Genomic DNA, 57,671 nt, shown 5'->3' with positions numbered 1-57,671 from the left:
ATATTCAAGTAATGACTGAGGAACAAGCTAAAAACCATAAAGATAATCCATTTGATTTAACAAAAGTATGGTATCACGATGAGTATCCTCTAATTGAAGTTGGAGAGTTTGAATTAAATAGAAATCCAGATAATTACTTTATGGATGTTGAACAAGCTGCGTTTGCACCAACTAATATTATTCCAGGATTAGATTTTTCTCCAGACAAAATGCTGCAAGGGCGTTTATTCTCATATGGCGATGCGCAAAGATATCGATTAGGAGTTAATCATTGGCAGATTCCTGTAAACCAACCTAAAGGTGTTGGTATTGAAAATATTTGTCCTTTTAGTAGAGATGGTCAAATGCGCGTAGTTGACAATAACCAAGGTGGAGGAACACATTATTATCCAAATAACCATGGTAAATTTGATTCTCAACCTGAATATAAAAAGCCACCATTCCCAACTGATGGATACGGCTATGAATATAATCAACGTCAAGATGATGATAATTATTTTGAACAACCAGGTAAATTGTTTAGATTACAATCAGAGGACGCTAAAGAAAGAATTTTTACAAATACAGCAAATGCAATGGAAGGCGTAACGGATGATGTTAAACGACGTCATATTCGTCATTGTTACAAAGCTGACCCAGAATATGGTAAAGGTGTTGCAAAAGCATTAGGTATTGATATAAATTCTATTGATCTTGAAACTGAAAATGATGAAACATACGAAAACTTTGAAAAATAAATTTGATATGTAGTTTCTATATTGCATAGTTGAGCAGTTTATGATATCATAATAAATCGTAAAGATTCCTAACAAGAGAGGGTGTTTAACGTGCGCGTAAACGTAACATTAGCATGCACAGAATGTGGCGATCGTAACTATATCACTACTAAAAATAAACGTAATAATCCTGAGCGTATTGAAATGAAAAAATATTGCCCAAGATTAAACAAATATACGTTACATCGTGAAACTAAGTAATTCTTATCATTCAAATACGACGATTTGAAAATAAAGCGGGCTTACCTATTATATTGGGGAGCTCGCTTTTTTATGAAATTTTTGTGAAGAGTGATTAATGAATTGAGTTTCATCGATAGAACAATTTATGATTGTATTAGTTGTTACTTTATTAAAAATTGAGAATATTTATAGAAGGAAATAGATTACTGATTTTATAAAGTCATTTTGTTAGCGAATGCTTGAAAGAGTATTTAATATAGTAGAATTTAAAATTTCAAAGCGGAATTTAATAAGTACGAAGTAATTGTGGATATGTTTTATAAATGTTCGACAATACATTTTAATGTTAAATATGATGGTTTAGAAAATAATTTAACAAAGAAATGAAACTTTACTGTTGAATTATGTGAGGATTGTGTTATTATATAAATCGGAATAATTACGATTTGATAAAAAGTGAGGTAACTATATATGGCTAAGAAATCTAAAATAGCAAAAGAGAGAAAAAGAGAAGAGTTAGTAAATAAATATTACGAATTACGTAAAGAGTTAAAAGCAAAAGGTGATTACGAAGCGTTAAGAAAATTACCAAGAGATTCATCACCTACACGTTTAACTAGAAGATGTAAAGTAACTGGAAGACCTAGAGGTGTATTACGTAAATTTGAAATGTCTCGTATTGCGTTTAGAGAACATGCGCACAAAGGACAAATTCCAGGTGTTAAAAAATCAAGTTGGTAAAATCAAATTTCGTACTTTAGCCCATTTACAATATCAATAAAACAATGTACAGTATATACGAATGCTATAAACTGAATGTTTTCTCATATTAATAAGGAAACATTCGGTTTTTAATTTGCATTTAAAAATAATTAGTTTTTAAAGGGGCTATTTAAAGTGAAAATATTTGATTACGAAGATATTCAATTAATACCTAATAAATGCATAGTTGAAAGTAGGTCTGAATGTGATACAACTATCCAATTTGGTCCGAAAAAATTCAAGCTACCTGTAGTTCCTGCAAATATGCAAACAGTTATGAATGAGAAATTAGCGAAATGGTTTGCTGAAAATGATTACTTTTATATCATGCATCGTTTTGATGAAGAAGCAAGAATACCTTTTATAAAAAATATGCAAAATTCAGGCTTATTTGCATCTATTTCAGTTGGTGTAAAGAAAGCGGAATTTGATTTTATTGAAAAGTTAGCTCAAGAAAAATTAATCCCCGAATATATTACAATAGATATTGCGCATGGTCACTCGGATTCAGTGATAAACATGATTAAACATATTAAAACCCATATACCTGATAGTTTTGTTATTGCTGGTAATGTTGGTACGCCAGAAGGTGTTAGAGAATTAGAAAATGCTGGTGCTGATGCTACCAAAGTCGGTATAGGTCCTGGTAGAGTTTGTATTACAAAGATTAAAACAGGTTTTGGTACTGGTGGTTGGCAGTTAGCGGCATTAAACATATGTAGTAAAGCAGCTCGTAAACCTTTGATTGCCGATGGTGGTATAAGAACGCATGGCGACATCGCTAAGTCAATTAGATTTGGTGCATCAATGGTCATGATTGGTTCATTATTTGCGGCACACGAAGAATCACCTGGTGAAACTGTAGAACTTGATGGTAAACAGTATAAAGAATATTTTGGTAGTGCATCTGAATTTCAAAAAGGCGAACATAAAAATGTAGAAGGTAAAAAAATGTTTGTAGAACATAAGGGGTCATTAATGGATACCTTAAAAGAAATGCAACAAGATTTACAAAGCTCAATTTCATATGCCGGTGGAAAAGACTTGAAATCATTACGTACTGTAGATTATGTTATTGTTAGAAACTCTATTTTCAACGGTGATAGAGATTAATATTTATAGTAGGTGATGTAAATTAAAAAATTCATAGTAACTGTTGTTGCGTTTTTATCAATTATTATCATTGCGCCAATAACAGAATTTAAACCATTCATTCATTTACAAAATGAAGTAAGACAATATATTGACATTCACATCAATAAAGAAACAATTTCTGCGGAAAATAAATTGGATACGCCGAAGAAACAACTATTTGCCTTTAACAATATACAAATGAACATGTCGAAATCAGATGTTGAGAAAACATTAAATAAACCAAAAAGAGTGACATTTAATGAATACGGTACGAAGTGGTATACGTATTATGATGACGATTACAATAATTTTATAATGATAAGTTACATTAAAGATAAAGTTAATGCGTTATATACAAATCAAAATATCATCACTTCAAAATCAAAAATTAAATACAATACACCGAAAGCGGTTGTAAGGCAAAGATTAGGCGAACCAGAAACAGAGATTGTTAAAGGTAGAGTGCGTTACGAACAAAATAATAAAGAATATGATGTTTTCCATAAAAATCACATTTATACGACGGTATTTTATGATAAGTATCGACGTAATAATGTAACAGCTGTTTTACAAGTAAGTGATGCTATGGAAAATAGATTAAAAGAACAATATGGGGCACCTTCGAAATCGCTTGCAGATAGTTTTGAACTACAAAATTTTGATTTAGTTAATGCTGAAAGAAAACAACATCAATTATCTACATTGAAGTATTCTAAACAGAATTCTGAAACTGCTCGTAAGCATAGTAAAGATATGGCCAAAAATCATTATTTTGATCATACAAATTTAAAAGGTCAATCACCATTTGATCGATTGAAAAAAGATGGTATTACATTTAACTCAGCCGGAGAGAATTTAGCATATGGTCAAGTTAGTAGTATCTATGCACATCAAGGATTAATGAATTCTATTGGTCACAGAAAAAATATTTTAAATGATACGTTTAAAATATTAGGTGTTGGTGTTGATTTTAATGATGAAAAACAACCTTTTTGGACAGAAAATTATACTGGTTAATGTTTTTGGTATGAGTTTAAAGGGTAATGTTTATCTGTAAGGAAGTAGATAAACATGATGACAACAGATAAACCAAAAGATGCGGATATACTTGAACGCGTCAAAGATATACTTAATAAAAAAGAAAGAAAAAAATAATAATGGCTCGCTCCTGTAAATTATTACGGGGGCGAGTTTTAATTTGTGTAACATTTTGCAGGAATCTGTAATTCAAAATTTATATTAAAGAATGAGATTATCTAACAATTCGCAATTTCTGTTTGAACTGAATTTAGATTAGAATAAATAAAACCTCTTGAAAACGAAACTTTTTCAAGAGGTCCAAAATTTATAAAAATGAGGGTTTAACAATTACGATAATATATAACGGTTTAAAATATTACATTTCGCGGTACAAACCAATTACTTTCCCAATTACAGCAACATTGTCGAGGTAAATTGGCTCCATTGTACTATTTTCAGGTTGTAATCGATAACGATTTTTTTCTTTATAGAAGCGTTTGACAGTTGCTTCATCTTCCTCAGTCATAGCAACAATAATGTCTCCATTTTCTGCTATGGTTTGACTGCGAACAATTACTTTGTCTCCGTCTAATATACCAGCCTCAATCATACTGTCGCCTACGACGTTTAATATGAATATGTCGCTATTATGTGTCGATGTTAAGTGTTCAGGTAATGGAAAATACTCTTCAATATTTTCTACAGCGGTAATAGGAACACCTGCTGTGACTTTACCAATAACTGGCACATGAATCGTTTCTTCCATATTAATATTATCATTTGTTTGATCACTTACAATTTCTATAGCACGTGGTTTCGTTGGATCTCTTCTTATATAACCTTTTTCTTCAAGACGTGAAAGGTGACCATGAACAGTTGAACTGGATGCTAAGCCAACTGCTTCACCAATTTCACGAACACTAGGCGGATAACCTTTCATTTGAACAACTTGTTTAATATAGTTATATATTTCGCTTTGTCGTTTTGTTAATTCTCTCATATATAGGCACTCCCTAAATTAATTTAAATACAGTATATCATTAATTCACAACCAAAACAAACATTTGTTCGTTAAAATATTGACACAGAACATAAGTTCTGATAAATTACTTATACAAACAAATGTTCTAGGAGTGAAAATGATGTTTTACAATAAATATAAAAACGTATCAACATATATCATCATATTTTTAGTTTCAAGTGCAGCCTTTGCAATATTCTTGTTAAGTGCGAACGTTAGTGCTCACTCGGAACAAGTGTACGAAATGACTGACCATCAAATTAAGAACAATACGATAAATAAAGCATACGAACATAAAGACCCTACAAACAATAGCGAACAAAGAGATGGGAAAGTGTTCGCTTTAATAAATTGATACATTGTCACAACGTTATTTTGCCTATTTTTGCGAAATAGTGTTTTTTATTACTTTTTTGCTGAACTTAAATTTGTTATATTTTGTTAAAGTATTATAATGATTGAATAAACAAATTGAAGGTAGGTTTTTTAATTGAGTAATTCTGATTTGAATATCGAAAGAATTAACGAGTTAGCTAAAAAGAAAAAAGAAGTAGGATTAACTCAAGAAGAAGCAAAGGAGCAAACAGCCTTAAGAAAAGCTTATCTTGAGAGTTTTAGAAAAGGGTTTAAACAACAAATTGAAAATACTAAAGTAATTGATCCAGAAGGTAATGATGTAACACCTGAAAAAATTAAAGAGATACAACAAAAAAGAGATAATAAAAATTAAATCACAAATCTGTAAAGAATTTTCTGACATTATAACTTGGAATAAGTATTTTACTTATCTTTTTATTTTAAAATAAGTTATAATGTATTTGATAAAATTGAAGAAGGGAAGATACACAAGATGTTTAATGAAAAAGATCAATTAGCTGTTGATACGCTACGTGCACTAAGTATCGACACAATCGAAAAAGCGAATTCTGGTCATCCAGGATTACCTATGGGAGCTGCCCCAATGGCTTACACTTTGTGGACACGTCATCTGAATTTTAATCCACAATCTAAAGATTACTTCAATAGAGACCGTTTCGTATTATCGGCAGGGCATGGTTCAGCATTATTGTATAGCTTGTTACATGTTTCTGGTAGTTTAGAATTAGAAGAATTAAAGCAATTTAGACAATGGGGTTCTAAAACACCAGGCCATCCTGAATACAGACATACTGATGGTGTAGAAGTTACTACTGGACCACTTGGACAAGGTTTTGCTATGTCAGTAGGATTAGCTTTAGCAGAAGATCACCTAGCAGGGAAATTTAATAAAGAAGGATATAATGTTGTAGATCATTACACATATGTATTAGCTTCTGACGGTGATTTAATGGAAGGTATTTCGCATGAAGCAGCTTCATTTGCTGGACATAATAAATTAAGTAAATTAGTTGTTTTATACGATTCAAATGATATTTCATTAGATGGCGAATTAAACAAAGCTTTTTCTGAAAACACAAAAGCTCGTTTTGAAGCATATGGTTGGAATTACTTACTAGTTAAAGATGGTAATGATTTAGAAGAAATTGATAATGCGATTACTACTGCTAAATCTCAAGAAGGACCAACAATTATCGAAGTTAAAACAACAATCGGATTTGGTTCACCGAATAAAGCAGGAACTAATGGTGTTCATGGGGCACCTTTAGGTGAAGATGAAAGAAAATTAACATTCGAAAATTACGGTTTAGATCCTGAAAAACGTTTTAATGTTTCAGAAGAAGTATACGAAATTTTCCAAAATACTATGTTAAAACGTGCTAATGAAGATGAATCTCAATGGAATTCATTATTAGAAAAATATGCAGAAACATATCCTGAATTAGCAGAAGAATTTAAATTAGCGATTAGTGGTAAATTGCCTAAAAATTATAAGGATGAACTACCACGTTTTGAACTTGGTCATAATGGTGCATCTCGTGCTGATTCTGGTACTGTTATTCAAGCAATCAGTAAAACTGTCCCTTCATTCTTTGGTGGATCAGCAGACCTTGCTGGTTCAAACAAATCCAATGTAAATGATGCAACAGATTATAGTTCTGAAACACCTGAAGGTAAAAATGTGTGGTTTGGTGTACGTGAATTTGCTATGGGTGCTGCTGTAAATGGTATGGCTGCACATGGAGGTTTACATCCATATGGTGCAACATTCTTCGTATTTAGTGATTATTTAAAACCAGCGTTACGTTTATCATCAATTATGGGATTAAATGCTACGTTCATCTTCACACATGATTCAATTGCAGTAGGTGAAGATGGTCCTACTCATGAACCAATTGAACAATTAGCTGGACTAAGAGCCATTCCAAATATGAATGTTATCCGTCCTGCAGATGGTAATGAAACAAGAGTAGCATGGGAAGTTGCCTTAGAATCTGAATCTACACCTACTTCATTAGTATTGACACGTCAAAACTTACCGGTTTTAGATGTACCAGAAGATGTAGTTGAAGAAGGCGTTCGAAAAGGTGCCTATACAGTTTATGGCTCTGAAGAGACACCAGAATTCCTATTATTAGCTTCAGGTTCAGAAGTTAGTCTTGCAGTTGAAGCTGCTAAAGATCTTGAAAAGCAAGGTAAATCAGTGCGTGTTGTTTCAATGCCTAACTGGAATGCATTTGAACAACAATCTGAAGAATATAAAGAATCAGTTATTCCATCAAGCGTAACAAAACGTGTTGCGATTGAAATGGCTTCACCGCTAGGATGGCATAAATATGTAGGTACTGCAGGTAAAGTTATTGCTATTGACGGCTTTGGCGCAAGTGCACCTGGCGATTTAGTAGTTGAAAAATATGGCTTTACAAAAGAAAATATCTTAAACCAAGTTATGAGCTTATAAGAATAATTTATAAAGCGAGTATGTTTAGAAGTCTAGGATGCATAATCTTAGGCTTCTTTTAAAGTGGTGAAATTTAGAGTATAGCACTCAAACTACATCATAAGTGATAACTTTTGAAAATATACTATTTCAGATTAATCTTTAAAACCTCTGTTATAACAGCATGATTTTTGATATTATTTTTAGTATCGATATTAAAATACTTGAATAAACTAGTTCTTGAAATAATGTGATGAATTTAGTAAAATTCAGTAGGATAAAGAAAGCGGGTGAAACAATGGCAACTTGGTTAGCAATTATTTTTATAGTAGCTGCATTAATTTTAGGTTTAATTGGAGGTTTCCTTTTAGCTAGAAAATATATGATGGACTACTTGAAGAAAAACCCACCAATCAACGAAGAAATGCTTCGTATGATGATGATGCAAATGGGTCAAAAACCTTCTCAGAAGAAAATTAATCAAATGATGACGATGATGAATAAAAATATGGATCAAAATATGAAGAGTGCGAAAAAGTAAATTCGCAATTGATAGAGGCTATTTTCCAGATATGGAAATGGCCTCTTTTTATAATCAAATTAATAAGAATAAATATGTTTATTAAAATTAAAGTTAACAAAATGACGAATAGACTGAGAAATGCTATAATTCATTTTGTATGATTTACAGAGAGTTTATTTAACGAGAAGGTGTCTGCGTGCTCTATTTAATATTTTCAATCATTGTAGCTTTATTTATGGGAACTATAGTTATAGTTATTCGTATGAAAGCTCAAAATTATCCGGTAAATGAGAAAAAAATAGTTTTGCCACCGTTTTTTATGGCGACTGGTGCATTGATGTACGTCGTTCCATATTTTAGGCTAACAGGATCGGAAATGCTAGAAGCCTTTATAATTGGTTTGCTTTTTTCTACAGTTCTAATTTGGACTTCTCGATTTGAAGTCAAAGGTACAGAAATTTATATGAAACGATCTAAAGCATTTCCAGTTATTTTGATTTCATTACTTATCATTCGTACTGTGATGAAAATATTCATTAGTAATGAAATAGATCCTGGAGAATTAGGCGGCATGTTCTTTTTATTAGCATTCTGTATGATTGTTCCTTGGAGAGCAGCAATGCTATATAAATACAAAAAACTAAAGAAAACATTAATCAATTAATTACTTTTAAAACCACTTGTGATCGACTTTTAAATCAGTCAATGAGTGGTTTTAATTTTACTTGAAAAGGTGAAATGTTTATATTAAAATAAAAGCGAACAAACGTTCTATATGGAGGCAGTAATGAAAATTATACATACAGCGGACTGGCACTTAGGGAAAATATTAAATGGCAAACAGCTTTTAGAAGATCAAGCGTATATTTTAGATATGTTCGTAGAAAAAATGAAAGAAGAAGAACCTGATATCATTGTGATAGCTGGAGATTTATATGACACAACATATCCAAGTAAAGATGCAATCATGTTATTAGAACAAGCGATTGGAAAGCTAAATTTAGAACTGCGTATACCAATAATTATGATTAGCGGAAATCACGATGGTAAAGAGAGATTAAACTATGGGGCGAGTTGGTTTGAACATAATCAGTTATTTATAAGAACAGATTTTACATCGATTAATTCGCCAATAGAGATAAATGGGGTTAATTTTTATACACTCCCTTATGCTACTGTGAGCGAAATGAAACACTATTTTGAAGATGATACCATTGAAACGCATCAACAGGGAATTACGCGCTGTATTGAAACAATAGCACCGGCAATTGATGAAGATGCCGTCAATATTTTAATTAGTCATCTGACTGTTCAAGGTGGAAAGACATCTGATTCTGAAAGACCATTAACTATTGGAACGGTTGAATCAGTTCAGAAAGGTGTTTTTGATATATTTGATTATGTCATGCTAGGTCACTTGCATCATCCATTTAGTATAGAAGACGACAAAATTAAATATAGTGGCTCCTTATTGCAGTATTCATTTTCGGAAGCGGGTCAAGCTAAAGGGTATAGACGTGTAACAATTAACGATGGCATTATTAACGATGTATTTATTCCTCTTAAGCCGCTTAGACAATTGGAAATTATCTCGGGCGAATATAATGATGTTATTAATGAAAAAGTTCATGTGAAAAATAAAGATAATTATTTACATTTTAAACTTAAAAATATGTCTCATATTACTGATCCAATGATGAGTTTAAAACAAATTTATCCTAACACTTTAGCGCTGACGAATGAAACTTTTAATTACAATGAAGAAAATAATGCTATAGAAATAAGTGAAAAGGATGACATGTCAATCATCGAAATGTTTTATAACCATATAACTGATAAAAAATTATCGGATATCCAATCTAAAAAGATAAAAAATATTTTAGAAAACGAATTGAGAAAGGAGGATTAATGAATGAAACCATTACATTTAAAGTTGAATAATTTCGGCCCCTTTTTAAAAGAAGAAATTGATTTTTCTAAAATTGATAATAATGAATTGTTTTTAATAAGTGGTAAGACTGGATCTGGTAAAACAATGATTTTTGATGCAATGACTTATGCCTTATTTGGTAAAGCATCAACTGAACAAAGAGAAGAAAATGATTTGAGAAGTCATTTCGCTGATGGTAAACAGCCGATGTCAGTAACGTTTGAATTTCAATTAAATCATCGAATTTATAAAGTGCATAGACAAGGCCCTTATATCAAAGAAGGTAATACAACAAAAACGAACGCTAAATTTGATGTATTTGAGATGGTGGATGGCAAGTATGAAATTAGAGAAAGTAAAGTAATTTCAGGTACCCAATTCATTATTGAATTATTAGGAGTAAATGCAGATCAATTCCGACAATTGTTTATTTTGCCTCAAGGTGAATTCAAACGCTTTTTAATATCAAACAGTCGTGAAAAGCAAGGGATATTAAGAACACTGTTTGACAGTGAAAAATTTGAAGCTATACGAGAAATATTAAAAGAAGAAGTAAAAAAAGAAAAAGCTCAAATCGAGAATAGATATCAACAAATTGACCTTTTATGGCAAGAAATTGAATCATTTGATGATGACAAAATAAAAGGCTTATTAGAGGTTGCCACTCAACAGATAGACAAAGTGATTGAAAATATACCACTTTTACAAGCTAGGTCGAAAGAAATACTAGCATTTGTAAATGAAAGTAAAGAAACTGCTATTAAAGAATATGAAATAATAGAAAAGAAAACACTAGAAAATAATATATTAAAAGATAATATTAATCAACTCAACAAAAATAAAATTGATTTCGTTCAATTGAAAGAGCAACAACCTGAAATAGAGGAAATTGAAGCTAAGTTAAAGTTGTTACAAGATATTACAAACTTATTGAATTATATTGAAAATAGAGAAAAAATTGAAACTAAAATTGCTAAAAGCAAAAAAGATATTTCTGAAACCAATAATAAAATATTGAACCTTGATTGTGATAAGCGAAACATAGACAAAGAGAAAAAAATGTTAGAAGAAAATGGAGATTTAATTGAAAGTAAAATCTCTTTTATTGATAAAACTAGAGTATTATTTAACGACATTAATAAGTATCAACAAAGTTATCTCAATATTGAACGCTTGAGAACTGAGGATGAACAATTAGGTGATGAATTAAATAATCTAATTAAAGGTTTAGAAAAGGTCGAAGATTCAATAGGTAATAATGAAAGTGATTACGAGAAAATTATCGAACTAAATAATGCGATAACTAACATAAATAATGAAATTAATGTAATTAAAGAAAATGAAAAAGCTAAAGATGAATTAGATAAACTATTAGGTAGTAAGCAAGAGTTAGAGAATCAAATTAATGAAGAAAAAACTATATTGAAGAATCTCGAAATAAAATTAGATCGCTATGATAAATCAAAATTGGACTTAAATGATAAAGAAAGCTTTATAAGTGAAATTAAATCTGCTGTAAAGATTGGAGATCAATGTCCGATATGTGGTAATGAAATTCAGGATTTAGGGCATCATATTGATTTTGACAGTATTGCTAAACGTCAAAATGAAATTAAAGAAATTGAAGCAAATATCCACACTATGGAATCGAATATTGCTGTGCATAATTCTGAAATTAAATTTGTTAATGAAAAAATATCGAATATTAATATTAAAACGCAAAGTGATCTTTCACTCGAAGTATTGAATAAGCGTCTGCTAGAAAATGAAAATGCATTGAATAATCAAAGAGATCTTAATAAATTTATAGAACAAATGAAAGAAGAAAAAGATAATCTAACGTTGCAAATTCATAATAAACAATTGCGTCTAAATAAAAATGAATCTGAGTTGAAAATATGTCGAGATCTCATCACTGAATTTGAAACACTCTCAAAATATAATAATATCACTAATTTTGAAGTGGATTATAAGAAGTATATTCAAGATGTGAATCAACATCAAGAACACTCAAACCAGATTGAAGATAAGTTAATACAATTATCTCAAAGAAAGTTAATTGAGCAAAATAATCTAAATCACTATGAAAACCAACTAGAAACTTACAATAATGACTTAGAATTGAATGAACAATCTATTGAAATGGAAATGTCGAGGCTGAATTTAACTGACGACAATGATATAAATGAAATAATAGCCTGGAGGGGCGAGCAAGAGGAATTAGAGCAGAAAAGGGATACTTATAAAAAACGTTATCATGAATTTGAAATGGAAATCGCTAGGTTAGAATCATTAACCAAGGATAAAGAGTTATTGGACTCTGATAAATTAAAAGATGACTATGAACTAAAAAAAGGAAAGATGAATACACTGATAGATGAATACTCTGCTGTTCATTATCAATGTCAAAATAATATTAAAAAAACACAATCTATAGTTTCGCATATTAATTACTTAAATCAAGAATTAAAGGATCAACAAGAAATATTTCAATTGGCTGAGATTCTTAGTGGTAAGAATAACAAAAATCTTACATTGGAAAACTTTGTCTTAATTTACTATTTAGATCAAATTATTGCTCAAGCAAATCTGAGATTAGCAACAATGTCAGATAATCGATACCAACTAATTAGGCGAGAAGCGGTTTCTCATGGTCTTAGTGGCCTAGAAATTGATGTATTTGATTTGCATTCAAATAAGTCTAGACATATTAGCTCGTTATCAGGTGGAGAAACTTTCCAATCGTCGCTTGCATTAGCTTTAGGGTTAAGCGAAATTGTACAGCAGCAATCAGGAGGTATTTCACTAGAATCAATATTTATTGATGAAGGATTCGGTACATTAGATCAAGAAACGCTTGAAACAGCGTTAGACACTTTGTTAAATCTTAAATCAACTGGTAGAATGGTTGGGATTATTTCACATGTGAGTGAATTGAAAAATAGAATACCTTTAGTTTTAGAAGTGAAATCAGATCAATATAAGAGTTCAACAAGATTCAAAAGAAATTAAAACATAAAAAATAGAGATGGTACTTTGGAATGTATAGAACAACCTTAGCCCATCTCTTTTTATTTAAAAATTATTTTTTCTCACGTAATAAATCTCTGATTTCAGTTAATAACACAACATTTTCTTCCACAACTGCTTCTTCTTCGGCTTCTTCTTTTTTCATTAATGTATTTGCAATCTTAACAAAGATGAATAAAGCAAACGCGATGATAATAAAGTCGATAACAGATTGGATAAATAAACCGTATTTAATACCCCAGAATGACCATTCTTTAGCAAAATCAACTGATCCGAAAATTTTACCAATTAATGGCATGATGATATTTTCTACTAATGAAGATATAATCTTGTTGAAAGCTGCACCCATCACAACAGCAATTGCTAAATCTAAGACGTTACCTTTTAAGGCGAACTCTTTGAATTCTTTTAACATTACACTCAACCTCTCTTTTTTAAATGTAACTTCAATTATACAACAAATAAAAAAATTAGAAAATAGATTATTCAAGAAAATTTGATTATCGCAAAGACCTTTGTTATCCTATAAAGGTGCGTGAGTTATTGAATAAAATGTTTAGATAATATTTTTATTCTACTACATAAAATTAAATATAGAATTGAAGGGAGTAATTAATTATGAATTCTTCTTCACCAGAGAATCCAAATGGAAAGAAGTATTCACCAGTCTTCATCTATAGTGCAATTGTTGTTGCTATAGTCGTATTACTTGGTGCATTTTTACCTGAACAATTCAACTATGTTACCAATAATATTAAAATGTGGATTACAGAAAAGTTAGGTTGGTATTATCTTATTCTTACTACGATTATCGTGTTCTTCTGTATATTCCTTATTTTTAGTCCTATTGGAAAACTTAAACTAGGTAAACCAAATGACAAACCTGAGTTTAATACAATTTCATGGTTTGCTATGTTGTTTAGTGCTGGTATGGGGATAGGTTTGGTGTTTTATGGTGCAGCTGAACCGATGGCGCACTTTGCTACGCCACCTACAGCAGATCCCAAAACTACTGAAGCTTATACTGAAGCTCTACGTTCAACATTTTTCCATTGGGGATTCCATGCTTGGGCTGTTTATGGTGTTGTTGCGTTAGCGTTGGCATATTCGCAATTCCGTAAAGGTGAACCAGGTTTATTATCTAGAACTTTACGTCCTCTTTTAGGTGATAAAGTGGAAGGACCTATTGGGATTTTTATTGACGTTTTATCTGTATTTGCGACAATCGTTGGGGTAGCCGTTTCGTTAGGTATGGGTGCTCTACAAATTAATGGTGGTTTACATTACTTGTTCAATGTTCCAAACAATACGTTTGTACAAGCGATTATCATCATTGTTGTTACTATCTTATTTATAGCAAGTGCATGGTCTGGATTAAGTAAAGGTATTCAATACTTAAGTAACTTGAACATTGGTTTAGGTACTATTTTAATGGTAGCTGCTTTAATTGTTGGACCAACTGTTCTTATTTTAAATATGTTAACTAGCTCTACTGGTAGTTTACTAAACACATTCTTGTTTAATAGTTTTGATACAGCTGCTTTAAATCCTCAAAAACGTGAATGGATGTCTTCATGGACACTTTATTACTGGGGTTGGTGGTTAAGTTGGAGCCCATTCGTTGGAGTGTTTATTGCACGAGTTTCAAAAGGACGTTCAATTAGAGAGTTCATTTCTGGTGTCTTGCTAGTTCCAGCAATTGTTAGTTTTGTATGGTTTAGTGTCTTTGGTGTATTAGGCATCGAGACAGGTAAGAAACACAAAGAAATTTTTGATATGACTCCTGAAACACAGCTATTTGGAGTGTTTAATCATGTGCCATTTGGCATTGTTTTATCGTTGATTGCATTATTATTAATTGCATCATTCTTTATTACATCTGCTGACTCAGCAACATTTGTATTAGGAATGCAAACAACATTCGGCTCATTAAATCCATCTAGTATGGTAAAAGTTGTTTGGGGAATTTCACAGGCCTTAATAGCATTTGTACTTTTATTAGCTGGTGGCGGTAACGGCGCTGAAGCTTTAAATGCGATTCAAAGTGCTGCAATTATAAGTGCATTCCCATTCTCCTTTGTCGTCATACTCATGATGGTAAGTTTCTACAAGGATGCGAACCAGGAACGTAAATTCTTAGGTTTAACATTGACTCCGAATAAACACCGCTTACAAGAATATATCAAGAGTCAACAAGAAGATTATGAATCTGACATTCTTGAAAAGCGTCAGTCACGTAGAAATATAGAGAAAAAAGATAACTAATAAAATTTAGTTAAGTATTTTAATAACAAGTAGTATGTCATTCTAGTAGCTAGAACAGATATACTACTTGTTTATTTTTTGTGGAAAATTGAGTATATTCAAAAGGATAAGAACGAGAATTTCGTTATTAAACTACGAATTCTCGATTTTTTTTATTTTAAAATAGGTTTATTTATGACAACTTAATAGAAAGGGTTTTGACAAAGATAAAGTGAAGTACGACGGTATAAACAAAAATTAACTATACTTTTATAGAAAATTAGCGATACATATATCGGTATATGTATATCAAAAGAATGACATTGAAAAAGAAATATTAAAGTTTGGCGGCATAATTTTCTTTCTGATCAATGAAATAATACGCTTAAAAAGTGAATTGAATCATTCGCGAAATTGATAATTATTCTCAATTAATAAAAAATACTTATTACACTTTACCTGAATGATAAGTTTTGCTTATATACTCTGATTAAAAAGTCAAAACCTAAATTAAGCGTTTTCTAAGCATGATGAGTTGTTTATCAATAAATATAATAATACAATTTAATCAAGGCATATAAATATAAAAATGTATCAAGGGGGATCATTAAATGGCTGCAAATTTTAAAGAGCAATCAAAAAAACATTTTGACTTGAATGGCCAAAGTTATACTTACTATGATTTAAAAGCTGTAGAAGAGCAAGGTATTACTAAAGTTTCCAATTTACCTTATTCAATTCGTGTTTTGTTAGAATCTTTACTTCGTCAAGAAGATGATTTTGTAATTACAGACGATCATATTAAAGCTTTAAGTCAGTTTGGAAAAGATGAAAATGAAGGCGAGGTACCATTTAAACCTTCTCGTGTTATTTTACAAGATTTCACAGGTGTACCAGCCGTAGTTGATTTAGCTTCTTTACGTAAAGCAATGGATGACGTTGGGGGAGATATTACTAAAATTAATCCAGAAGTACCGGTGGATTTAGTTATTGACCACTCAGTTCAAGTGGATAGCTATGCAAATCCAGAAGCTCTTGAACGTAATATGAAATTAGAATTTGAACGTAACTATGAACGTTATCAGTTTTTAAATTGGGCAACGAAAGCATTTGATAATTACAATGCAGTTCCTCCTGCAACTGGAATAGTTCACCAAGTTAACTTAGAATATTTAGCAAGTGTTGTACATGTTCGTGATGTAGATGGTGAAAAAACTGCATTTCCAGATACATTAGTTGGTACTGATTCACATACAACAATGATAAATGGTATTGGCGTACTAGGATGGGGTGTTGGTGGTATTGAAGCTGAAGCTGGAATGCTTGGACAACCTTCTTATTTCCCAATTCCAGAGGTTATTGGTGTACGACTAGTAAATTCATTACCACAAGGCGCAACAGCAACTGATTTAGCGTTAAGAGTAACTCAAGAGCTACGTAAAAAAGGTGTTGTTGGTAAATTTGTAGAGTTCTTTGGTCCAGGTGTACAACATTTACCACTAGCAGACCGAGCTACAATTGCAAACATGGCGCCAGAGTATGGAGCAACTTGCGGATTCTTCCCAGTTGATGATGAATCTCTTAAATATATGAAGTTAACTGGTAGATCAGACGAACATATCGCGCTAGTAAAAGAATATTTGAAACAAAACCATATGTTCTTTGATGTTGAAAAAGAAGATCCTAATTATACAGATGTTATCGAATTGGATTTATCAACAGTTGAAGCATCGCTTTCAGGACCAAAACGTCCTCAAGATTTAATTTTCTTAAGTGATATGAAATCATCATTTGAAAATTCTGTAACAGCTCCAGCGGGCAACCAAGGACATGGTTTAGATAAAAGTGAATTTGATAAGAAAGCTGAAATTAACTTCAAAGATGGATCAAAAGCTACAATGAAAACAGGTGATATTGCAATAGCTGCAATTACATCATGTACAAATACATCTAACCCTTATGTAATGTTAGGTGCAGGTTTAGTTGCTAAAAAAGCAGTTGAAAAAGGCTTGAAAGTTCCTGAATACGTTAAAACTTCTCTAGCACCAGGATCAAAAGTTGTTACCGGATATTTAAGAGATGCTGGCTTACAACCTTATTTAGATGATTTAGGCTTTAACTTGGTTGGTTATGGATGTACAACTTGTATCGGTAATTCAGGTCCTTTATTACCAGAAATTGAAAAAGCGATTGCTGATGAGGACCTATTAGTGACATCTGTATTATCTGGTAACCGTAACTTTGAAGGTCGTATCCATCCTCTTGTAAAAGCCAATTACCTAGCTTCACCACAGTTAGTTGTTGCTTATGCATTAGCTGGAACGGTTGATATTGATTTACAAAATGAACCTATTGGTAAAGGTAATGACGGTGAAGATGTATATTTGAAAGATATTTGGCCATCAATTAAAGAAGTTTCAGATACCGTTGATAGTGTTGTAACACCTGAATTATTTATTGAAGAATATAATAACGTATACAATAACAACGAATTATGGAATGAGATTGATGTAACTGATCAACCTCTATATGACTTTGATCCTAATTCAACATACATTCAAAATCCATCATTCTTCCAAGGATTATCTAAAGAACCGGGTACGATTGTTCCATTAAATGGTTTACGTGTTATGGGTAAATTCGGTGATTCTGTGACAACTGACCACATCTCTCCCGCAGGTGCAATTGGTAAAGATACGCCAGCTGGTAAATATTTACAAGATCATCAAGTGCCTATTCGTGAATTTAATTCATATGGTTCAAGACGTGGTAATCACGAAGTAATGGTTCGAGGTACGTTTGCTAATATACGTATTAAAAACCAATTAGCGCCAGGTACTGAAGGTGGTTTTACAACTTATTGGCCAACAAATGAAGTAATGCCTATCTTTGATGCTGCAATGAAATATAAAGAAGATGGTACAGGTTTAGTTGTATTAGCTGGTAACGATTATGGTATGGGTTCATCTCGTGACTGGGCAGCAAAAGGTACAAACTTATTAGGTGTTAAAACAGTTATTGCACAAAGTTATGAACGTATCCATCGTTCAAATTTAGTTATGATGGGTGTATTACCATTAGAGTTTAAAAAAGGTGAATCAGCTGATTCTCTTGGTCTAGATGGTACAGAAGAAATTTCTGTTAATATTGATGAAAATGTTCAACCACATGACTACGTCAAAGTTACTGCTAAGAAGCAAGATGGTGATTTGGTAGAATTTGACGCTATGGTTCGTTTTGACTCACTTGTTGAAATGGATTACTATCGTCACGGTGGAATTTTACAAATGGTTTTAAGAAATAAATTAGCGCAATAAAAATAGATATCACAGTAAAATTTTAATCGGTATTTGAGGCACTTTGATAGTGCTCAAAAATACCTCTATAAACTTTATGATTTAATAGGTCGGTTCAAAACCTTTGTGTTCTTGGCCGGCCTCTTCTTGTATTTTATGTTAGAATGAGATATAAAGTTAAACTGAAAGAAGGCTTAAAATGATATATAGTATTACAGAAATAGAAGCGCGTTATGCTGAAACTGATAAGATGGGTGTAATTTATCACGGGAATTATGCAACTTGGTTTGAAGTTGCGCGGTTGGATTATATATCGAAGTTAGGTTTTAGTTATGCTGATATGGAAAAACAAGGAATCATTTCACCTGTGACTGACCTCAATGTCAATTATAAAAAGTCTATTTTTTATCCAGAAAAAGTTAAAGTTAAAACTTGGGTTGAAAAATATTCGAGATTACGTTCAGTGTATAAATATGAGATTTTTAATGAAAAAGGTGAACTTGCAACTACAGGTTCCACAGAATTGATTTGCATTAAAGAAGATACTTTTAAGCCTATACGGTTGGATCGTTATTTCCCAGATTGGCATGAAGCCTATAGTAAAGTGCAAACGCTCAATAATGAAGGGAAAACAGTAGAGATAATGGATGGTATTGATTCTTTATAAGTTACTATAAATGTTTGGAGAGGCAATATTAACAATTAATCTATAAAAAATAGCCAATACGTTAACATTAATGTAATTAGCGTGAAGATAAGTTAATATATAGCAAAAACGAACTTGTTCATACAACATCAGATGTGTTAAACCAAAGTACAACTTGTGAGGTTCAGTACACATCAGAATGTGTAAACAAGTTCGTTTTATTTTAGTTATTTTGTGGAATAAGAAATTTCATCTTCGTGATCAACTACATTTACAATAATGTGGTCATCTTCAAAGTACCACAAATCTTTTTCCGCTACGACAACATTTAAATCGTCATATTGTTGTTCATAGCCAATATCAACATCTTCCTTTGGTTCAACTGTAAAAGCAGGACTAAATCCTTGCTTGAGTTGGAATTCGCCACCATATCTTACAAAAAACACGAGCACTTTATTATTTTCAGGTAACTCAAGTTCATTTTTAAACCAAGTTACTGCTGCATCAGTAAGTTCTATTTGCATAACAATGACCTCCTATATTTATTACAGAATGGGAGTGGGCCCCAATTCATATTGTTTGTGGGATTTCTTTTCGAAATTCTCTGTGTTGGAGCCCACCCCAACCTGCACATTATTGTAAGCTGAATTTCCATAAGCTTCTATGTTGGGACCCCCGACCAGAATTGAAAAAACCTAGTTATAAGCGCATTTCATTCTGTCAACTACAGCTAATATAACATTGTGTAGCCTATGACATTGATCTATGTCTCGGTCTCAAATGTTCTTGTAAAAAAACTAAGTATAGTTGAATTTTAAGTTAAAAAAATTGTTTTTGCAAAAATAAAATAATCCATCAACTGCAAAAAAATATGCAATGATGGACTAATGTCAAAAAATTGTTACATCCATTTTATTTTAGGTTCTTCGCCTCTAAAAATTCTTGCGATATTAGAGCGATGTCTAATTATCAATATGATTGAAACTAAGAAACTAACGACTAATAAAATATAGTCTTGAATGATAAGCGAGCCAATCACACAGCAAATTGCTGCAACGATACTTGCTAAAGAAACATATTTAAAAATCTTCAATACAATAAAGAAGATAATTGCAAGTATTAGTAAAAGTATCGGGTTGACTCCCAAGACGACACCTGCACTAGTTGCAACCGCTTTGCCACCTTGGAATTTTAAATAAACAGGATAAACGTGTCCAAGTATAGCGAATAAGCCAACAATTAAACCATTTGTAAAAAAAGTACTAATAGGGCCATCTGCGTGAACTGGTAACCATAAAGGGAAGAAAACAGTTATGAACCCTTTGAAAATATCTAGAAATGTTACCAAGAATCCTGCAGGACGACCTAATACTCTAAAGCTATTAGTAGCGCCAGTATTACCACTACCAAATTGTCTAATATCTTTTTTGAAAAATAATTTTCCAATTACGAATCCACTTGGGAAAGCGCCGATAAGATAACTTAGTAGTAACATGACGATTATCATCATAAATATTACACATCCTTTAATATCTTAGGACTATTTTATCATATTCGTTTAAATTACGGCTAAAATTTTTAAAAACGGGGATTAATATATGGAATTAAGCTATGAAAGTTAATTGATACTTGCATTTTACGCTGATTTATATAAGAATAACTATTGTATAGTTTTAAAAACGAACGTACGTTTGCAGGAGGCGAAATCATTGGCAATGAATAAACAAAATAATTATTCAGATGATTCAATACAGGTTTTAGAGGGGTTAGAAGCAGTTCGTAAAAGACCTGGTATGTATATTGGATCAACTGATAAACGGGGATTACATCATCTAGTATATGAAATTGTCGATAACTCCGTCGATGAAGTATTGAATGGTTACGGTAACGAAATAGATGTAACAATTAATAAAGATGGTAGTATTTCTATAGAAGATAATGGACGTGGTATGCCAACAGGTATACATAAATCAGGTAAACCGACAGTCGAAGTTATCTTTACTGTTTTACATGCAGGAGGTAAATTTGGACAAGGCGGCTATAAAACTTCAGGTGGTCTTCACGGCGTTGGTGCTTCAGTTGTAAATGCATTGAGTGAATGGCTTGAAGTTGAAATCCATCGAGATGGTAATATATATCATCAAAGTTTTAAAAACGGTGGTTCGCCATCTTCTGGTTTAGTAAAAAAAGGTAAAACTAAGAAAACAGGTACCAAAGTAACATTTAAACCTGATGACACAATTTTTAAAGCATCTACATCATTTAATTTTGATGTTTTAAGTGAACGACTACAAGAGTCTGCGTTCTTATTGAAAAATTTAAAAATAACGCTTAATGATTTACGCAGTGGTAAAGAGCGTCAAGAGCATTACCATTATGAAGAAGGAATCAAAGAATTTGTTAGTTATGTCAATGAAGGAAAAGAAGTTTTGCATGACGTGGCTACATTTTCAGGTGAAGCAAATGGTATAGAGGTAGATGTAGCTTTCCAATATAATGATCAATATTCAGAAAGTATTTTAAGTTTCGTAAATAATGTACGTACTAAAGATGGTGGTACACATGAAGTTGGTTTTAAAACAGCAATGACACGTGTATTTAATGATTATGCACGTCGTATTAATGAACTTAAAACAAAAGATAAAAACTTAGACGGTAATGATATTCGTGAAGGTTTAACAGCTGTTGTGTCTGTACGTATTCCAGAAGAATTACTACAATTTGAAGGACAAACGAAATCTAAATTGGGTACTTCTGAAGCAAGAAGTGCTGTTGATTCAGTTGTTGCAGACAAATTGCCATTCTATTTAGAAGAAAAAGGACAATTGTCTAAATCACTTGTGAAAAAAGCGATTAAAGCACAACAAGCAAGGGAAGCTGCACGTAAAGCTCGTGAAGATGCTCGTTCAGGTAAGAAAAACAAGCGTAAAGACACTTTGCTATCTGGTAAATTAACACCTGCACAAAGTAAAAACACTGATAAAAATGAATTGTATTTAGTCGAAGGTGATTCTGCGGGAGGTTCAGCAAAACTTGGACGAGACCGCAAATTCCAAGCGATATTACCATTACGTGGTAAGGTAATTAATACAGAGAAAGCACGTCTGGAAGATATTTTTAAAAATGAAGAAATTAATACAATTATCCACACAATCGGGGCAGGCGTTGGTACTGACTTTAAAATTGAAGATAGTAATTATAATCGTGTAATTATTATGACTGATGCTGATACTGATGGTGCGCATATTCAAGTGCTATTGTTAACATTCTTCTTCAAATATATGAAACCGCTTGTTCAAGCAGGTCGTGTATTTATTGCTTTACCTCCACTTTATAAATTGGAAAAAGGTAAAGGCAAAACAAAGAGAGTTGAATACGCTTGGACAGACGAAGAGCTTAATAAATTACAAAAAGAACTTGGTAAGGGCTTCACGTTACAACGTTACAAAGGTTTGGGTGAAATGAACCCTGAACAATTATGGGAAACGACGATGAACCCAGACACACGAACTTTAATTCGTGTACAAGTTGAAGATGAAGTGCGTTCATCTAAACGTGTAACAACATTAATGGGTGACAAAGTACAACCTAGACGTGAATGGATTGAAAAGCACGTTGAGTTTGGTATGCAAGAGGACCAAAGTATTTTAGATAATTCTGAAGTACAAGTACTTGAAAATGATCAATTTGATGAGGAGGAAATCTAGTGAGTGAAATAATTCAAGATTTATCACTTGAAGATGTTTTAGGTGATCGCTTTGGAAGATATAGTAAATATATTATTCAAGAGCGTGCATTGCCAGATGTTCGTGATGGTTTAAAACCCGTACAACGTCGTATTTTATATGCAATGTATTCAAGTGGTAATACACACGATAAAAATTTCCGTAAAAGTGCGAAAACAGTCGGTGATGTTATTGGTCAATATCATCCACATGGAGACTCCTCAGTGTACGAAGCAATGGTCCGTTTAAGTCAAGACTGGAAGTTACGACATGTCTTAATAGAAATGCATGGTAATAATGGTAGTATCGATAATGATCCGCCAGCGGCAATGCGTTACACTGAAGCTAAGTTAAGCTTACTAGCTGAAGAGTTATTACGTGATATTAATAAAGAGACAGTTTCTTTCATTCCAAACTATGATGATACGACACTCGAACCAATGGTATTGCCATCAAGATTTCCTAACTTACTAGTGAATGGTTCTACAGGTATATCTGCAGGTTACGCGACAGATATACCACCACATAATTTAGCTGAAGTGATTCAAGCAACACTTAAATATATTGATAATCCAGATATTACAGTCAATCAATTAATGAAATATATTAAAGGTCCTGATTTTCCAACTGGTGGTATTATTCAAGGTATTGATGGTATTAAAAAAGCTTATGAATCAGGTAAAGGTAGAATTATAGTTCGTTCTAAAGTTGAAGAAGAAACTTTACGCAATGGACGTAAACAGTTAATTATTACTGAAATTCCATATGAAGTGAACAAAAGTAGCTTAGTAAAACGTATCGATGAATTACGTGCTGACAAAAAAGTCGATGGTATCGTTGAAGTACGTGATGAAACTGATAGAACTGGTTTACGAATAGCAATTGAATTGAAAAAAGATGTGAACAGTGAATCAATCAAAAATTATCTTTATAAAAACTCTGATTTACAGATTTCATATAATTTCAACATGGTCGCTATTAGTGATGGTCGTCCAAAATTGATGGGTATTCGTCAAATTATAGATAGTTATTTGAATCATCAAATTGAGGTTGTTGCAAATAGAACGAAGTTTGAATTAGATAATGCTGAAAAACGTATGCACATCGTTGAAGGTTTGATTAAAGCGTTGTCAATTTTAGATAAAGTAATCGAATTGATTCGTAGCTCTAAAAACAAGCGTGACGCTAAAGAAAACCTTATCGAAGTATACGAGTTCACAGAAGAACAGGCTGAAGCAATTGTAATGTTACAGTTATATCGTTTAACAAACACTGACATAGTTGCGCTTGAAGGTGAACATAAAGAACTTGAAGCATTAATCAAACAATTACGTCATATTCTTGATAACCATGATGCATTATTGAATGTCATAAAAGAAGAATTGAATGAAATTAAAAAGAAATTCAAATCTGAACGACTGTCTTTAATTGAAGCAGAAATTGAAGAAATTAAAATTGACAAAGAAGTTATGGTGCCTAGTGAAGAAGTTATTTTAAGTATGACACGTCATGGATATATTAAACGTACTTCTATTCGTAGCTTTAATGCTAGCGGTGTTGAAGATATTGGTTTAAAAGATGGTGACAGTTTACTTAAACATCAAGAAGTAAATACGCAAGATACCGTACTAGTATTTACAAATAAAGGTCGTTATCTATTTATACCGGTTCATAAATTAGCAGATATTCGTTGGAAAGAATTGGGGCAACATGTATCACAAATAGTTCCTATCGAAGAAGATGAAGTGGTTATTAATGTCTTTAATGAAAAGGACTTTAATACAGATGCATTTTATGTTTTTGCGACTCAAAATGGCATGATTAAGAAAAGTACAGTGCCTCTATTTAAAACAACGCGTTTTAATAAACCTTTAATTGCTACTAAAGTTAAAGAAAATGATGATTTGATTAGTGTTATGCACTTTGAAAAAGATCAATTAATTACCATCATTACTAATAAAGGTATGTCATTAACGTATAATACAAGTGAACTATCAGATACCGGATTAAGGGCAGCTGGTGTTAAATCAATAAATCTTAAAGCTGAAGATTTCGTTGTTATGACTGAAGGTGTTTCTGAAAATGATACTATATTGATGGCCACACAACGCGGCTCGTTAAAACGTATTAGTTTTAAAATCTTACAAGTTGCTAAAAGAGCACAACGTGGAATAACTTTATTAAAAGAATTAAAGAAAAATCCACATCGTATAGTAGCTGCACATGTAGTGACAGGTGAACATAGTAAATATACATTATATTCAAAATCAAACGAAGAACATGGTTTAATTAATGATATTCATAAATCTGAGCAATATACAAATGGCTCATTCATTGTAGATACAGATGATTTTGGTGAAGTAATAGACATGTATATTAGCTAAAAACTATATGCAATCACGAAATTAAATGATAAAATACAGTAATGTTAAATTTTGACTAAATTCAAGGGATTTATATTAAATGCTGACCAAGTACTTATCGTTAAATTAGCGATATACTTTGACCAAACTAATATAAATCTCTTGTATTGTATAAGAAATGATGACGTATCTCTATATTTACTGAAGTTTAAATTCGGTCTAATTTTATAGAAGATGCATGATTCATGTAGAGGATGCGAGGGGTTTATTTTGAAAGATTTCGATAGTTTAATTCCTGGATGGTTTAAAGAATTTGTCCATGTTGGTACCGATCTAATATGGTCTCAATATTTAATTGGTCTATTATTGACAGCTGGATTCTTCTTTACAATTAGTTCTAAATTCGTCCAATTACGAATGTTACCTGAAATGTTTAGAGCTTTAGTAGAACGTCCAGAAACTTTAGAAGATGGTAAGAAGGGTATTTCGCCATTCCAAGCATTTGCGATTAGTGCTGGTTCGAGAGTTGGTACTGGTAATATTGCTGGTGTTGCGACTGCGATTGTTTTAGGCGGTCCAGGTGCAGTATTTTGGATGTGGGTTATTGCATTTATAGGTGCAGCGAGTGCATTTATAGAAGCGACTTTGGCTCAGGTTTATAAAGTACATGATAAAGATGGTGGATTCCGTGGTGGTCCAGCTTACTATATTACTAAAGGTTTAAATCAAAAATGGCTAGGTATCGTATTTGCGATTTTAATTACAATTACATTTGCATTTGTATTTAACACAGTGCAATCTAATACAATTGCGGAGTCGTTAAATACGCAATATAATATTAGTCCAGTAATCACAGGTATTATTTTAGCAATCGTAACAGCTATTATTATATTTGGTGGTGTACGTAGTATTGCTACGTTATCTTCGTTAATTGTACCGATTATGGCTATCATTTACATTGGTATGGTTTTAGTAATATTGCTATTTAATTTAGATCAAATTGTTCCTATGATAGGTACGATTATTAAAAGTGCATTTGGTATCGAACAAGTAACTGGTGGCGCTGTAGGTGCTGCGGTTCTTCAAGGTATCAAACGTGGTTTATTCTCTAACGAAGCTGGTATGGGTTCTGCGCCGAATGCAGCGGCAACTGCTGCCGTACCACACCCTGTTAAGCAAGGTTTAATCCAATCATTAGGTGTGTTCTTTGATACAATGTTGGTTTGTACAGCAACTGCAATCATGATTTTACTATATTCAGGATTGAAATTTGGTGAAAGTGCACCACAAGGTGTTGCAGTTACTCAATCAGCACTTAATGAGCATTTAGGTTCTGCTGGAGGTATTTTCTTAACAATAGCAGTTACACTGTTTGCATTTTCATCTGTGGTAGGTAACTACTATTATGGTCAATCTAATATTGAATTTTTATCTACAAATCGTGTGATATTATTTATCTTTAGATGTCTTGTTGTAGTACTTGTCTTTATGGGAGCTGTGGCTAAAACAGAAACAGTATGGAATACAGCAGACTTATTTATGGGCTTAATGGCAATTGTAAACATTATTTCCATTATAGGACTGTCCAATGTAGCTTTTGCATTAATGAAAGATTATCAAAAGCAGAAAAAAGAAGGCAAGAATCCTGTCTTTAAACCTGAAAACTTAGAAATTAACTTATTTGGAATTAGTGCTTGGGGCGCTAACAAATATAAGAACTCTGATAAATAAATATTTTTAATGTAACGATTCATTTTATAAAAATCAAATAAACCCTGAGGTTTTCAAATTAAAGCGAAAATCTCAGGGTTTTAAATTTGTACTCAATAATCATCTGTATCATTACACTAGTTAATCTAAGATTTGATTAAATATTAACATAATAAGATTGAGATTTATTTCCTCCATTGTTGTGCAAAGACTATACCATTAATAAGACATATTGTTAGATAGATGAATATAAATTTATTTTAGCTTTGCACAATTTAATAGTACGTTTTAGTTTGTATTGAGTATTAATTCAGATAATATATAAATAAATAGAATTATTTGTAAATATGGGAGTCAGATTTTTTTATTATAGTTATTCCACTTTGAGAGGCATCGAAATTAAATTAAGATATATCATATAGGATAGGCGTGTAATAGAACACAAGTATTTAAATTATTATACTTTCAAGTTAGACATTTCCGATATATAATCTTAATAATAGAAAAATAGGTGATGATAATGGGAGAATATATTGTTACTAAAACATTGAACAACAATGTCGTAGTATGTACTAATAATGATCAAGAAGTTATTTTAATCGGTAAAGGTATTGGTTTTAACAAAAAAGAGGGAATGGCGTTAAACGACCAAACTATTACAATAGAGAAAATTTATAAATTAGAGAGTGAGCAACAAAAAGCACATTATAAAAGTTTAGTTGAAATCGCTGATGACAATGTATTACAAGTAATTATTGATTCGTTAAATTTTATTTCTAATACTGCGATGAATGTTGATTCAAAACAACTTTTAATTTCATTAACGGATCATATTATATTTGCATATAAACGCTTAAAACAAAATCAAGTTATTAGCAATCCATTTGTTATGGAAATTATGCAGTTATATAGTGATGCATATCATATTGCTAAACAGGTGATTGATCAGTTAAATGCAGCATTAGATGTACATTTTCCTGAAGATGAGATAGGATTTATTGCATTACATATTGCATCTAACACAGAAGATTTATCTATGCATGAGATGACTTTGATCAATAATGTTATTAAAAAAGGTATAGATATCATTGAATCAGACCTTGTGACAACTGTTGATAAGGAATCATTACAATACCAACGTTTTATAAGACATGTACAATTTTTAATTCGCCGATTAAGAAGAAAAGAATATATACATGCACAAGATGATTTTGTGTCTATGATTAAAAATCACTATCCGATTTGCTATAACACAGCATATAAAATTTTAACTATGATACAAAAACAATTTGATGTTAATATCAGTGAGTCTGAAATTATATATTTAACATTACACATTCATCATTTTGAAGAAAGGATTAATCAATCCTAAATTAAGTGTATTACACGGGCGTTTCGTTACTGTAAAGGGTATTTGTATGGTATCATTGATGTTAGTAATTTTACATAAGTGGACTGTTTTTATACAACATCTTATGAATATTTTAAGTGGTGGTGAATCTATAATTGAATGAAAATGAAAAGAATATAAGAAAGAACTTTTTAAAATTTACCGAATCACGGTATATGAAGTTTGTTGGTGGGAATGATTTAGTCTTCTCATTAATAGCACTAGTATTGTTGGGTATTGTTATTTTTATTTTCGAAAAAGTATCATACGTTTTTGATCCTTTTATCATCGTTTTTAAGACGATAGCAGCACCTATCATCGTCTCTTTAATTCTATTCTATTTATTTAACCCAATCGTAAATATGATGGAGCGTTATAGAATACCAAGAGTTGCAGGTATTTCTATTATTTATCTAGCTGTAGTAGGTGTTATTACGTTAATTGTTAATTTATTGATACCTATTATTGGTTCGCAAGTAGATAGTTTAGTTAAAAATTCACCGCAATATCTAGAAAAATTAATTAATTCTATTGATAAAATAGCAAATAATACGTTTTTCTCTTCGTATTATAGTCAAATTAATGATTGGTTAAATTCTTTACCTAAGAAAATACCATCTATGTTAAGTGAATTTACAGATGGCTTTGGGTCTAAAATTGCAACGTTTGCAGAAACGATTGCTAATATTGGCGTTGTGATTGTCACAACACCATTTGTACTATTCTTTATGCTTAAAGATGGACATCACTTCAAAGAATTTTCAACGAATATTATGCCACCGAAATTCCGAAAAGATTTTCATGATCTACTTGAAAAAATGAGTGTTCAAGTGGGTTCATACATTCAAGGACAAATTATTGTTTCATTCTGTATCGGTATACTGTTGTTTATCGGTTATTCGGTTATCGGGTTGAAATATAGCTTAGTATTAGCTAGTATTGCGGCAGTTACAAGTGTTGTGCCATATTTAGGGCCTACTATAGCGATTTCACCAGCTATTGTAATAGCTGCTATAACATCGCCGTGGATGCTCTTAAAATTAGCAGTAGTATGGACTTTAGTACAATTTGTTGAAGGGCACTTCATTTCACCAAATATCATGGGTAAAACACTTAAGATTCATCCACTTACAATCATTTTCATTTTACTGTGTGCAGGCAAATTGCTTGGTATTGTAGGCGTTATTTTAGGTATTCCGGGATATGCTATTTTAAAAGTATTAGTTACTCATTTATTCCAATTATTTAAACGTCGATACAATCGTTTCTATGGTAATGATGTAGGTGAATATGATATTAAAGAAAGTAATAAAATAGTTGAATAAGTAATTAAAAATACCAATGACTATACGTTTGTTGGTATTTTTTATGGTGCTTATAATGTTGGGTGTTCAAATTTATGATTATCAGCACATGTTTAGCTTATAAATTTTTACGAAAGTTTAGCCGTTTCTAAAGCACATGCATAATGAAACGAGTATTTGCCACTTGATTAGTACTTCATTATTATGTCGAAAATAAAAACAAGTGGTATTTTTAATATATTAAGAAGCACTCATAATCTGCTGTTAATTAATAATATTTTTCATAAGTATTGATTCATCATTTTCTTTATGTTAAATATGAATCAGTATAGATAACCATATTGTTCTGTTTGAGATAGAAATATTTTCTATTTACTTCTTAATACAGATATCAATATGACAAAAGTGTTATATAAATCAAAGGTAAATGATATGCTATTTTTATGGTTTATATGATATATTTTGATTTATAACAGAAATAATTAGAATTGATGTGAAAAAATGAATCAGGAAGTTAAAAACAAAATATTTTCAATCTTAAAAATTACGTTTGCTACAGCTTTATTTATTTTTGTAGTAATCACATTGTATCGGGAGTTATCTGGTATTAACTTTAAAGATACGTTGGTTGAATTTAGTAAGATTAACCGTATGTCCTTAGTTTTACTATTTATTGGTGGTGGGGCATCGCTTGTTATTCTATCAATGTATGATGTGATTTTATCTAGAGCTTTAAAAATGGATATATCCTTAGGCAAAGTTTTAAGAGTAAGTTATATCATCAATGCATTGAATGCGATTGTAGGTTTCGGTGGCTTTATTGGTGCAGGCGTTAGAGCAATGGTTTATAAAAACTATACGCATGATAAAAAGAAATTAGTTCACTTTATATCCTTAATACTTATTTCAATGTTGACAGGTTTAAGCTTATTATCATTGTTAATTGTATTCCATGTTTTCGATGCATCTTTAATTTTAGATAAGATTACATGGGTAAGATGGGTATTATATGTAGTGTCATTTTTCTTACCATTATTCATTATTTATTCAATGGTTAGACCACCTGATAAAAACAATCGTTTTGTAGGATTGTACTGCACTTTAGTGTCGTGTGTTGAATGGTTAGCAGCTGCAGTTGTATTATATTTCTGTGGTGTAATTGTTGACGCTCATGTATCATTCATGTCCTTTATTGCAATATTTATCATTGCTGCATTATCAGGTTTAGTCAGCTTTATTCCTGGTGGTTTCGGCGCTTTCGATTTAGTTGTATTACTAGGATTTAAAACTTTAGGTGTCCCTGAGGAAAAAGTATTATTAATGCTACTTCTATATCGTTTTGCGTACTATTTTGTACCGGTAATTATTGCATTAATTTTATCATCATTTGAATTTGGTACATCAGCTAAGAAGTACATTGAGGGATCTAAATACTTTATTCCTGCTAAAGATGTTACGTCATTTTTAATGTCTTATCAAAAGGATATTATTGCTAAAATTCCATCATTGTCATTAGCAATTTTAGTGTTCTTTACAAGTATGATCTTTTTTGTAAATAACTTAACGATTGTTTACGATGCTTTATATGATGGAAATCACTTAACGTATTATATTTTATTGGCAATTCATACTAGTGCTTGTTTATTACTTTTACTGAATGTAGTTGGTATTTATAAGCAAAGTAGACGTGCCATCATCTTTGCTGTGATTTCAATTTTATTAATCACAGTGGCGACATTCTTCACTTACGCTTCATATATTTTAATAACATGGTTAGCTATTATTTTTGTTCTGCTTATTGTAGCTTTCCGTAGAGCACGTAGGTTAAAACGCCCAGTAAGAATGAGAAATATAGTTGCAATGCTTTTATTCAGTTTATTTATTTTATATGTTAACCATATATTTATTGCTGGAACGTTATATGCATTAGATATTTATACGATTGAAATGCATACATCTGTATTGCGCTATTACTTCTGGCTTACGATTTTAATCATCGCTATCATCATAGGTATGATTGCATGGTTGTTTGATTATCAATTTAGCAAAGTACGTATTTCTTCTAAAATTGAAGATTGCGAGGAGATTATTAATCAGTATGGCGGTAATTATTTGAGTCACTTGATATATAGTGGTGACAAGCAGTTTTTCACTAATGAAAATAAAACAGCATTTTTAATGTATCGTTATAAAGCAAGTTCATTAGTGGTTCTTGGCGATCCAATCGGTGATGAAAATGCCTTTGATGAATTGTTAGAAGCATTCTATAATTACGCTGAGTATTTAGGCTATGATGTTATATTCTATCAAGTTACAGATCAACACATGCCGTTATATCATAATTTCGGTAACCAATTTTTCAAATTAGGTGAAGAAGCAATTATTGATTTAACACAATTTTCAACTTCAGGTAAAAAACGCCGTGGATTTAGAGCGACTTTAAACAAATTCGATGAACTTAATATTTCGTTCGAAATTATTGAACCACCGTTTTCAACTGAATTTATAAATGAACTTCAACATGTAAGTGATTTATGGCTAGATAATCGTCAGGAAATGCATTTCTCTGTTGGTCAATTTAATGAAGAATACTTATCTAAAGCGCCAATTGGTGTAATGCGAAATGAAGAAAATGAAGTAATTGCATTTTGTAGTTTAATGCCAACATACTTTAATGATGCCATTTCAGTCGATTTAATTAGATGGTTGCCAGAGTTAGATTTACCATTAATGGATGGTCTATACTTGCATATGTTACTTTGGAGTAAAGAACAAGGTTATACAAAATTTAATATGGGTATGGCAACGTTATCGAACGTTGGTCAATTGCATTATTCATATTTAAGAGAACGACTTGCAGGCCGTGTCTTTGAACATTTCAACGGTCTATATCGTTTCCAAGGATTACGTCGTTATAAATCTAAATATAATCCGAATTGGGAACCACGCTTTTTAGTTTATCGTAAAGATAATTCGCTTTGGGAATCACTTTCTAAAGTAATGCGTGTAATACGTCACAAATAATTAAAATCCAAGTGCTAAGAGGTATACAGTTTTGCCTGAAGCGCTTGGATTTTTTGGTTTCTATAAAGAATAATTTATAAAAAACGGTACAGATAAGAATATTTAAGTTTCCTATCTGTACCGTATTTTAATATTGAAATGAGCTTAAGTTAAGTCGCCTAACTTTTATTATCAATCCAATTAGTTTCATCAAGTATAAATGTTATTGCTTATTTTTGTATTCTTGGCGTATTTTTTGTTCTTCTGCATAGCGCTCTGGATTTTTCTTATAAAAATCTTGGTGATAGTCTTCGGCTTTGTAAAATTGTGACGCGGGTAATATTTTTGTTGCAATTGCCTTATCAGCATTAATCGTATTTTTAAGCTGCTCGATATAAGTCTCAGCGAGTTCTTTTTGATGATCATTAGTGTAGAAAATAGCTGTTTGATATTGAGGACCACGGTCTTGATATTGACCACCTGTATCTAATGGGTCAATGACTGAGAAAAATATTTCTAATAACTTATTGTATGAGAATAATGCAACATCATATTGAATTTCAACAGTTTCTAAATGACCACTCGTACCTGATTTTACTTGTTCGTAAGTAGGATTTTCAATATGTCCGCCCATATATCCAGAAGTTACTTTTTCTATGCCGTCAAAGGTGTCAAATGGTTTCGTCATACACCAAAAACAACCTCCGGCAAAATAAGCTGTATTAATATTCATTTTTGACATCCTTTCATTAGACCTTAGTACGATTTATTAAGAAATCACTTGCTTTTTGAATTGTTTTTATATAACGTTAATATGTGATTATTATAGTACACAAAAATCTATTTTTGAAGATATAAGGTAGGTAAATATGGATAAAGAAACTAATGACAACGAATATAGACGTCAAAGTGAACATCGCACTTCGGCGCCTAAGCGAAAAAAGAAGAAGAAAATTAGGAAATTACCTATCATTCTTCTGATTGTTGTAATTTTACTTATCGCATTAGTTGTATATATTGTACATAGTTACAATAGCGGTGTAGAATATGCCAAGAAACATGCGAAAGATGTTAAAGTACATCAATTTAATGGACCAGTAAAAAATGATGGTAAAATTTCTATTCTTGTACTCGGTGCAGATAAAGCACAAGGTGGACAATCAAGAACAGATTCTATCATGGTTGTTCAATATGACTTTATCAATAAAAAGATGAAAATGATGTCTGTCATGCGTGATATTTATGCAGATATTCCAGGATATGGAAAACACAAAATTAATTCAGCATACGCTTTAGGTGGTCCAGAGCTACTTAGAAAAACACTTGATAAAAATTTAGGAATTAATCCTGAATATTATGCAGTAGTTGATTTTACTGGATTTGAGAAAATGATTGATGAATTAATGCCAGAAGGTGTACCAATTAATGTCGAAAAAGATATGTCGAAAAATATTGGTGTATCTTTGAAAAAGGGTAACCATAGGTTGAATGGTAAAGAATTACTTGGTTATGCAAGATTCCGTCACGACCCTGAAGGTGACTTCGGACGCGTGCGACGTCAGCAACAAGTGATGCAAACATTGAAAAAAGAAATGGTTAATTTTAGAACAGTTGTTAAATTACCAAAAGTTGCAGGTATTTTAAGAGGCTATGTGAATACAAACATTCCTGATTCAGGGATTTTCCAAACAGGTTTGAGTTTTGGTATCCGAGGTGAAAAAGATGTTAAGTCATTGACTGTGCCAATCAAGAACTCATACGAAGATGTCAATACAAATACTGATGGTAGTGCATTACAGATTAATAAAAACACAAATAAACAAGCTATTAAAGACTTTTTAGATGAAAATTAAAAATAAACAAGGCGATTTCTATCATACTCAGATAGAAGTCGCCTTGTTCGTTTTCAAAGAATTAATTGGCATGCATCTTATGAAGAATTATTGATCTGACTTTCTTACGCCAGCCACACCATAATGGTTTGGTTTCATTTCTTCTATAACAACGTGAATTGCTTGTCTATTTGCCCCCGTTGTTTTTTCTACGGCGTCAGTTACTTCGCTAACTAAATTTTTTAATTGTTCATCCGAACGACCTTCTAATAATTTTACATTGACGATTGGCATCATCCAAACCTCCTAATCATTATTAATTTGAGTATATCATGTAATACTTAAAAATTCATTTGCAAAATAACAGAACATTTGTTCTAAAATAGTTGAAATAGAACATGTGTTCGTATATAATAAGATTCAAGTAAGGGAGGAATAACAGTGTATAATTATCATTTATTAGAAGATAGGGATGTTCTATGTATTGACCAAAAAAGTTTTTTTGCGAGTGTTTCTTGTATTGAAAAGGGGCTAGATCCATTAGAAACAAAGTTAGCTGTTGTTGCAGATACTAAGCGTCAGGGTTCTGTAATATTGGCTGCGACACCTAAATTAAAAGAATTAGGCATCAAGACAGGGTCGCGATTGTTTGAAATACCACATAGAAATGATATTTACATTATCAATCCAAGTATGCGTAAATATCTTAATGTTTCAGTTGCTATTTCTAAGATTGCATTGCGTTATATTCCACCTGAAGATTTACACCAATATAGTATTGACGAATTTTTTATGGATGTTACTGATAGCTATCATAGATTTAGTTCTACAGTACATGCATTTTGCGAAAGACTTAAACGTGAAATTTATGAAGAAACAGGCATTTATTGTACTGTGGGCATTGGTTCTAATATGTTATTAAGTAAAATTGCTATGGATGTTGAAGCGAAGCATAGTCAAAATGGTATAGCTGAATGGCGATATCAAGATGTACCAACGAAATTATGGCCAATTCAGCCCTTGAGAGATTTTTGGGGTATTAATCGTCGAACAGAAGCCAAATTGAATAAAAAAGGGATTTTTACTATAGGAGATTTAGCAAAATATCCATATAAATTTTTAAAAAAAGAGTTCGGTATTTTAGGTGTTGATATGCATCTACATGCGAATGGGATAGATCAGAGTAAAGTACGTGAAAAGCATAAGATTAGCAATCCATCGATATGCAAAAGTCAAATATTAATGAGAGATTATCATTTTGATGAAGCAAAAGTAGTAATGCAAGAGTTAATTGAAGATGTTGCTAGCAGAGTTCGAGCAAGAAAAAAAGTGGCAAGAACGATACATTTTGCCTTTGGCTATAGTGATGAAGGCGGTGTACATAAGCAATATACTTTGAAAGATCCAACAAACTTAGAAAAAGATATTTATAAAGTAGTAATGCATTTCGCAGATAAATTATGTAATAAACAAGCACTATATCGTACGCTAAGTATATCTTTGAGTCAATTTATTAATGAGGATGAGCGACAGTTAAGTCTGTTTGAAGATGAATACCAACGCAAACGTGACGAATGTCTAGCTAAAACGATAGACCAATTACATTTGAAATACGGCAAAGGTATTGTGTCCAAAGCAGTATCGTTTACAGAAGCAGGTACAAAACACGGCAGATTAGGTTTAATGGCTGGACATAAAATGTAATGACTATACGGTTTAAGTAATATATAACTGTGATTCGTATAAAATAAGTCTCTAAAGATAAATATTTCATATATCACAATAGATTTTCACAATAATATCTAAGAATACATGGAATTTATCAAAAGAGACTTAATAATTATTGGATATAACAATCAAAATCACTCAATGCTTGCATACCGCGTTCTCGGTCAGTAGGATTTTTGAAACTAATTTTTAAAGCACCGTATATATCTTCGCGTACTTCTAAGATTCTTAAGTTGCTTATAGATATATTATGTAAACTCAGGATATAAGTCACTTTGCTTATCATACCTGATTCATCCGGAATATCTACATATAGATCATACGCAGTATTTAGTCCGCCTAGTTGTTTAGCGGGCAGTGCGTCACGATATGATTTAGCTTCGGCAAAAAATGATAACAATTTTTCAGAATCATTGCTTTCAATTAGTCTTTCTAAATCTTGAAACTGACTTTTTAGCTGTCGAATCATTTCTAAAATATACGTTTTATTACTCAAGGTGATATCTTTCCACATTTGTGCATTACTACTAGCTATACGAGTGATATCACGAAAACCACCAGCTGCAAGTTTATTGACTAAATGATGTTCTTGACCGTTCTTTTGACTAACATGAACTAAACTAGATGCAACGATATGAGGTAAATGACTTACGACGCTTGTTACGTAGTCGTGTTCTTCAGCAGTAGTTACAATAAATTTAGCAAGAGTAGGTGATAACAGTTCTTTTAACGTGTTTGCTGCTTGCTCATTTCTTGGCTCATTGTAGACTAAAATATAATAAGCGTTTTCGAATAAGTGCTTTTTAGCATTTAGTACACCAGATTTATGACTACCAGCCATTGGATGACCACTAACTAAATGAATATTATGTTTTAATAAATTGCATTCGTGTTGCTGTATCATTGCTTTAGTACTACCAGTATCAGAAACAATAACACCAGGTTTAGTTGGCATATCTATAAGCTCGCTAAGATATTTATTTGTGATAGCAACAGGTGTTGCATAAATAATTACATCGGCTTTTTTAATAGCTTCACTATAATTTAAATATTTTTCATTAATAATACCGATTGATTTAGCTTTATCTAACTGAGAAGTATCTGCATCGTATGCAATAATATTAGTATTAGGGTTATGGTATTTTATATTGCTAGCAAGACTTCCACCAATTAATCCAAGCCCAACAAATAAAACTGTTGTCATATAAATCACCTTATTTCGAAATTTTCAGAATAATAATATTGTAAATGAGCTGTTGACACAGTGCAATAGTAAATAAAAATCGATAATAGCATTAATAGATAAACGGATATAAATCATCTACAATAAAGAGTATAGTAACACAATGGCAACGGAGGGGTAAATCAATGGAACCAATATTAGAAATGATTAACACATTAACAGGTATTAATAGTCCTTCAGGAGACACAGAAGAAGCAATTCAATTTGTCGAAAAATATGCAAAAGACTTAGGTTATCAAACAACACTAACAAATAAAGGTGCGTTATTAATAACAGTGCCAGGCAAAAATGATGAAGTACAACGCTGTATTACTGCTCATGTTGATACTTTAGGTGCAATGGTTAAAGAAATTAAAGAAGATGGTCGCTTAGCAATAGAATTAATTGGAGGATTCACGTATAACGCGATTGAGGGTGAATATTGCCAAATTAAAACTGATGCTGGTCAAATATATACAGGAACCATTTGTCTGCATGAAACAAGTGTTCATGTATATAGAAATAATCATGAAATACCTAGAGACCAAAAGCATATGGAAATAAGAATTGATGAAGTAACTACATCAGAAGAAGATACAAAGAGTTTAGGTATTTCAGTAGGTGATTTTGTTAGCTTTGATCCACGTACAGTTATCACGTCATCAGGTTTTATTAAATCTCGTCATTTAGATGATAAAGCTAGCGTAGCGATGATACTACAATTACTAAAGAAATTAAAAGAAGAGCAAATAATATTACCACATACAACACAATTTTATATTTCTAATAACGAAGAAATAGGTTACGGTGCAAATGCATCAATTGATTCGAAAATCAAAGAATATATTGCATTAGATATGGGCGCGTTGGGAGACGGTCAAGCATCCGATGAATATACAGTTTCTATTTGTGCCAAAGATGCTTCAGGTCCATATCATAAGCAATTGAAATCACACCTAGTTAATCTTTGCAAAATAAATAATATTCCATATAAAGTAGACATATATCCATATTATGGTTCAGATGCTTCAGCAGCTTTACATGCTGGTGCGGATATCAGACATGGTTTATTTGGCGCTGGCATTGAATCATCTCATGCAATGGAACGAACACATATTGATTCTATTAAAGCGACAGAGAAATTACTATATGCATATTGCTTATCACCAATTGAGTAAACAATTAGTGTTGACAAATGTGAACGACCTATGTAATATAATGAACTATAAAAATAATTAGAATTTTCTAAAGAAATAGTAGCAGATATGAAACGTAGCAAATAGAAAGCTAATGGGTGATGGGAATTAGCACGCCATATCTTGTGAATTGGACTTTGGAAAACAATTGAATGAGTTTTGAAAGTGAACATGAATTATGTTAACTAAGGTGGCACCACGGTAACGCGTCCTTACAGGTATATGCGTTATGTGGTGTCTTTTTATTTAGACAAAATGTAGTAGTTAGTTAAAGGTAGCAACAGAAAGTTAGTGGGTGATGTGAACTAACACCGAGATTAATGAAATTGGGTTTTGTCTGCAACAGAAAAATTATATATAGTAAAGAGTGAACTATGAATATTTCGAATATTCGGTTAATTTAGGTGGTACCACGCGTCAGCGTCCTTTATATTGATAAGGATGCTGACGTTTTTTTAGAAAGGAGCGTAAAGAATGGATGTATTCTATAAAAAAATAAAAGCAAATGTAACACCTGAAGTTTTAGCACAACTTCATTCCAAGAAGATCATTTTGGAAAGTACAAATCAACAACAAACTAAGGGTCGCTATTCTATAGTGATATTTGATATCTACGGTACTTTAACTTTAGATAATAATGTATTATCAGTAAGCACTTTAAAAGAGTCGTATCAAATCACTGAAAGACCGTATCATTATTTAACGACTAAAATAAATGAAGACTATCATAATATTCAAGATGAGCAACTTAAGTCATTACCGTTTATATCTGGATATGTTGGGACGTGTAGCTTTGATTTAGTAAGACATGAATTTCCTAAATTGCAATCAATACAATTAGAAGATCACAAGCAGCACGATGTACGGTTATATATGGTTGAACAAGTTTATGTATTTGACCATTACAAAGATGAGTTATATATCATCGCGACAAATCAATTTTCAAATTCAACAAAATCAGATCTTGAGAATCGAGTTAATAAGTCAATCGAAGACTTAACTAAAATCCAACCATTCATGCCTACACAAGATTTTGATTTTAAAACTAAAGAAATTCAATCAAACATTTCTGAAGAAAGATTTATCGAAATGATACAGTATTTCAAAGAGAAAATAGCAGAAGGGGATATGTTCCAAGTTGTGCCATCAAGAATTTACAAATATGCGCATCATGCTAATCAGCATTTAAATCAACTTTCGTTTCAACTGTATCAAAATTTAAAACGACAAAACCCAAGTCCATATATGTATTATCTTAATATCGATAAACCCTATATTGTCGGTAGTTCTCCCGAAAGTTTCGTAAGTGTCAAAGATCAAATTGTAACAACTAATCCTATTGCAGGTACGATTCAACGTGGTGAGACGACACAAATAGATAATGAGAATATGAAACAACTACTTAACGATCCTAAAGAATGTAGTGAACATCGTATGCTTGTTGATTTAGGGCGTAATGATATTCATAGAGTAAGTAAAATCGGCACCTCAAAAATTACTAAATTAATGGTTATTGAAAAATATGAACATGTTATGCATATCGTAAGTGAAGTCACAGGTGAAATAAATCAAAATTTATCGCCAATGACAGTTATTGCGAATTTATTACCAACAGGTACCGTTTCAGGTGCACCAAAATTACGTGCAATCGAAAGAATTTACGAACAATATCCACATAAACGTGGCGTTTATAGTGGTGGTGTTGGATACATAAATTGTAATCATAACTTAGATTTTGCATTAGCAATTCGAACGATGATGATAGATGAGCAGTATATCAACGTAGAAGCTGGTTGTGGCGTTGTATATGATTCTATTCCTGAAAAAGAACTGAATGAAACGAAATTGAAAGCTAAAAGCTTATTGGAGGTGAGCCCATGATTTTAGTTGTAGATAATTATGATTCCTTTACGTATAACCTAGTGGATATTGTTGCTCAACATACTGACGTCATTGTTCAATACCCTGATGATGATAATGTGCTGAATCAATCGGTGGACGCTGTTATTATATCTCCTGGTCCTGGGCATCCATTAGACGACCAACAGTTAATGAAAATTATCTCATCCTATCAAGATAAACCCATTTTAGGTATTTGCCTAGGTGCTCAAGCACTGACTTGTTATTACGGTGGAGAAGTCATTAAAGGCGACAAGGTTATGCACGGCAAAGTTGATACTATAAGTATCACTTCAAATACTCACAAAGTGTTATATCAAGATGTACCAGAACAGTTTTCAATTATGAGATATCATTCATTAATAAGTAACCCTGACAATTTTCCAGAAGCGTTGAAAATTACTGGACGTACCGAAGACTGTATACAATCATTCGAGCATAAAGAAAGACCGCATTATGGTATTCAGTACCATCCTGAATCATTTGCTACAGACTATGGTGTCAAAATAATTACTAATTTTATTAATTACGTGAAGAAAGGATGAAAACCATGACATTACTAACAAGAATAAAAACTGAAACTATATTACTTGAAAGCGACATTAAAGAGCTAATCGATATACTTATTTCTCCTAGTATTGGAACTGATATTAAATATGAATTACTTAGTTCCTATTCGGAGCGAGAAATCCAACAACAAGAATTAACATATATTGTACGTAGCTTAATTAATACAATGTATCCACATCAACCATGTTATGAAGGGGCTATGTGTGTGTGCGGCACAGGTGGTGACAAGTCAAATAGTTTCAACATTTCAACAACTGTAGCTTTTGTTGTAGCAAGTGCTGGTGTTAAAGTCATTAAACATGGTAATAAAAGTATTACCTCAAATTCAGGTAGTACGGATTTGTTAAATCAAATGAACATACAAACAACAACTGTTGATGATACACCTAACCAATTAAATGAAAAAGACCTTGTATTCATTGGTGCAACTGAATCATATCCAATCATGAAGTATATGCAACCAGTTAGAAAAATGATTGGAAAGCCTACAATATTAAACCTTGTGGGTCCATTAATTAATCCATATCACTTAACGTATCAAATGGTAGGCGTCTTTGATCCTACAAAGTTAAAGTTAGTTGCTAAAACGATTAAAGATTTAGGCAGAAAACGTGCAATCGTTTTACATGGTGCAAATGGTATGGATGAAGCAACACTATCTGGTGATAATTTGATATATGAATTGACTGAAGATGGAGAAATCAAAAATTACACATTAAATGCGACTGATTATGGTTTGAAACATGCGCCGAATAGCGATTTTAAAGGTGGTTCACCTGAAGAAAATTTAACAATCTCCCTTAATATCTTGAATGGTAAAGATCAGTCAAGTCGACGTGATGTGGTTGTCTTAAATGCAGGTTTAAGCCTTTATGTTGCAGAGAAAGTGGATACCATCGCAGAAGGCATAGAACTCGCAAGTACTTTGATAGATAATGGTGAAGCTTTGAAAAAATACCATCAAATGAGAGGTGAATAATATGACGATTTTAGCAGAAATTGTTGAATATAAACAGTCACTTTTACAAAATGGCTATTATCAAGACAAACTTAATACCTTAAAAAGTGTGAAGATTCAGAATAAAAAATCTTTTATAAACGCAATTGAGAAAGAACCAAAGCTAGCAATTATTGCAGAAATTAAATCGAAGAGTCCTACAGTTAATGACTTACCTGAACGAGATTTATCGCAACAAATCTCAGATTATGAAAAGTACGGTGCAAATGCCGTGTCCATTTTAACTGATGAAAAGTACTTTGGAGGGAGCTTTGAAAGATTACAAGCATTGACAACAAAAACAACATTACCCGTATTATGCAAAGATTTTATTATAGATCCGCTTCAAATTGATGTTGCTAAACAAGCTGGTGCATCTATGATTTTATTGATCGTTAACATCTTATCGGATAAACAATTGAAAGATTTATATAACTACGCTATATCGCAAAATTTAGAAGTGTTAGTTGAAGTACATGATCGCCATGAATTAGAACGTGCCTATAAGGTTAATGCTAAATTGATTGGTGTAAATAACAGGGACTTAAAACGATTTGTCACAAATGTGGAACATACAAATACTATTTTAGAAAATAAAAAACCAAATCATTATTATATTTCTGAAAGTGGTATTCACGATGCATCTGATGTAAGAAAAATCTTGCATAGTGGTATCGATGGCTTACTAATAGGTGAGGCGCTTATGCGTTGTGACAATCTATCTGAATTTTTACCACAACTAAAAATGCAAAAGGTGAAGTCATGATGAAATTGAAATTTTGTGGCTTTACATCAATTAAGGATGTTACAGCGGCCAGTCAATTACCTGTTGATGCGATAGGTTTCATTCATTATGAAAAAAGCAAAAGGCATCAAACAATTACCCAAATAAAAAAGTTAGCGTCTGCTGTTCCAAATCATATTGACAAAGTATGTGTCGTGGTAAATCCTGATTTAACAACTATTGAACACGTATTAAGCAATACGCCAATTAACACAATACAGTTACACGGCAGAGAATCTATTGATTTTATACAGGAAATAAAAAAGAAGTATTCAAGCATTAAAATTACTAAAGCATTAGCTGCAGATGAAAACATAATCCAAAACATAAATAAATATAAAGGGTTCGTAGATTTATTTATTATCGACACACCCTCAGTGTCGTATGGTGGTACCGGTCAAACATATGACTGGACTATTTTGAAGCACATAAAAGATATACCTTACTTGATAGCAGGAGGCATTAACTCTGAAAATATTCAAACAGTTAATCAACTTAAATTATCACATCAAGGTTATGATCTTGCATCAGGTATAGAAGTAAATGGGCGAAAAGATATAGAAAAAATGACTGCAATTGTAAATATTGTGAAAGGAGATAGAGAAAATGAATAAACAAATACAAACAGAAGCAGATGAATTAGGTTTCTTTGGTGAATATGGAGGGCAATATGTTCCAGAAACATTAATGCCAGCAATTATTGAGTTGAAAAAAGCTTATAAAGAGGCAAAAGCAGACCCAGAGTTTCAAAGAGAACTGGAATACTATTTATCAGAGTATGTAGGACGCGCGACGCCACTTACATATGCTGCATCATATACTGAAAGCCTAGGTGGCGCTAAAATATATTTGAAACGAGAGGATCTAAATCATACAGGCGCCCATAAAATTAATAATGCGTTAGGTCAAGCGTTGCTTGCTAAAAGAATGGGCAAGAAGAAGCTTGTTGCTGAAACAGGTGCGGGTCAACATGGTGTAGCTAGTGCTACGGTTGCTGCATTATTTGATATGGAACTTGTTGTCTTTATGGGAAGTGAAGATATTAAAAGACAACAACTTAATGTATTTAGAATGGAATTACTTGGTGCAAAGGTTGTGGCAGTTGAAGATGGTCAAGGGACTTTATCGGATGCAGTTAATAAAGCATTGCAATATTGGGTAAGTCATGTAGATGACACACATTATTTATTAGGTTCTGCATTAGGTCCAGACCCATTCCCAACGATTGTTAGAGATTTTCAGAGTGTGATTGGTAAAGAAATAAAATCACAGATATTGAAGAAAGAAGGTCGACTTCCGGATGCAATTGTAGCATGTATCGGTGGTGGCTCAAATGCAATCGGTACATTTTATCCATTTATTAAAGATGATGTTGCGTTATACGGTGTTGAAGCCGCAGGTCAAGGCGAGGATACTGATAAACATGCACTTGCAATTGGCAAAGGATCACCTGGCGTATTACATGGTACTAAAATGTATTTAATTCAAGATGATGGTGGGCAAGTGCAACTAGCACATTCTATTTCAGCAGGACTTGATTATCCTGGTATTGGACCAGAACATTCTTATTACCACGACATTGGTAGAGTAACTTTTGAAAATGCAAGTGATACACAAGCAATGAATGCTTTAATCAACTTTACAAAACATGAAGGTATTATACCTGCAATTGAAAGTGCACATGCACTGAGTTATGTTGAAAGACTAGCGCCTACGATGTCGAAAGAAGATATTATTGTAGTAACTATTTCTGGACGTGGCGATAAAGATATGGAAACAATTAGACAATATATGGCAGAGCGAGGTCTTGCAAATGACTAAATTATTTATACCTTATATTATGGGCAATAAAGATTTGATTGAAAATGCAACATTATTGAGTGAAAATGGTGCAGATATAATTGAAATTGGTATACCTTTCTCTGATCCGGTTGCTGATGGTCCAGTTATCATGGAAGCAGGTCAACAAGCGATTAAACAAGGCATAACGATAGATTATATTTTCGAGCAATTAGAAAAACACGGTAATCAAATTAAGTGTCATTATGTATTAATGACGTATTATAATATTATTTGTCATTATGGAGAACAAGCGTTTTTTGAAAAATGTCGAGATACCGGTGTCTACGGCTTAATTATTCCTGATTTACCATTTGAATTATCGCAGCGTTTAAAACAACAATTTAGTCACTATGGCGTCAAAATTATATCGTTAGTTGCGATGACTACTGATGACAAACGTATAAAAGATATCGTATCCCATGCGGAAGGGTTTATTTATACTGTGACGATGAATGCGACAACAGGACAAAACGGTGCGTTTCACCCAGAATTAAAACGAAAAATTGAGTCAATTAAAGCGATAGCCAATGTGCCAGTTGTCGCAGGATTTGGTATAAGAACACCCCAACATGTTGCAGATATAAAAGAGGTTGCAGATGGTATCGTTATTGGTAGTGAAATAGTAAAACGATTTAAATCTAACACGCGTGAAGAAATCATTAAATATTTACAATCTATCCAGCAAACATTGAATAATTAAGTTTACTTGATTTAAAAAAATTAGTCGAATACTGTTTGAAAAAGTGAAAAACGGTGAATTATAAAATTGAATAGAAATGATTCAAAAGTAATATGAGCAAACCCAAACGTTCATATTACTTTTTTTGAAATTGTATGCAAAAATCTAAATATTACTATAAAAGTATACGCAATTAAAGCGTTTATGTTTTAGTTTTAACATTAACTATTGTATACTTATTTAGATTAGATTTATTATTTTTGACATTTGCAGAGGGGAAATAGAAAAACTGCAAATACGGAAATGAAATTAATTAACGAGAGACAAATAGGAGTAATGATAATGAAGTTTACAAATTTAACAGCTAAAGAGTTTGGTGCCTTTACAGATAGCATGCCATACAGTCATTTCACGCAAACTGTTGGCCACTATGAGTTAAAGCTTGCTGAAGGTTTTGAAACACATTTAGTGGGAATAAAAAACAATAATAACGAGGTCATTGCAGCTTGCTTACTTACTGCTGTACCTGTTATGAAAGTGTTCAAGTATTTTTATTCAAATCGCGGTCCAGTAATTGATTATGAAAATCAAGAACTCGTACACTTTTTCTTTAATGAATTATCAAAATATGTTAAAAAACATCGTTGTCTATACCTACATATCGATCCATATTTACCATATCAATACTTGAATCATGATGGCGAGATTACAGGTAATGCTGGTAATGATTGGTTCTTTGATAAAATGAGTAACTTAGGATTTGAACATACTGGATTCCATAAAGGATTTGATCCTGTGCTACAAATTCGTTATCACTCAGTGTTAGATTTAAAAGATAAAACAGCAGATGACATCATTAAAAATATGGATGGACTTAGAAAAAGAAACACGAAAAAAGTTAAAAAGAATGGTGTTAAAGTAAGATATTTATCTGAAGAAGAACTACCAATTTTTAGATCATTTATGGAAGATACGTCAGAATCAAAAGCTTTTGCTGATCGTGATGACAAGTTTTATTACAATCGCTTAAAATATTACAAAGACCGTGTGTTAGTGCCTTTAGCGTATATCAATTTTGATGAATATATTAAAGAACTAAATGAAGAGCGTGATATTTTAAATAAAGATTTAAATAAAGCATTAAAGGATATTGAAAAACGTCCTGAAAACAAAAAAGCGCATAACAAGCGAGATAACTTACAACAACAACTTGATGCAAATGAGCAAAAGATTGAAGAAGGTAAACGTCTACAAGAAGAACATGGTAATGAATTACCTATCTCTGCTGGTTTCTTCTTTATCAATCCGTTTGAAGTTGTTTATTATGCTGGTGGTACATCAAATGCATTCCGTCATTTTGCCGGAAGTTATGCAGTGCAATGGGAAATGATTAATTATGCATTAAATCATGGCATTGACCGTTATAATTTCTATGGTGTTAGTGGTAAATTTACAGAAGATGCTGAAGATGCTGGTGTAGTTAAATTCAAAAAAGGTTACAATGCTGAAATTATTGAATATGTTGGTGACTTTATTAAACCAATTAATAAACCTGTTTACGCAGCATATACCGCACTTAAAAAAGTTAAAGACAGAATTTTTTAGGAAGGGAATTATCAAAACATGAAATTTACAGAGTTAACTGTTACCGAATTTGACAACTTTGTACAAAATCCATCATTGGAAAGTCATTACTTCCAAGTAAAAGAAAATATAGTTACCCGTGAGAATGATGGCTTTGAAGTAGTTTTATTAGGTATTAAAGACGACAATAACAAAGTAATTGCAGCAAGCCTTTTCTCTAAAATTCCTACTATGGGAAGTTATGTTTACTATTCGAATCGTGGTCCAGTAATGGATTTTTCAGATTTAGGTTTAGTTGATTATTATTTAAAAGAGTTAGATAAATATTTACAGCAACATCAATGTTTATATGTTAAATTAGATCCGTATTGGTTATATCATCTATATGATAAAGATATCGTGCCATTTGAAGGTCGCGAGAAAAATGATGCCTTAGTAAACTTGTTTAAATCGCATGGTTACGAACATCATGGCTTTACAACTGAGTATGATACATCGAGCCAAGTACGATGGATGGGCGTATTAAACCTTGAAGGTAAAACACCTGAAACATTGAAAAAGACATTTGATAGTCAACGTAAACGTAATATTAATAAAGCGATAAACTATGGTGTTAAAGTAAGATTCCTTGAACGTGATGAGTTCAATCTTTTCCTAGATTTATATCGCGAAACTGAAGAGCGTGCTGGATTTGTTTCAAAAACAGATGATTATTTTTATAACTTTATTGACACATATGGAGATAAAGTATTAGTACCATTAGCATATATTGACCTTGATGAATATGTGTTAAAGTTGCAACAGGAATTGAATGACAAAGAAAATCGTCGTGATCAAATGATGGCGAAAGAAAACAAATCAGATAAACAAATGAAGAAAATTGCAGAATTAGATAAGCAAATTGATCATGATCAGCATGAATTATTAAATGCAAGTGAATTGAGCAAAACGGACGGCCCAATTCTAAACCTTGCTTCTGGCGTTTATTTTGCAAATGCATATGAAGTGAATTATTTCTCTGGGGGTTCATCAGAAAAATATAATCAATTTATGGGACCATACATGATGCATTGGTTTATGATTAACTATTGCTTCGATAATGGTTATGATCGTTATAATTTCTATGGTTTATCAGGTGATTTTACGGAAAACAGTGAAGATTATGGCGTATACCGCTTTAAACGTGGATTTAATGTACAAATCGAAGAATTAATAGGGGATTTCTATAAACCAATTCATAAAGTGAAATATTGGTTGTTCACAACATTGGATAAATTACGTAAAAAATTAAAGAAATAGATGTAAATGATGTTAGGGCTTATAGTTATTGATACTATAGGCTCTTTTTTATGCTTTTTAATAAAGCCTCTAATGATATATTAAATGACAAGTTTAACAAGTGATTGCAATAAATATAAATATGCATTGCACAACCTATTTATAAATGATTGAGTTGAGTATACGTTTTAATTCATTCAATATGACTCAAAACAAGTCAATATGTATTATATTTTTGGTGAATAAATCTTAGCATAACAATTTATGTCTGATTATATATGTGTGTGTGTGCAAGTGCGTGATATCAAATGTCATATTTGTCTCATTGTAATTTATCAAATGCATGAGCAATGATTGCTGTAACAAATTCTATCAAAGTAATCAGTTTTTATATTAGAAATAAAAATGATGATAGATATATGATCGATACAAAGATTTAATATGCACCAAAACGTGATGAGTATTGGTTTAATGAAACATAACATGAATGTAAATTTAGCTTACTGACATAAACACTATACAAACATACAGTTATATAAGTCCCCTTATGGAATTTCATATTCTAGTTTACATAATATATATTATAGGAAGTTATATGTCTGTAACGCAAAAGGTACCCTACATCATAATCATTATCTAATATCGTCACATAACTTACTTATGCTATAATCATGGTATTATATTGTTTGGAGTGATTTGATGAGATTTGTCTTTGATATTGACGGTACGCTTTGTTTTGACGGCCGATTAATTGACCAGACTATTATTGATACATTGTTACAATTACAACATGCTGGTCATGAACTTATATTTGCATCTGCACGTCCGATTCGTGATTTGTTGCCAGTTTTACCATCAGTATTTCATCAGCTCACATTAATTGGCGCAAATGGTGCTATGATTTCACATCAATCAAAGATTTCTGTAATCAAACCAATTCATACAGATACATATCATCATATCTTAAAAATAATTCAAAAGTATGAGTTAGATTATATTATTGATGATGATTGGAATTATGCTGCACAACTTGACGCTGAGAACGCTATTTTTGAGCGTTTAGATCCACATAAGCTGGCCAGTTGTATTGATGTTGCAAATATCGTCACGCCAATCAAGATTATTTTATTAAATATAGACGCGGCACAAATTACAACTATATTAGACGAGCTAAATAAATACCATCAAGAATTAGAAATGATTCACCATTCAAATGAGTATAACATTGATATAACAGCGCAAAATATTAATAAATATACTGCATTACAATATATATTTGATGCAGATGTAAAATATATAGCATTTGGTAATGACCACAATGATATTGTCATGTTACAACATGCTAGTAGTGGCTATATTATAGGACCATCAGAAGCATACACACACGCAATATTGAAACTTGATAAAATCAAACACATCGATAATAATGCACAAGCTATTTGCAAAGTCTTAAAATCATTTAAATAAAAACACCCCTATCAAATGATAATCATTATCAATCGATAGGGGCTATTTTAATAAAATTCGTCCTCGAACATTTCGTCCTCTTCATCTAATCCAAATAATTCTGCCATTTCTCCATGTTCAATTAACATGTTTAAATATGCATCACGGAGTTCTTCTTCACTCATATCATTAATCATTTCTTTAAGAGAATCAATCCACATATTTCTGCGTAAGTGATAGTCTTCTTCAACTTCGTTTAACATGGTTATATGTTTATTTGCTGCTTCTGGACTAGCTGTAAAGAGTAATGCAATCATATGTTTACATATCACTCGTCTTCCATCAGCATGAGGACAATTACATTTGGATTTTCTAGGATGTTCCATATCAATATAACAACGATATACTTTGTTACCACTGCCCTTTACTTCAGCCTCATGCTGCATTTCTGAAAATGATTTTAAGTTAATGACGCATTCACTTTGATAATAATTAAAGCCTCTTTCTATAGAACGAATACTTGCAATATCAAGTAATCCCATTAATGATACTCCTTTTTATTATTATTTTTAAATATAGAAAATAAAATCGATAAGTGTCTAGATTAATATACTTTATTTATATATATTTTATAACAAGTCTAGAATTATCGCATTCTTAAATAACTAATATGAAAATGCTTGCACTAATTCTTTTGTATAAGGGTGTCTATCAACATTAAATAATTCCTCTATTGTAAAATCATCGACTATCATGCCATCCTTAAGAACGATAATTCTATTAACTAAGCGTTGTAACACGGATAAATCATGAGAAATAACGATAAAATGATTTAAGTTCGTAATCGTTTGCGCTTTTAATATATTTATTACATTTTGTTCAGCTATAACATCTAAATTAGAAGTTATCTCATCACATATTAAAACGCGAGGCTGTGCTAATAACGAACGCATGACATTAAATCTTTGTAATTGTCCACCACTCACTTCGCTTGGTAATTTAGTCAATAATTGCGCGTTCAACTCAAAAGTAGATAAATGTTGTATTAATAATTGATCCTGAGCAGTATTATCAGTTAGGCCTCTGTAATAATATAACGCTTCTTTTAATGAGTTCTCAATCGTCCAATCAGGGTTAAAGCTAGTTAAAGGGTGTTGGAAAATTGGTAACACAGCATTGTCACTTAAGTAAATTTCTCCTTTAACAAGTTTAAATAAGCCAAGAACCAATGAAGCGAGCGTACTTTTACCACAGCCACTTTCGCCTAAAATACCAACATTTTCTCCATCGGGTATAGTAATATTGATATCTTGTAGCACCATCTGCTTTTTATTATAACCAAAAGTCACATGTTTTAACTCAATCATAGTAATCCCTCTTTAATTGTGTTCTATATTTAATTAGGTGTTTAGTATACGGATGCAAATGCTCATACTTGAAATGATCAATATTGCCTTGTTCAATGATTTGACCTTCTTTTAAAACATTAATGTACTGACAATATTTCAATACATGACTTAAGTTATGTGTGATAATAAATAATGTTTGACCATGTTCTAATACAATATGCTGTAATAAATCCATCACTTGATTACCGTTCAAAGCATCCAATGATGCAACTGGTTCGTCTACAATAATTAATTTAGGCTCCAACATGAGAACGCTTGCTATGTATACGCGTTCAAGTTGGCCCCCAGAAAGTTGGAAACTATATTTATTTAATATATCTTTGCTTTGTAAATTAACCCACGACAAAGCCTTGTCAATTTTGGACAAAGCCTCTTCTTTACTGCTTTTATAATGCTTACGATAAATCGCAGTTAACTGTTTACCTAATTTAGTATGGTCGTTAAAACTTTCTGCATAATTTTGAGAAATATAGCCAATTGTATGACCATAATATTGACTCAATCTACTAACATTTTCCCCATCAAATTGGTACGAATCATACGTGCAGGTTAAATCAAATGGTAAATATTCAAGTAAGGCTTTAGCAATCAAACTTTTTCCAGCGCCGCTCTCTCCAATCAAGGCATTAATCTGTTGACTAAAAATTTTCAAATCAATCCCTTTAATAAGTGATTTCTCACTAGTATTCTTTATTGTTAAATTTTGTATATCAATGAGACTCATAATATTCACCTCGTTGTTTCAGCAATCTATCTCTTAGTGCATCACCGGTTAAATTAAAAATTAAAATAGTTATAGCAATGACTGAAGCAGGTGCAATCAACATAATTGGATGAGACGAAATAAAATCACGACCTTGTTGCAACATAGCGCCCCACTCTGGTGTTGGCGGTTGTGCACCTAACCCAATAAATGATAGTGAACTTATATATAGAATGATTTTACCGAAATCAACGACCATCACAACGATAATAGCCGGTATAATTTTAGGTGTTAAATGACGTATTAATATTGTTCTTGTAGGTACATGAAATAATTGTGCCATTTTTATATAAGGCTTATTCATTTCGCTATTAACTATACTTCTAGTCAACCTTGTGTAATTCATCCATTTTATTACTGTAATTGAAATAACTAAATTCCATAAAGATGGTTGGAAAAAGCTTGCTAAAGCAATCATGATGATAAATTCTGGAATACTTAGACCAACATCAATAAACCTTAACACTAATCGTTCAATCCACCCCTTTTTATATCCTGCAAATAGACCTAGTGTAACACCTATGACAACGATAGCTATTAATGTTAAAACAGTAACAAACAATGTTGAACGTGCACCGATAATAATTCGGGTAAATAAATCTCTCCCATAATCATCAGTTCCTAATAAATGCAACCAACTAATAGGTTCAAAAGTTTGTGATAAATTGACTTTGGTTGCATTTTCACTACTGACAAAGAATTGTAGTACAATCATCATAAATATAAATGCGCCGAATACAAAAAAGATAAGGTTATTCTTTGAAAATATTTTATGCATGACGGTCACTACTTTCTGATATCAATGGTGTATTGGTTTTGTTTTTTGGATTTCCTAATTGTAAACGCTGCTTCGGATCAAGTAATAACGTCAATAAATCAGCAATCGTATTAATAATAACAACGAAGAAGCCAATAAATAACACGCATCCTTGAATAACAAGATAATCTCGAGATTTAATACTATCCATTAATAGATAACCAATACCAGGTATATCAAATAAATTTTCAATCACTACAGTACCACCTATTAGACTACCAAGTGAAATCCCTAATAATGGGATAATCGGTAAAATTGTTGGTTTTAGTAAATCATGAATTAAAATATAACGTTCATTCATACCTCGTAATCTTGATGCTTGTACGATATTACTTTGCAATAACGTCAATAAATTAGAGCGCACTAAACGAATGATGTATGCACACATACCTAAAGATAGCGTGAATACAGGCAATACAAACTGACTTAGTATAACGCTATCTATATTCATTAAATTTGTGACAATAAATAATAAAATAATACCGATAAAGAACGCTGGTAAACTAATTGATAGAGTTGAGATCACTCTAATCACTTTGTCAGATAACTTATGAAATCGTTTGGCTGATATAATGCCGAGCGGTATAGATATGCATAACGACACTACTAATGTTGAAAAAGATATGAGTAATGTTATGGGTGCATAGTTGAATAATATCTGTGTTACCGGTTCTTTTGATTCAAAACTTTTTCCTAAATTAAAATGTAATAAATGATTCATCCAATGCCACCACTGTACCAATAAAGAATCATTTAATCCCAATTTATCTTTGGTTGCATTTATTTGTTCCGTCGACACTTGTGCTACATCAAGATGTAATATTTTATCAACAGGATTGCCTGGTGATAATTTCATTAAAATGAATGTAAGTGTAGAAATAACAAATAAAACAACTATCATATGCATCAGTCTATACAACATAGACTTTATTATGAACATAATAGTCCCCCTCCTTGTGTAAGTTACTAACACTTTCTTTTTACATGAGAATGGCGCATGTATATGCAACTTACATATTAAGAACCAACGTTCATTATAGTATTATCCAAAAAGAAATTGAAGTATATTTAATTTTTTTAACAAAATCATTATAAAATATAATATTTTGAATCAAGTCAACCATGTAAAATATAAAAAAGTCAAAACAAAAACAACTATAGCACTGTATTCCATCTCTTTCGAAATAATTGTTACTGCAGTGTAACTTAAAAGTCGATGATTTTGTGCATATAGTTGTCGAATATTATTTTTTATCTTTACGGCGAAGTTCAGCGCCTTCATAGCCGTATTTTTCAATTTGCTTTTCTAATTTACGCGCTTTTCTTTCTTTACGCCAATTTCTAGTAAAATACCATAATAGAAAACTAATTAATAAACTCATGATCGCTAAAAATGCAGCGTATCCTAATAATGGTTGATATTTTATATCTTGAAAATTTGGAATAAAAAATGCAAGCACACCTAATATAACAAATGTAATTACTGCAGATACAAACCATTTATTTAAAACTAAGCAACAGAATATTGTTAATAAAATCATTATTAATGTTGTGATCCATAAATAATTAGGCATATCGAATAATGTCATATTCATTCTCCTTTTATTTCATTACTTTCCTTGTATACATTTTATTATAAATTTTTAAAAACTTAAACAATAGCAGTCAGTTTCAAGCAATATTCTATCTACTATTAGAAAAAACATTGTTCCTTGCGACATGGAAATCGTAACATTATCGTTTGCGAGATAAAATTATGTATAATGAATGTATTATACCAAAGGAGTGATTATATGTCTCAAGGTTTACCTTTAAGAGAAGATGTTCCTGTTTCAGAAACATGGGATTTAGTAGACTTATTTAAAGATGATCAACAATATTATGAAAGTATTGACGCTCTAGTACAACAAGCAAATCAATTTCATCATACATATGCAACAACATTAAATTCAATCGAACAAATTAATACTGCTTTAGCTGAATTAGAAAATATTTTAATTGCCTTAGATCGCTTAAGTAATTATGCAGAACTACGTTTAAGTGTAGATACTAGTAATATTGAGGCACAAGTATTGAGCGCTAAATTATCTACTACATACGGCAAAATTGTTAGCCAATTATCATTTGTAGAGTCAGAAATACTTGAATTACCAGAAGAAATACTTCAACAATTAGAAGAAGCATGTCCATATCAACACTATATTAAACAGTTAATTAAACAAAAGCCATTCCAATTATCTGCGTCGGTAGAACAAGTATTAGCAACTTTATCACCTACGCTAAACAGTCCTTACGATTTATACGGCACGACAAAAATGCTAGATATTACATTCGATTCATTTGAACATGATGGTACAACGTACCCTGTCGACTATGCTACGTTTGAAAATGATTATGAAGATAATAAAAATCCTGAGTTTAGACGTAAAAGTTTCAAATCGTTTAGCGATGGGATTCGAAAATATCAGCATACTACCGCGGCAACATATAATATGCAAGTACAACAAGAAAAAATTGAAGCTGATTTACGTGGATTTGAATCGGTCATCGATTATTTATTACATAGTCAAGAAGTAACGCGTGATATGTTTGACCGTCAAATCGATATGATTATGCGTGACTTGGCACCAGTTATGCAGAAATATGCTAAACTTTTACAACGTATTCACGGATTAGATAACATGCGTTTTGAAGACTTGAAGATTTCTGTAGACCCTGATTATGAACCAGAGATTTCAATTGAAGACTCAAAAAATTATATTTTCGGTGCGTTAAGTGTTTTAGGTGATGACTATACAAACATGTTACGTGAAGCATACGATCAGCGATGGATTGATTTTGCACAAAATAAAGGTAAAGATACAGGCGCATTTTGTGCAAGTCCATACTTTACACATTCATATGTGTTCATTTCTTGGACTGGTAAAATGGCTGAAGCATTTGTCTTAGCACATGAATTAGGTCATGCAGGTCATTTTACATTAGCTCAAAAACATCAACCATATCTTGAATCAGAAGCATCAATGTACTTTGTTGAAGCCCCTTCTACAATGAATGAAATGTTGATGGCCAATTATTTATTTAACACAAGTGATAATCCAAGATTTAAGCGTTGGGTTATTGGCTCAATTTTATCTAGAACATATTATCATAATATGGTTACCCATTTATTAGAAGCTGCTTATCAACGTGAAGTGTATCACAAAGTAGATCAAGGTGAATCTTTAAATGCGCCGACATTAAATGAAATAATGCTAAATGTTTATAAACAATTTTTCGGAGATGCAGTAGACATGACTGAGGGTGCTGAATTAACATGGATGCGTCAACCTCATTACTATATGGGATTATATTCGTATACGTATTCTGCTGGCTTAACAATCGGAACTGTCGTTTCTCAAAAGATTAAAAATGAAGGCCAACCAGCTGTTGATGCTTGGTTAGAAACATTGAAAAAAGGTGGTAGTGTATCACCTGTCGAACTTGCAAACATTGCGGGTGTAGACATTACTACAGAACAGCCACTTAAATCTACAATTCAGTATATTTCTGATTTAGTGGATGAAGTTGAAAAATTAACAGATGAAATTGAGCAAGCAAATAACTAAGATGCGAGACAATTTATAGTAGAACAATATAAACCAAGATTTTCACATTACTAATTGTGAAAATCTTGGTTTTTTTGAGGGTTTATGAATAATAGAAATATATATTTATCGTAAGGGATTTTATAGTAATAACTTTAAGTTATTGTTCGTAATGTGTACCTGTTAAATAAAAATAAACACTTTCAGCGATGTTAATAATATGATCACCAATACGTTCTAAATGTCTTGCTGCTAAATGTGCTTGTGCAGCGACAAATGGATCGTTATCAATAAGATACGTTGCGTTAATAATATGACTATATAAGTCATCGATATCTTCATCACGCTCAATTATTTCTCTTATTAATACGGTATCTTTCTTTTTAAATGCTTGATCTAAGTCCTTTAACATTAACATAGCTAATTTACCCATTGTCTTTAAACGGGTTAACACATAATCATCTGTAATCTTCGTACGCAATCGAATATTGGCAATACTCGATGCATTATCTCCTATTCTTTCTAAATCGGAGGCGATTTTTAATGAAGAAATCATCATACGCAAATCACTCGCAATGGGCTGTTGCTTTGTAATTAACATGATAACTCGCTCATTAATATTATAATTTAATTGATTGATATGTTTATCGTTTTTAACTGTTTGTCGTGCAAAGCCTCTATCGTCAATACTTAATGATTTTATACCATTTTCAATACTCACATAGACATTTGCACCTAACCGACGTAATTCTTTTATTAAATCATCAAGTTGCTCCTGATATCGTTGTCTAATTATTGCCATTATATATCAACCAAACCTTCCTGAAATATAATCTTCTGTTTTCTTGTTTGATGGGTTAGAGAAAATTTTATCAGTATCATCATATTCATTGACATAACCATTTAAGAAAAATGCAGTTTTATCTGATACACGAGCTGCTTGTTGCATATTATGTGTAACCATAATAATTGTATACTTTTCTTTTAGTTCTTGAACCAACTCTTCTACTCTTAATGTTGAGATTGGGTCTAATGCTGATGTCGGTTCATCCATTAAAATGACTTCAGGTTCAATTGCTAAACAACGCGCGATACAAACACGCTGTTGTTGCCCACCGGATAAACTATATGCATTTGTGTGCAACCTATCCTTTAATTCA

Annotated in this window: 53 protein-coding genes (2 of these 53 cut by a window edge); 37 read left to right on the top strand and 16 right to left on the bottom strand. The window is 31.8% G+C overall.

Features of this window, described 5'->3' with window-relative positions:
• From IDG45_RS04320 to IDG45_RS04300, 5 genes are all read left to right on the top strand, one after another.
• A protein-coding gene (locus tag IDG45_RS04320) for a catalase (RefSeq protein ID WP_000082539.1) crosses the window boundary here: on the top strand, positions 1-737 show its 3' portion. Its footprint begins 781 nt before the window's first position; only the last 737 of its 1,518 coding nucleotides appear in the window; its start codon lies beyond the left edge, outside the window; it ends in the stop codon at positions 735-737.
• 90 nt (positions 738-827) lie between these two features.
• The gene (gene rpmG / locus IDG45_RS04315) at positions 828-977 is read left to right on the top strand and encodes a 50S ribosomal protein L33 (RefSeq protein ID WP_001265708.1); all 150 of its coding nucleotides are present in this window, start codon (positions 828-830) and stop codon (positions 975-977) included.
• 453 nt (positions 978-1,430) lie between these two features.
• On the top strand, positions 1,431-1,700 hold the full coding sequence (gene rpsN, locus IDG45_RS04310; RefSeq protein WP_001085655.1) for a 30S ribosomal protein S14: 270 nt from the start codon (positions 1,431-1,433) through the stop codon (positions 1,698-1,700).
• A gap of 156 nt (positions 1,701-1,856) precedes the next feature.
• The gene (gene guaC, locus IDG45_RS04305) at positions 1,857-2,834 is read left to right on the top strand and encodes a GMP reductase (RefSeq protein ID WP_000688131.1); all 978 of its coding nucleotides are present in this window, start codon (positions 1,857-1,859) and stop codon (positions 2,832-2,834) included.
• Positions 2,835-2,855: 21 nt separating this feature from the next.
• The gene (locus IDG45_RS04300; RefSeq protein ID WP_172440459.1) at positions 2,856-3,872 is read left to right on the top strand and encodes a CAP domain-containing protein; all 1,017 of its coding nucleotides are present in this window, start codon (positions 2,856-2,858) and stop codon (positions 3,870-3,872) included.
• A 379-nt stretch (positions 3,873-4,251) separates the two neighbouring features.
• On the opposite strand, the gene lexA is transcribed toward IDG45_RS04300, so the two are convergent.
• Entirely contained in the window at positions 4,252-4,875 is a 624-nt protein-coding gene (gene lexA / locus IDG45_RS04295; protein WP_001208755.1) for a transcriptional repressor LexA, read from the bottom strand.
• Between the two features lie 142 nt (positions 4,876-5,017).
• On the opposite strand from lexA, the gene sosA reads away from it, so the two are divergent.
• The 8 genes from sosA to sbcC all read left to right on the top strand — a co-directional run bounded on the left by sosA (position 5,018) and on the right by sbcC (position 13,179).
• Positions 5,018-5,251, top strand: coding sequence for a DNA damage-induced cell division inhibitor SosA (gene sosA / locus IDG45_RS04290; protein WP_000499651.1), 234 nt, complete (start codon positions 5,018-5,020; stop codon positions 5,249-5,251).
• Between the two features lie 135 nt (positions 5,252-5,386).
• Positions 5,387-5,626: a DUF896 domain-containing protein gene (locus IDG45_RS04285; protein ID WP_000071351.1), complete on the top strand. Its 240-nt coding sequence runs from the start codon at positions 5,387-5,389 to the stop codon at positions 5,624-5,626.
• Between the two features lie 120 nt (positions 5,627-5,746).
• On the top strand, positions 5,747-7,735 hold the full coding sequence (gene tkt, locus IDG45_RS04280; RefSeq protein WP_000481451.1) for a transketolase: 1,989 nt from the start codon (positions 5,747-5,749) through the stop codon (positions 7,733-7,735).
• 277 nt (positions 7,736-8,012) lie between these two features.
• Positions 8,013-8,255 carry a YneF family protein gene (locus IDG45_RS04275; protein ID WP_000246909.1) on the top strand — a complete coding sequence of 81 codons (243 nt, stop codon included), beginning with the start codon at positions 8,013-8,015 and terminating at the stop codon, positions 8,253-8,255.
• Positions 8,242-8,340 carry a hypothetical protein gene (locus IDG45_RS04270; RefSeq protein WP_001789897.1) on the top strand — a complete coding sequence of 33 codons (99 nt, stop codon included), beginning with the start codon at positions 8,242-8,244 and terminating at the stop codon, positions 8,338-8,340. The genes IDG45_RS04275 and IDG45_RS04270 overlap by 14 nt, the downstream gene beginning before the upstream one ends.
• A 93-nt stretch (positions 8,341-8,433) precedes the next feature.
• The gene (locus IDG45_RS04265) at positions 8,434-8,901 is read left to right on the top strand and encodes a CcdC family protein (RefSeq protein ID WP_000966142.1); all 468 of its coding nucleotides are present in this window, start codon (positions 8,434-8,436) and stop codon (positions 8,899-8,901) included.
• Between the two features lie 123 nt (positions 8,902-9,024).
• Positions 9,025-10,146 carry an exonuclease subunit SbcD gene (sbcD, locus tag IDG45_RS04260; protein WP_000691294.1) on the top strand — a complete coding sequence of 374 codons (1,122 nt, stop codon included), beginning with the start codon at positions 9,025-9,027 and terminating at the stop codon, positions 10,144-10,146.
• Between the two features lie 3 nt (positions 10,147-10,149).
• The gene (gene sbcC, locus IDG45_RS04255) at positions 10,150-13,179 is read left to right on the top strand and encodes an exonuclease subunit SbcC (protein WP_000803152.1); all 3,030 of its coding nucleotides are present in this window, start codon (positions 10,150-10,152) and stop codon (positions 13,177-13,179) included.
• A 70-nt stretch (positions 13,180-13,249) separates the two neighbouring features.
• Here sbcC and mscL read toward each other — a convergent pair whose 3' ends face one another.
• Entirely contained in the window at positions 13,250-13,612 is a 363-nt protein-coding gene (gene mscL / locus IDG45_RS04250) for a large conductance mechanosensitive channel protein MscL (RefSeq protein ID WP_000910489.1), read from the bottom strand.
• Positions 13,613-13,815: 203 nt separating this feature from the next.
• On the opposite strand from mscL, the gene IDG45_RS04245 reads away from it, so the two are divergent.
• From IDG45_RS04245 to menI, 3 genes are all read left to right on the top strand, one after another.
• A complete protein-coding gene (locus IDG45_RS04245) occupies positions 13,816-15,462 on the top strand; it encodes a BCCT family transporter (protein WP_001088978.1) in 1,647 nt (548 codons plus the stop codon).
• A 590-nt stretch (positions 15,463-16,052) separates the two neighbouring features.
• Entirely contained in the window at positions 16,053-18,758 is a 2,706-nt protein-coding gene (gene acnA / locus IDG45_RS04240) for an aconitate hydratase AcnA (RefSeq protein ID WP_000729734.1), read from the top strand.
• Positions 18,759-18,936: 178 nt separating this feature from the next.
• Complete coding sequence (menI, locus tag IDG45_RS04235) at positions 18,937-19,404, top strand: 1,4-dihydroxy-2-naphthoyl-CoA hydrolase MenI (RefSeq protein WP_000640487.1); 468 nt, start codon at positions 18,937-18,939, stop codon at positions 19,402-19,404.
• Between the two features lie 206 nt (positions 19,405-19,610).
• Here menI and IDG45_RS04230 read toward each other — a convergent pair whose 3' ends face one another.
• Both IDG45_RS04230 and plsY read right to left on the bottom strand, forming a co-directional pair.
• A complete protein-coding gene (locus IDG45_RS04230; protein ID WP_001165377.1) occupies positions 19,611-19,907 on the bottom strand; it encodes a HesB/YadR/YfhF family protein in 297 nt (98 codons plus the stop codon).
• Positions 19,908-20,284: 377 nt separating this feature from the next.
• Positions 20,285-20,893 (bottom strand): glycerol-3-phosphate 1-O-acyltransferase PlsY, encoded by a 609-nt coding sequence (gene plsY, locus IDG45_RS04225; RefSeq protein ID WP_000972779.1) that lies wholly within the window; start codon positions 20,891-20,893, stop codon positions 20,285-20,287.
• A 205-nt stretch (positions 20,894-21,098) separates the two neighbouring features.
• On the opposite strand from plsY, the gene parE reads away from it, so the two are divergent.
• From parE to mprF, 7 genes are all read left to right on the top strand, one after another.
• The gene (gene parE / locus IDG45_RS04220; RefSeq protein WP_025173910.1) at positions 21,099-23,090 is read left to right on the top strand and encodes a DNA topoisomerase IV subunit B; all 1,992 of its coding nucleotides are present in this window, start codon (positions 21,099-21,101) and stop codon (positions 23,088-23,090) included.
• Positions 23,090-25,492: a DNA topoisomerase IV subunit A gene (gene parC / locus IDG45_RS04215; protein WP_111063751.1), complete on the top strand. Its 2,403-nt coding sequence runs from the start codon at positions 23,090-23,092 to the stop codon at positions 25,490-25,492. Before parE ends, parC begins: the two co-directional genes overlap by 1 nt.
• Before the next feature lie 249 nt (positions 25,493-25,741).
• The gene (gene alsT, locus IDG45_RS04210) at positions 25,742-27,202 is read left to right on the top strand and encodes a glutamine transporter AlsT (protein ID WP_000651164.1); all 1,461 of its coding nucleotides are present in this window, start codon (positions 25,742-25,744) and stop codon (positions 27,200-27,202) included.
• A 499-nt stretch (positions 27,203-27,701) separates the two neighbouring features.
• Positions 27,702-28,553, top strand: a complete 852-nt coding sequence (glcT, locus tag IDG45_RS04205; protein ID WP_111063750.1) for a glucose PTS transporter transcription antiterminator GlcT — start codon at positions 27,702-27,704, stop codon at positions 28,551-28,553.
• A complete protein-coding gene (locus tag IDG45_RS04200) occupies positions 28,528-28,695 on the top strand; it encodes a hypothetical protein (RefSeq protein WP_001788758.1) in 168 nt (55 codons plus the stop codon). The genes glcT and IDG45_RS04200 overlap by 26 nt, the downstream gene beginning before the upstream one ends.
• On the top strand, positions 28,688-29,896 hold the full coding sequence (cozEb, locus tag IDG45_RS04195; RefSeq protein WP_001004752.1) for a cell elongation protein CozEb: 1,209 nt from the start codon (positions 28,688-28,690) through the stop codon (positions 29,894-29,896). The genes IDG45_RS04200 and cozEb overlap by 8 nt, the downstream gene beginning before the upstream one ends.
• A 480-nt stretch (positions 29,897-30,376) precedes the next feature.
• Positions 30,377-32,899, top strand: a complete 2,523-nt coding sequence (gene mprF / locus IDG45_RS04190; RefSeq protein WP_001071153.1) for a bifunctional lysylphosphatidylglycerol flippase/synthetase MprF — start codon at positions 30,377-30,379, stop codon at positions 32,897-32,899.
• Positions 32,900-33,101: 202 nt separating this feature from the next.
• Here mprF and msrA read toward each other — a convergent pair whose 3' ends face one another.
• Positions 33,102-33,611, bottom strand: coding sequence for a peptide-methionine (S)-S-oxide reductase MsrA (gene msrA, locus IDG45_RS04185; RefSeq protein ID WP_001024830.1), 510 nt, complete (start codon positions 33,609-33,611; stop codon positions 33,102-33,104).
• A gap of 136 nt (positions 33,612-33,747) precedes the next feature.
• On the opposite strand from msrA, the gene IDG45_RS04180 reads away from it, so the two are divergent.
• Positions 33,748-34,731 carry an LCP family protein gene (locus tag IDG45_RS04180; RefSeq protein ID WP_000356976.1) on the top strand — a complete coding sequence of 328 codons (984 nt, stop codon included), beginning with the start codon at positions 33,748-33,750 and terminating at the stop codon, positions 34,729-34,731.
• Positions 34,732-34,818: 87 nt separating this feature from the next.
• Here the strand turns inward: IDG45_RS04180 and thmT are convergent, their stop codons facing one another.
• Complete coding sequence (thmT, locus tag IDG45_RS04175; protein ID WP_001123276.1) at positions 34,819-35,004, bottom strand: 2-hydroxymuconate tautomerase; 186 nt, start codon at positions 35,002-35,004, stop codon at positions 34,819-34,821.
• Positions 35,005-35,151: 147 nt separating this feature from the next.
• Between thmT and IDG45_RS04170 the strand changes: the two genes are divergently transcribed.
• Positions 35,152-36,414: a Y-family DNA polymerase gene (locus IDG45_RS04170; RefSeq protein WP_031927636.1), complete on the top strand. Its 1,263-nt coding sequence runs from the start codon at positions 35,152-35,154 to the stop codon at positions 36,412-36,414.
• Between the two features lie 136 nt (positions 36,415-36,550).
• On the opposite strand, the gene IDG45_RS04165 is transcribed toward IDG45_RS04170, so the two are convergent.
• Complete coding sequence (locus tag IDG45_RS04165; protein WP_000214293.1) at positions 36,551-37,642, bottom strand: prephenate dehydrogenase; 1,092 nt, start codon at positions 37,640-37,642, stop codon at positions 36,551-36,553.
• Positions 37,643-37,806: 164 nt separating this feature from the next.
• Here IDG45_RS04165 and IDG45_RS04160 point away from each other — a divergent pair, with 164 nt between their 5' ends.
• The 11 genes from IDG45_RS04160 to IDG45_RS04110 all read left to right on the top strand — a co-directional run bounded on the left by IDG45_RS04160 (position 37,807) and on the right by IDG45_RS04110 (position 49,956).
• Entirely contained in the window at positions 37,807-38,838 is a 1,032-nt protein-coding gene (locus IDG45_RS04160) for a M42 family metallopeptidase (RefSeq protein ID WP_000433368.1), read from the top strand.
• 492 nt (positions 38,839-39,330) lie between these two features.
• A complete protein-coding gene (locus IDG45_RS04155) occupies positions 39,331-40,737 on the top strand; it encodes an anthranilate synthase component I (RefSeq protein WP_031927637.1) in 1,407 nt (468 codons plus the stop codon).
• The gene (locus tag IDG45_RS04150; RefSeq protein WP_000604807.1) at positions 40,734-41,300 is read left to right on the top strand and encodes an anthranilate synthase component II; all 567 of its coding nucleotides are present in this window, start codon (positions 40,734-40,736) and stop codon (positions 41,298-41,300) included. Before IDG45_RS04155 ends, IDG45_RS04150 begins: the two co-directional genes overlap by 4 nt.
• Before the next feature lie 5 nt (positions 41,301-41,305).
• Entirely contained in the window at positions 41,306-42,304 is a 999-nt protein-coding gene (trpD, locus tag IDG45_RS04145) for an anthranilate phosphoribosyltransferase (RefSeq protein ID WP_000173840.1), read from the top strand.
• Position 42,305: 1 nt separating this feature from the next.
• Positions 42,306-43,088, top strand: coding sequence for an indole-3-glycerol phosphate synthase TrpC (trpC, locus tag IDG45_RS04140; RefSeq protein ID WP_000153609.1), 783 nt, complete (start codon positions 42,306-42,308; stop codon positions 43,086-43,088).
• Positions 43,088-43,720, top strand: coding sequence for a phosphoribosylanthranilate isomerase (locus IDG45_RS04135; protein ID WP_000768197.1), 633 nt, complete (start codon positions 43,088-43,090; stop codon positions 43,718-43,720). The genes trpC and IDG45_RS04135 overlap by 1 nt, the downstream gene beginning before the upstream one ends.
• Positions 43,713-44,927 (top strand): tryptophan synthase subunit beta, encoded by a 1,215-nt coding sequence (gene trpB, locus IDG45_RS04130; RefSeq protein ID WP_001041340.1) that lies wholly within the window; start codon positions 43,713-43,715, stop codon positions 44,925-44,927. The genes IDG45_RS04135 and trpB overlap by 8 nt, the downstream gene beginning before the upstream one ends.
• On the top strand, positions 44,920-45,648 hold the full coding sequence (gene trpA / locus IDG45_RS04125; protein WP_000163614.1) for a tryptophan synthase subunit alpha: 729 nt from the start codon (positions 44,920-44,922) through the stop codon (positions 45,646-45,648). Before trpB ends, trpA begins: the two co-directional genes overlap by 8 nt.
• 321 nt (positions 45,649-45,969) lie before the next feature.
• A complete protein-coding gene (femA, locus tag IDG45_RS04120) occupies positions 45,970-47,232 on the top strand; it encodes a glycine glycyltransferase FemA (protein WP_000673305.1) in 1,263 nt (420 codons plus the stop codon).
• 18 nt (positions 47,233-47,250) lie between these two features.
• Complete coding sequence (gene femB, locus IDG45_RS04115) at positions 47,251-48,510, top strand: glycine glycyltransferase FemB (RefSeq protein WP_000673098.1); 1,260 nt, start codon at positions 47,251-47,253, stop codon at positions 48,508-48,510.
• Between the two features lie 678 nt (positions 48,511-49,188).
• A complete protein-coding gene (locus IDG45_RS04110; RefSeq protein WP_001213014.1) occupies positions 49,189-49,956 on the top strand; it encodes a Cof-type HAD-IIB family hydrolase in 768 nt (255 codons plus the stop codon).
• A gap of 47 nt (positions 49,957-50,003) precedes the next feature.
• On the opposite strand, the gene IDG45_RS04105 is transcribed toward IDG45_RS04110, so the two are convergent.
• From IDG45_RS04105 to IDG45_RS04075, 7 genes are all read right to left on the bottom strand, one after another.
• Positions 50,004-50,477 carry an SWIM zinc finger family protein gene (locus tag IDG45_RS04105; protein WP_000523661.1) on the bottom strand — a complete coding sequence of 158 codons (474 nt, stop codon included), beginning with the start codon at positions 50,475-50,477 and terminating at the stop codon, positions 50,004-50,006.
• Positions 50,478-50,600: 123 nt separating this feature from the next.
• Positions 50,601-51,302: an ABC transporter ATP-binding protein gene (locus IDG45_RS04100; RefSeq protein ID WP_000571246.1), complete on the bottom strand. Its 702-nt coding sequence runs from the start codon at positions 51,300-51,302 to the stop codon at positions 50,601-50,603.
• On the bottom strand, positions 51,295-52,068 hold the full coding sequence (locus IDG45_RS04095) for an ATP-binding cassette domain-containing protein (RefSeq protein WP_000052322.1): 774 nt from the start codon (positions 52,066-52,068) through the stop codon (positions 51,295-51,297). The genes IDG45_RS04100 and IDG45_RS04095 overlap by 8 nt, the downstream gene beginning before the upstream one ends.
• Positions 52,055-52,885, bottom strand: coding sequence for a nickel transporter permease (nikC, locus tag IDG45_RS04090; protein WP_000548923.1), 831 nt, complete (start codon positions 52,883-52,885; stop codon positions 52,055-52,057). Before nikC ends, IDG45_RS04095 begins: the two co-directional genes overlap by 14 nt.
• The gene (nikB, locus tag IDG45_RS04085; protein WP_000469939.1) at positions 52,878-53,864 is read right to left on the bottom strand and encodes a nickel ABC transporter permease; all 987 of its coding nucleotides are present in this window, start codon (positions 53,862-53,864) and stop codon (positions 52,878-52,880) included. Before nikB ends, nikC begins: the two co-directional genes overlap by 8 nt.
• Positions 53,865-54,035: 171 nt before the next feature.
• Positions 54,036-54,221, bottom strand: coding sequence for a hypothetical protein (locus tag IDG45_RS04080; protein WP_031927640.1), 186 nt, complete (start codon positions 54,219-54,221; stop codon positions 54,036-54,038).
• The gene (locus IDG45_RS04075; protein WP_000171798.1) at positions 54,169-54,513 is read right to left on the bottom strand and encodes a 6TM ABC transporter family protein; all 345 of its coding nucleotides are present in this window, start codon (positions 54,511-54,513) and stop codon (positions 54,169-54,171) included. The genes IDG45_RS04080 and IDG45_RS04075 overlap by 53 nt, the downstream gene beginning before the upstream one ends.
• Positions 54,514-54,717: 204 nt before the next feature.
• On the opposite strand from IDG45_RS04075, the gene pepF reads away from it, so the two are divergent.
• On the top strand, positions 54,718-56,532 hold the full coding sequence (gene pepF, locus IDG45_RS04070) for an oligoendopeptidase F (RefSeq protein WP_000077560.1): 1,815 nt from the start codon (positions 54,718-54,720) through the stop codon (positions 56,530-56,532).
• A gap of 139 nt (positions 56,533-56,671) precedes the next feature.
• Here the strand turns inward: pepF and phoU are convergent, their stop codons facing one another.
• Entirely contained in the window at positions 56,672-57,313 is a 642-nt protein-coding gene (gene phoU / locus IDG45_RS04065) for a phosphate signaling complex protein PhoU (protein WP_000974850.1), read from the bottom strand.
• A gap of 6 nt (positions 57,314-57,319) precedes the next feature.
• Positions 57,320-57,671, bottom strand: partial view of a phosphate ABC transporter ATP-binding protein PstB gene (pstB, locus tag IDG45_RS04060; RefSeq protein WP_000079452.1) — the end only. Its footprint extends 500 nt past the window's final position; the window shows 352 of its 852 coding nt (coding positions 501-852); its start codon lies off the right edge, out of view — the gene reads right to left on this strand; the stop codon is at positions 57,320-57,322.

This window comes from Staphylococcus sp. EG-SA-10, assembly GCF_017151945.1.
Taxonomy (GTDB): Bacteria; Bacillota; Bacilli; order Staphylococcales; family Staphylococcaceae; genus Staphylococcus; species Staphylococcus aureus.
Note: the sequence above shows the minus strand (reverse complement) of the source record. Positions and strands in the feature narration are given on the sequence as shown.

Bases quoted from the DNA above. Each gene is read 5' to 3' on its own strand.
- rpsN (WP_001085655.1), top strand. From the start codon at position 1,431: ATGGCTAAGAAATCTAAAATAGCAAAAGAGAGAAAAAGAGAAGAGTTA.
- lexA (WP_001208755.1), bottom strand. From the start codon at position 4,875: ATGAGAGAATTAACAAAACGACAAAGCGAAATATATAACTATATTAAA.
- sosA (WP_000499651.1), top strand. From the start codon at position 5,018: ATGTTTTACAATAAATATAAAAACGTATCAACATATATCATCATATTT.
- tkt (WP_000481451.1), top strand. From the start codon at position 5,747: ATGTTTAATGAAAAAGATCAATTAGCTGTTGATACGCTACGTGCACTA.
- IDG45_RS04275 (WP_000246909.1), top strand. From the start codon at position 8,013: ATGGCAACTTGGTTAGCAATTATTTTTATAGTAGCTGCATTAATTTTA.
- sbcD (WP_000691294.1), top strand. From the start codon at position 9,025: ATGAAAATTATACATACAGCGGACTGGCACTTAGGGAAAATATTAAAT.
- sbcC (WP_000803152.1), top strand. From the start codon at position 10,150: ATGAAACCATTACATTTAAAGTTGAATAATTTCGGCCCCTTTTTAAAA.
- mscL (WP_000910489.1), bottom strand. From the start codon at position 13,612: ATGTTAAAAGAATTCAAAGAGTTCGCCTTAAAAGGTAACGTCTTAGAT.
- IDG45_RS04245 (WP_001088978.1), top strand. From the start codon at position 13,816: ATGAATTCTTCTTCACCAGAGAATCCAAATGGAAAGAAGTATTCACCA.
- acnA (WP_000729734.1), top strand. From the start codon at position 16,053: ATGGCTGCAAATTTTAAAGAGCAATCAAAAAAACATTTTGACTTGAAT.
- menI (WP_000640487.1), top strand. From the start codon at position 18,937: ATGATATATAGTATTACAGAAATAGAAGCGCGTTATGCTGAAACTGAT.
- IDG45_RS04230 (WP_001165377.1), bottom strand. From the start codon at position 19,907: ATGCAAATAGAACTTACTGATGCAGCAGTAACTTGGTTTAAAAATGAA.
- plsY (WP_000972779.1), bottom strand. From the start codon at position 20,893: ATGATGATAATCGTCATGTTACTACTAAGTTATCTTATCGGCGCTTTC.
- parE (WP_025173910.1), top strand. From the start codon at position 21,099: ATGAATAAACAAAATAATTATTCAGATGATTCAATACAGGTTTTAGAG.
- glcT (WP_111063750.1), top strand. From the start codon at position 27,702: ATGGGAGAATATATTGTTACTAAAACATTGAACAACAATGTCGTAGTA.
- mprF (WP_001071153.1), top strand. From the start codon at position 30,377: ATGAATCAGGAAGTTAAAAACAAAATATTTTCAATCTTAAAAATTACG.
- msrA (WP_001024830.1), bottom strand. From the start codon at position 33,611: ATGAATATTAATACAGCTTATTTTGCCGGAGGTTGTTTTTGGTGTATG.
- IDG45_RS04180 (WP_000356976.1), top strand. From the start codon at position 33,748: ATGGATAAAGAAACTAATGACAACGAATATAGACGTCAAAGTGAACAT.
- thmT (WP_001123276.1), bottom strand. From the start codon at position 35,004: ATGCCAATCGTCAATGTAAAATTATTAGAAGGTCGTTCGGATGAACAA.
- IDG45_RS04165 (WP_000214293.1), bottom strand. From the start codon at position 37,642: ATGACAACAGTTTTATTTGTTGGGCTTGGATTAATTGGTGGAAGTCTT.
- IDG45_RS04160 (WP_000433368.1), top strand. From the start codon at position 37,807: ATGGAACCAATATTAGAAATGATTAACACATTAACAGGTATTAATAGT.
- IDG45_RS04155 (WP_031927637.1), top strand. From the start codon at position 39,331: ATGGATGTATTCTATAAAAAAATAAAAGCAAATGTAACACCTGAAGTT.
- IDG45_RS04150 (WP_000604807.1), top strand. From the start codon at position 40,734: ATGATTTTAGTTGTAGATAATTATGATTCCTTTACGTATAACCTAGTG.
- trpD (WP_000173840.1), top strand. From the start codon at position 41,306: ATGACATTACTAACAAGAATAAAAACTGAAACTATATTACTTGAAAGC.
- trpC (WP_000153609.1), top strand. From the start codon at position 42,306: ATGACGATTTTAGCAGAAATTGTTGAATATAAACAGTCACTTTTACAA.
- IDG45_RS04135 (WP_000768197.1), top strand. From the start codon at position 43,088: ATGAAATTGAAATTTTGTGGCTTTACATCAATTAAGGATGTTACAGCG.
- trpB (WP_001041340.1), top strand. From the start codon at position 43,713: ATGAATAAACAAATACAAACAGAAGCAGATGAATTAGGTTTCTTTGGT.
- trpA (WP_000163614.1), top strand. From the start codon at position 44,920: ATGACTAAATTATTTATACCTTATATTATGGGCAATAAAGATTTGATT.
- femA (WP_000673305.1), top strand. From the start codon at position 45,970: ATGAAGTTTACAAATTTAACAGCTAAAGAGTTTGGTGCCTTTACAGAT.
- femB (WP_000673098.1), top strand. From the start codon at position 47,251: ATGAAATTTACAGAGTTAACTGTTACCGAATTTGACAACTTTGTACAA.
- IDG45_RS04110 (WP_001213014.1), top strand. From the start codon at position 49,189: ATGAGATTTGTCTTTGATATTGACGGTACGCTTTGTTTTGACGGCCGA.
- IDG45_RS04105 (WP_000523661.1), bottom strand. From the start codon at position 50,477: ATGGGATTACTTGATATTGCAAGTATTCGTTCTATAGAAAGAGGCTTT.
- IDG45_RS04100 (WP_000571246.1), bottom strand. From the start codon at position 51,302: ATGATTGAGTTAAAACATGTGACTTTTGGTTATAATAAAAAGCAGATG.
- IDG45_RS04095 (WP_000052322.1), bottom strand. From the start codon at position 52,068: ATGAGTCTCATTGATATACAAAATTTAACAATAAAGAATACTAGTGAG.
- nikC (WP_000548923.1), bottom strand. From the start codon at position 52,885: ATGCATAAAATATTTTCAAAGAATAACCTTATCTTTTTTGTATTCGGC.
- nikB (WP_000469939.1), bottom strand. From the start codon at position 53,864: ATGTTCATAATAAAGTCTATGTTGTATAGACTGATGCATATGATAGTT.
- IDG45_RS04075 (WP_000171798.1), bottom strand. From the start codon at position 54,513: ATGACATTATTCGATATGCCTAATTATTTATGGATCACAACATTAATA.
- pepF (WP_000077560.1), top strand. From the start codon at position 54,718: ATGTCTCAAGGTTTACCTTTAAGAGAAGATGTTCCTGTTTCAGAAACA.
- phoU (WP_000974850.1), bottom strand. From the start codon at position 57,313: ATGGCAATAATTAGACAACGATATCAGGAGCAACTTGATGATTTAATA.